Raw genomic sequence first — 57,486 nt, 5'->3', positions numbered from 1 at the left:
TCAGGGTGTTGAGGAGTTCGATTCCGTAGACGGTTCCGAGCTTGTTCGACGCGACCGCGACACTGCCGGCGAGCAGCATCGCGGCGAAGTAACCCTTGATCTCGTCCTCGTCGACGAGATTCGTCGCGCCCGCGCCGACGCGGGCACCGAGCGCACTCCCGAGCAACAGGAATCCGACGACGGGCAGCGCGACGGACCCGGACTGGGCGTACGTGAAGGCGCCGAACGCCCCCGAAATGGTGATCTGGAGGATGTCCGTTCCGACGGCGATGGCGGCGGGCACTCCGAGCCCATACATCATCGCGGGCATCAGGAGGAAGCCGCCGCCGACGCCGAGGAAGCCCGACAGGATACCGATGACGAGGCCGACGGCGAATATGATCGTCCCGGAGACGCGGACGCCGCCGCGGAGTGTCACCATCGGCGGGATGTGGATGGACTGGACGCGGTCGGCGAGGTCGCTGTCGGTGTCGGTACCGTCGTCGTCGCTCCACGCGTCACGCAACGTGAGTAGGCCGACGCCGGCGAGCAGTCCGACGTACGCGACGTTGATGATGAGGTCGGCCATGCCGGTCGCTTCCAGAAAGAACACGACGCTCTTCCCGCCCTCGATGCCGAGGGTCATCGCGACGGTCATGATGGTCGCGAGCTTGTAGTCGACCTGGCCGTGGTCCCGGTGCCGGAGCGCCCCGATGACGCTCGTCCCGAAGACGAACGCCAGACCACTCCCGACAGCGACCGTCGACGGGTACCCCATCACGAGCAGTGCGGGCGTCACGAGGAACGAACCCCCCATGCCGAAGAACCCGAACAGGGTCCCGATGAGCAGGCCGAACCCTACGAACACCGCGACCATGGCGAGACTCGTACCGAATATCGCCATCGTCAGTCACCCCCGACCGCTCCGACCACGGTCGAACCGAGCGTGCTACTGAGTGCGCCATACCCCACGTACAGCACGAGCGCTTCCGCGAAGACCAGACCAACGGTCGCGAGCGCCTGTGCCGTATCACCGAGTGATTCGATTCCGAACATGCTACGTCCCCTCCGCTGTGTTGAGCACCATTTCCACTATCGGGCAATACTGCGGCCGTCGGGTCGAATGCGCGTCCTGTGTCATTGTCAGTTAGCTGGATGGCTCGTCGTCGGTACCGAGCGACCGGACGAAACCCTGTGCGTAGGCGCCGAGGAACATGCCGGCGACCGCCCACAGAATCGGGTAGTTTCCGACCCCGAGACTCGCGTACGCGGCGCCCGGACAGATGCCCGATAGTCCCCAGCCGACGCCGAAGATGGCGCCGCCCACGAGTACGTTCCGGTCGAAGGACTTCAGTCGGCGCGTGTACTCGCGCGCCGTGAGCGGCGCGCGGTCGAGGTACCGCGTCGCGACGGTGAAGGTGATGCCGGTGACGACGGCGGCCCCGCCCATCACGAACAGGAGACCGAAGTCTTCGAACTGGAGGAAGTCGAGGACGACCTCCGGCCGCGCCATCCCGCTGATGGCGAGTCCGAGGCCGAAGACCAGTCCGCCGACGTAGATGACCGGGAGGAACAGCGGACTGCGCCCGCCACCGCTCTCGCCTCCGCGCTCGTCGCCTGCGTTCGTCGGAGATTCGCTACTCATGGCATCACCCCGAGGGCCTGCACGAGTTGGGCGGTCCCGATCGCGGTGACCAGGAAGGTCGCGACGTTCACGAGCGAGGTGTTCGAGAGCGACCCGACGCCGCAGACGCCGTGGCCGGACGTACATCCCTTGCCGACGCGCGTGCCGACGCCCACGAGCACGCCGCCCGCGAGCAACCGCCACCACTGCACGTCGGTCGTCCAGGCGGTCGGGTCGGGCGCCAGGGCGAACCCCCAAACGGCCGCGCCGCTGACGATGCCGAGCGTGAACACGACCCGCCAGCCCCGAGACTGGACGTACTTGAAGCGGTTGAACCGGTCGACATCCGAGACGTACGACAGCGTCGATTCGAGGAACGTGCTCGCGCCCGCGATGATCCCGGTCGCGAGGTAGATGACGGCCGCGCCCAGGCCGACGAACAGGCCGCCGACGAGGTACGGCAGTACTCCCCGCGGGAAGGGGTCGCTGGCTGCGAGTTGCAATACGAGTGGGTCCATCGTCAGTTGGTCAGCGCCTCGTCGCTTGCGGCGCAGTTGTTCGGGCCGAGTTCGAGTTCGAACGCCTCCTCGTCGCCGGGCGACTGCCGCCCGAGGTTGGTCGCGATGATGTCCTCGTGGTTGGCCGGTCGAGGCGGCACGTCGGAGACGATGAACTCGACGAACGCTGTTTCGTCCATCGAGAGGGCGTCCATCCGGTCGACCAGGTCGCCGAGGGGAGCGGTGTACGTCCCGTCGTCGTTCGGCGTCGCGGCGTCGCTGAAGTGCGCCGGCGCGACGACGGTGTCCTCGGGCAGTGCCAGGACACGGTCCTGTAGGCTCTCGTAGAGGGTTCGCGCGGCGTCCTCGGCGGCGTCAGGGTCCTCGAGGTCGGGACGAGCGACGCTCTCGGTGAACAGGCCGTCGCCCGTGAACAGGACGTCCCCGACCCGGTAGGCGGTCATGCCGGTGGTGTGGCCGGGCGTGGCGACGGCCTCGATTTCTGTGTCGCCGACAGCGAGCGTATCGCCGTCGGTGACAGTCTCGTAGGACACGTCGTACTCGACGCCGCGGTCGGCGGCGTCCGCCGGCAGGACCGTGGTGGCGTCCGTCTCCTCTGCGAGTTCGCGGACGCCGGAGACGTGGTCGGCGTGGATGTGCGTGTCGATGGCGTACGTGAGTTCGGCGTCCAGTTCTCGGACGTCCTCGAGGTAGGTGTCCGTGAACGCGCGCAGCGGGTCGACGACGGCGGCTTCGCCGTCGTCGACGACGAGGTACGCGAGACAGCCACTGGAGGGGCGGCGGTACTGGACGACCGTCGCGTCCGTGGCTGTGTCGAACGTCTCCGTCTCGTAGACGCGCGCCCATCCCTGCATGCCGCGTTCGAGGTGGTCGACGTCGTAGCCCTCGTCGTCGAGGTTGTCGGCGACGAGTTCACTGGACCCGCCCTTCGCACAGAGGACGGTGATTCGCTGGTCATCGGGAAGGGCGTCGTGGAGGTCCTCGGGAACGCCGTCGAGCACCTCGAAGTACGGGTAGTTCACGGTGTCGACGTTCTCGCCGTCGATGTGCCACTCCTCGAAGTCGTCTTCCGAGCGCGCGTCGAGGATGAACACGTTATCGCCGCTGTCGATGCGAGTTTTGAGTTCGGTTGGCGTGGTCGTTGCCACCGCGTCGTCGGCGTCGGGAGGTTCCCCTGTGGTCATCTTCACTCCAGTCTATCGACTCCCCGCAGATAAGGCTTTGTATAGAAGACCGCATACTACACAATACTCTAATCCACCTTCACTAGTTCTGAAACCACAATACCAGATATTCGGGCCAGCCCACCATAGAGTATTGCTAATCTGGAAATATACTATCGACACGCTTTTCCTGCCCAGGACGATATTGGGCCGTGAAGTCAATACCATGACGGAGTACGAAGCCAACGAGACCCTCGACGTGAAGGGCGAGAACTGCCCCATGCCCGTCGTCAAGACCAAGCAGAACATCGACCAGCTAGCCGAAGGCGAGATCCTCGAAGTCCTCGCGACCGACCCGGGGAGCATGAGCGACCTCGGCGGCTGGGCGGACACGACCGACGGCGTGGAACTCGTCGACCAGCAGGAAGGCCAAGACGTGTACACGCACTACGTCCGCAAAACCGAATGAACCAATGAGACAGACCGGCATCACCACCGACCAGCAAGCACCCACGTTCCACTCATGAGTACGGACACACCAACGTCGGCGGACGAGGACGCGCCCTCGCGCGCCGAACTCGCCGCTCGCATCGACGAACTGGAGACGGAACTCGCCGCGGCGACCGACGACGACCAGCAGAAGATGTCGATTATCGCGACGAAGGGCACACTCGACATGGCGTACCCGCCGCTCATCCTCGCGAGCACGGCCGCCGCATTCGGCTACGACGTCACCGTCTTCCACACGTTCTGGGGGCTCGACATCCTCCACGAGGAACGCTCGAAGGAACTCAAACTGAGTTCGGTCGGCAATCCCAACATGCCCGTTCCGAACGCTGTCGCCGCGCTCCCCGGCATGGACCGCGTGACCACGAAGATGATGGAAAAGCGCATCGACGACAACGACACGGCCACCATCGAGGAACTCATCGACACCTCCCTCGAGATGGGGGTCGAGTTCCAGGCCTGTCAGATGACCATCGACCTGATGGACTACGACGAGGACGACTTCTACGACGGCGTGACGACCGGCGTCGGCGCCGCAACGGCCATCCAGGACATGGCCGATGCCGACATCCAACTGCTCGTCTGACCCCCGCGATTTTCGTTCCCTCGCCTCGTTCCTCGCTGCCACACCTGTCGGTTCTCGGCGGCTCTCGTCCCCCGCCCAGCCGCGACACGTGCACAACGCCTAAGAACGGCACCGCTAAATTGGATAGTATGTCCTATACTCTGGACAAGCGAGTCGACGGGGCGTTCCACGACGTCGTCGAACAGACCATCGACGCGCTGGCCGACGAGGACTTCGGCATCCTCAGCGACATCGACGTCCAGCAGACGTTCGCGGAGAAACTCGACGAGGAGTACCGCCAGTACCGCATCCTCGGCGCCTGCAACCCGCCGCTCGCGAAGCAGGCCCTCGACGAGGAACTGCAGGTAGGGGCGCTGTTGCCGTGTAACGTCGTCGTCTACGAGACCGACGACGGCGAGGTCGGCGTGAGCGCAGTAGACGCCGAGGTCATGCTCTCGGTGGTCGAGAACGACGACCTCGACGACATTGCTGCGGAGGTCCACGAACGATTCGAACGCGTACTCGAGACACTCCCCGCGGCCTGACGAAGGCGAACCGACTATCGACCTGCCTCCGCTACACGTCTACTAATGACAGATCCACCGACAGAGGACGCCGACCCGACGGACCCGGACCTCCGGGACGTCGGAAAGGGACTGCTCGACGAGGACATGGGACCGAGTTCGTCGATGGCCCACCTCTACCGAGGCGAGATCCACCGGATGAAGTACTGGCGGGAACGCCTCGACACGACCACGAACTGGGCGGTCATCGTGATGGCCGCTATCCTGACGTGGGCGTTCTCGAGTCCCGACAATCCCCACTACATCATTCTCGTTGGCGCTGCGACGCTCACCGTCTTCCTCGTGATCGAGGCGCGGCGGTACCGCGGCTACGACATCTGGCGCTCGCGGGTCCGCACCCTCCAGGAGAACGTCTGGTCGGTCGGCCTCGACCCCAGAATGGACACCGCAAACCCGGACTGGCGCGAGCGACTCGCCGAGGACTACCGGGACCCCACCATCAAGATCACCACCGAAGAGGCCATCGCGCACCGACTCCGCCGGGTCTACATGCCGCTTTTCGCCGTCCTGTTGCTCGCGTGGCTCGTCCGCATCACCGCGTTCTCCCCCGACCCACCGCTCGAGACGGCCGCCATCGGACTGATTCCAGGTGCGGTCGTCGTTGGCGTCGTCGTGGTCTACTTCGCGGCCGGACTCGTCGTCGCGTACCGTCCGCGGACGTGGCACGCGCGCGGCGAACTGCGCGAGGAGCAACTGCGACAGAACCGTTAGTCACCAGCGCCACCGTAGCCGCCAGAAACACCATCGGAGACGTGTACTGACCGGCCAACCTGGTCAGCGGTCTCCTCTTCCTTGCGTTACGTCGCCGATTCTTCTTCGGAGTCCTGGAACAACAGGAAGATCGCGAAGAACAGCGGGGAGAGCAGTCCAACGAGCAGCGTGCCCACGATGGACAGTGCGCCGATGGAGAACCCACCACCGCCACCACCGCTTTCACTGCCGCCTCCCCCGGCGCCCGTAGACGGCGTATCGTAACTGCCCGGGTCGAGACCGCCGGACCCGCCGACGACCACGGCGCCCTTCATGCCGAGCGAGCGGTGAGGCACACAGAAGTACTTCGAGATGGAGACGCCGTCGCCCGACCCCTCGAACGTGTGGGTGAACGTGTGCCCCTCCTCACTCGACAGCTCGCTCCGGTACGCGTCGTCCTGAGCGACCACGTTGTGGCTGCCGCCCTCACCGGTCCACGTCCAGGTGACCGTTGCGCCGGGGTCGACGCGGATGGCGGGCGGCGAGAACGCGAAGTAGCCGCCGTTGCCCTGTGCGCCGACCCAGACGGTGACCTCGGACTGGCCGGTGTAGTCAGCAGTACCCTTGAAGTTGCTGACGCCGTCGAACCAGCCACCGTAGTCGGGGCCGCCGTCCTGGGCGGAGACCACGGGCACTGTCGTCACGGCCGCAGCGCCCGCGGCCCCGGACAGAACTGCTCGACGCGTCATCGAGGTTCGCTCGGACATGGGTTGGGTTCGCCTCGGAGAGCAATAAGGCCGTTGGCGTACAATCCTACTGCCCGTTTTGAACGTGCATCTCCATCAGTCGCGAAGTCCCGATGCACCAGAATCCCCAGTAGAGAGCTTACTATAGTCTATGGGGGAGTTTCAACTCGGTCAGACCTACAGATCCGATGGTAACTTTCTGGGTTCAACGAGGCAGGTATTGTGTATGGTGGGCACGATAGTGGGCGCGGTTCACCGCCCCGGGTAGCGGTAACCGCCCACCGTTTGCGCGGACGCGCCCTCGCTATCGTCGGGACAATCGGAGCCGACGGTCTCGCCAGTCACACAGTGTTCTCGGGGTCGTGCTCGTCGCGCATGCGAGTGGCCTCCGACGCGTATCGGTCCTGGAGGTCCGGATCGTCGACGACCTCCAGGTTGTCTGTCGAGACGTCCCGCGCGGCGGTGACCGTGTCCACGTCGACCGCCTGGGCGGCGAGTTCGCGGCGGAAGACCCGCTCGCCGTCGAGGGTCGCGTACTTCAGGATGATGAGGTCGCGGTTGTTGTACCCCCGCTCGACGAGCCACACGCGGGTGTCGTCGCTCTCGGCGGCCATACCGACTGTTTCGGTGACAGGAACGTTAGGTCGTTTGGTCTCCCTGACGACTGGCGAACAGAGCGTGTTGCTTTCTCGACGCGCCAGGCGTCTCGACGCCCACCGAGCGCCACCGGTTGGGCGGTCAACAACGTTGGTTCGCATCCGACGCCACCGGTTCGTACGGACGGCGCGGATTTTCAGCGGGGTCCCCTCCGTGAGGGCCTAGAAATTGCGGCGTAGCCAGGTCCTCGCGAGGCCGGCGTACTCCTCGGTGGCGTTCGCGAGTCGGGCCGGCGCGCTCGGGCGGAGCACGTGTTTCGCCGCGAGGTAGCCCGACGCGGCGTTGTTCCCCGCTCCGGGCCAGGTCGCCGCGCCGCACATGTAGAGGCCGTCGAGGGGCATCTCGTACCGCGACCACCCGGGGAACGGCCGCCAGAGGAAGTTCTGTCGGAGGTGGTGGCTGCCCGCGACGGAGTCTCCGCCGACGAGGTTCGGGTTCTCGGCCTCGAGGTCGGCGGGTGAGAGCACCGTCCGGTCCCGGATCAGTTCCCGGATTTCGGGCGCGTACTCCGAGAGTTTCCCGATTACGCGGTCAGCAACCGGGTCCTTCGCTTCGTCCCAGTCCGTCGCGTCGATGTCGCCCGCGGCGTCCCCGCGGATCTCGCTCGGCAGCGCGCGCACCTGCACCCAGAGGATGTCGCCGTCGTCCGGCGTCCGTGAGTCGTCCACGGCTGTCGTCTGCCCGACGACGAGCATGGGGCTCTCCGGGATGTAGCCGTTCCGCGCGTCCCGGTACGTCGCCGAGAGATCCTCGACGTACGGCGCGATGTGGACGTACGCGAACTCGTCGAGGTCGGCCGCGGCGTCCCAGTCCGGGAGGTCGTCGAGCGCGAGGTGCACCATCATCGTCCCGGGGCCGTACTCGTAGCGGTCCACCTTCGATTCGAACGAGTCGGAGAAGTCGTGGTGTTCGAGGAGGTTCTCGAAGAGCACCGTCGGCGTGACGTTGCCGACGACGGCGCGGTCCGCGTGGACGGTCTCGCCGGAGTCGAGTCGGACGCCGACGGCGCGGTCGTCCGCGGTGAGCACCGACGTGACTTCGGTGCCGGTGACCACCTCGCCGCCCTCCTCGCGCAGCACGTCGGCGAGCGCCTCCACGAGGTGGGACGCCCCACCGGTCGTGACGCTGATGCCGTGTTCGAGCGCGCCGAACGATTCGAGGAACGGGAACATCCCGCCGCCGGACACCTCCGGACCGAAATCGATGTGCATCCCCCAGCACGCCATCAACGCCTTCGCTTCCGGCGTCTCGAAGTACGCGTCACCGAGTTCTCGCGTCGAACTCAGCGGAATCTGTGCGAGTTCCGTGAGTCCCCGGACCCCCTCGGACCGCAACGCCGACGCGAGCTGCCGCCCGGCCTCGACGGACGGGAGTTCGGTCCCGTACAGCGGCAGGAACGTCCGCTCGAACCGATCGAACTCCCCGCGGAGCGTCTCCCACCCCGCGGCGTCCGCCGCACTGTGGGCCGCGAGTTCCTCGCGCGTCCGCTCCGCGTCCTGGTAGACCCGGAGCGCGTCTCCGTCGGGGAAGACGTTCGCGAACGGTTTCGCGGACGTGGAGAACGCCAGCCCGTGCTCCCGTAGCCGGTCGCCGAACTCCTCGAACACCGCGGAGTCCAGGAAGAGGTTCTGGTTCGTCGAGAACGTGTCGTGTACGTACCCATCCTCGGTGAGTTCGTCGCTCCGCAGCGCTCCGCCGATCTTCTCGTTTCGCTCCACCACCAGCGGCGTCCAGCCCTCGCTCGCGAGAACAAGCGCCGCCGTCAGTCCGTTGTGCCCCGCGCCAACGATGACCGCGTCGTACCGATCACGCGATGGCTCCATACTCGTACGTCTCACGCGACCGAGAACTGCCTTGGGGTGGTGCCCGCTGATGACGGGGCGCATCCACCCCCAGCCAGGAACGAGTGCTCGCGGTCCGGGGCGCCCGGGGCCCCGGCTGGTCGGTCGCGAGCGACGCGGAGTTTACCGGAGCACGATGTACGGGCCGAGAACGAGCAACAGCACAGCGAGCGCTCGGGTGAGTCGCTGTGAGTCGACCGACTGCGCGACCCTCCAGCCGGCGACGACGCCGACGATCTCGGGGACGCCGATGGCGACGACGAGCGGCCAGGAGACAGCGCCCTGGGCGAGGTAGCCGGCTGTCGCGAACGCGGCGACGAACACCGACTGCACCTGCGCGACGCCCACCGCGACGAGCATCGGCACGCCGACGGCCACCAGCAGCGGGACGGCGAGAACCGGGCCGCCGACGCCGAGCAATCCACCCGAGACGCCGACGAACCCGCCGATGCCGGCGACGCCGAGCGTGCCGCGGACCGTGGTCGCGTCGTAGTCATCCTCGACCGACGCGTGACGGGTACGGTAGTAGACGAGGACGCCCGTCAGCGAGACGAACACGCCGAGCAGGACGCTGAACGTCGCCGCGTCGACCAGCGCGTTCAGGCGGACGCCGACGAGCGCGCCCACGAGGCCCGTGAGACTCAAGACGGCCGCCGTCCACTGGCCCGCGCGCGAGTCGAGTTCGCCCGAGCGGCGGTAGCTCTCCGTTCCGACGAGACCGGTCGCGACGAACGTCGCGCTCGCCGTGCCGACGACGACCGGCGGCGGCAGGTCGGTCAGCGCGACGAGCGCGATGGTGATGAAGACGCCGCCCGGACCGACGGCCGTGATGCCGGCGCCGGCGAACAGCGAGAGCACGACGAGCAGCGCGAGCGTGGGGGTGGGAACGCCGGCGAGCATCGGTTCAGAACCCACCCGTGAGGATGGCGTTGATGACGGCCTGTCCGGCGGTCCACGCGGAGTAGACCGCCAGCAGGATGAGCGCACTGTTGAGGAGGTTCAGTTTCCAGCCGTTCGTGTACTCGCCCATCACGTCGCTGTCGTTGACGGCCCAGAACAACAACAGGGCGGTGATGGGCAGCCCGACGACGCCGTTGTACGCCGGGAAGAGGATTATCATGTCGATGACGCTCAGCCCGAGGTACTGGTGGACGAGTGGCGAGAGGCTGCCGAGCGCGACGCCAACGACGTAGACGAGGCGGAACACGCGCGTGCTGTCCGCGTACGAGTCCCCCATGGCGGTCGGGATCATGTGCGCGGGCGCCCACATGATGGGGATGATGCTGTTGAACGCGGCGGCGAGCGTACCGATGAGGAAGACGACCATCGCCCACTCACCGAGGATGGACGCGAGCGCCCGGCCCGGCGTGAGGAAGGTCTGGAGCTGTTCGTAGCCCGCCGGCCGGAGCACCGCGGCGGCGGCCACGACGATGGCGATCGTGGTGATGCCGCCGACGGCGTAGCCGATGGCGAGGTCGCGCCGCATCGTGGGGATGTCCGCTCGGTCGGTCCAGCCCTTCTCCTCGACGAGCTGTGACTCGAGGAAGAAGTTCGGCCAGAGCGCGGTCGTCCCGAGGATGCTCACCGCGAGCGTCACCGACCCCGCCGATGCGAACGACGGGACGAAGCCGGACGCGACGGCGGCGAGGTCCGGGCTGCTTGCCCCCGCGACGAGGACGTACGCGAGCAGGAGGACGAACATCATCGCGACCATGAGCTTCTCGACGGCGTCGTAGCCGAGGATGCCGACGACCATCGCGGCGAGCCCCGTCAGATACGCGAAAGGCTGCCAGCCGATGGCCTGGAGGTCGAGGAGGACGACGACGCCCCGGCCGACGGCGGCGGTGAGTTCGAGCGTCCACGCCACGCAGCCGACCGAGAGCAACACCACCACGGCGGTCGCGATCGTCGATCCGAGTTTCTCCCGGGCGAATTCCGCGAGCGAGTCGCCGTGGATGCCCAGGCGAGCGCTCATGTCCTGGGCCATGAATCCCAGCAGGACAGCGCCGACGACGGCCCAGAGCAGCGTGTAGCCGTACCTGACGCCGGCGGAGCTTGCGATGAACACTGACCCCGACCCGAAGTAGCTCGCGACCATCACGAGCGCGAGCCCGTACCTCTGGAAGAACTCCGAGACCGAGGGAATCGATACGTCGTCCGTGATCCGTCCGACACTCATAGCTAGTTGAAAACGACGATGGCACAGTCACGCACCAGTACTCCAGTCACGCAAGCGTCGCGTCTACTCCAGTCACACAAACGTCACTTCGTGTGATTGGAAGGGCTTCAGAGGGAAAGTCGTTGTGTCACACCGGCGATGCCGCCCAAGATTTCAGCAGCAGCGGCGGGAGCGCCCGGAGTTCCGTCAGAACCGGCGGTTGCGCCGTCGGCGCCGCCTGCGCAACCGGACCCCCAGTGCGTCCGCAGTAACCCGCCGGTTCCGGCGTGTTCGCTCGCTCGAACGCGCTCTCAGACGTACGGAGTTTCGTCGAGCGACGCTCCGGTCCGAGCGAACGCCGGGGTGCCTGTACGGCGCTGCAGACCGAACACTCGGGGCATGAACTACAGCGAGTTCGTCGGCCAGGTCCAGCACCGGCTCGAACCTCGCGGCGACCGGAGCGACGCGCTCTACTACAGTCAGGTGGTCGTCGCGGTAGCCGCCGAAGTCGTCGGGAAGCGACAGGGCTTCAGTCGTCGGCGGGCGCGGCGTCCGCCAGCACACCCGGTTCCGCCGTGGCGTGCTTGACGATGGACGCGAAGACGTCGTCGTCCATCGCGAACCGCTCGCCGGACGCGACACCGTACGCGTCCTCGCTCCCGAATCGCGTGTCCACGAAGTGCCAGGCGACGAGCGCCTTCCGGGCGTCGTCCGCCTCGTCGAGTTGCCACTGCGCCTCTTCGAGCAACAGCGCGGCGGTCACGACGTCGAATATCAGGTCCGCGAGTCGCTTGGCGTGGTACTGCGCGTAGTCGTCGTCCTCGGCCGCGAGCGCGCCGAGCGTGTTCTGGAGGTCTCGGAACTGCGAGGTGACCTCGTCGGCCACGGCCGTCAGTTCGGGGTGGTCGACGGCGTCGAGTTTCTCACGGACGTATGGCACCAGTGCCTCGTGGGCGTTCTCGCGTTCGAGCGCCCGGAGCACGTCCAGCGCGAGGACGTTCGACGGCCCCTCCCAGATAGGAAGCACCTGGGCGTCCCGGAGCAGTCGCTCGGTGGTGTGCTCGCGAACGTAGCCGTTCCCGCCGAGAATCTCCATCGCGTAGGACGACGTCTCGACGGCCATCCTGGCGGTGGTCTTCTTCGCGATGGGGACGAACAGCCGCAGCAACTGGTAGGCCGCCGAGTCGTCGCCGGCGCGCTCGCGCTCGTCGAGCAAGCGAGCGGCCTCGAAGGAGAACGCGACCGCGGCCTCGTAGTCCACGGCCATGTCGACGAGGTCCCGGCGCATCAGGGGGTACTCCTCGATAGGGTTCCCGAACGCCTCGCGGTTGGCCGCGCGCACCTTCGCCTCGAGGAGCGCGCGCCCCATCACGCCGACTGCGCCCGTGGCGTTGGTCAACCGCTCGAAGTTCATCATCTCCGCCATGTACCGGAAGCCAGCCTGCTCCTCGCCGACGAGGTACGCCTCCGCGCCCTGGAACTCGATCTCGCCGGTCGGCACGGAGATGGTGCCGAGTTTGTCCTTCAGCCGCCGGAAGTGCGCGTCGTTGACCTCGCCGTCCGGCAACGTTTTCGGTACGAGGAACAGCGACAGACCCTCCACGCCGTCCGGGGCGTCCGGCGTACGGGCGAGCGCGAGTGCGCCCTCGGCGTCGATGTTCGAGCAGAACCACTTCTCGCCGTGGAGTTCGTAGACGTCGTCCTCGTCGGTGCGTTCGGCCCGCACCTTGTTCGCGCCGACGTCGGACCCGCCCTGTTTCTCGGTGAGGAACATCGCGCCCTCGATGTGCTCGGTGGCGTCGCGGGCGGTCAGCGCCTCGAAGTACTCCTCGAGGCTGCCGTCGTCGAACTTCTCGAGGACGATGGCGGCGCCCGTGGTCATCGAGACGGGGCAGCAAAAGCCCGCGTCGACGTACGACAGCAGCGCCTGCATCGTGAGCGTGTGCGTCAACCCGACGGGTTCGTCGCAGCCCGGCGGCGCGTGGAAGGCGTCGTGTGTGAGGCCGAACTCCTCGTACGCTACGCGCTCCTGTTCGTGGACGAAGGGGTGGTACTCGACCTCGTTCAGCCGGTTCCCGTGTTTGTCGAACGACCGGAGTTCGTGGCCCGCCTCGTCGATGCGGTCGGCGGTGTCCGCCAGTCGGTTGCCCAGCACGTCACCGAACGACGAGAGGACGTCCTCGGCCCACTCGAACTCCTCGGTGGGGTAGACGCGTCGCGCCTCGAACTGGAGCGTCGGGTCGAGTGCCCAGTAGTTGCAGTGTCGGCCCTCGTCCAGGTCGCCGTAGTCGATACCGTCGCCCGTCATGCGAGTTCCAGGTCGTCGCGCAGTGACGATTTCTGTATCTTCCCCGTGCTCGTGAGCGGCATCTCCTCGACGAACGTGACGTCGTCGGGCGCCCACCACGACTCGATGCGGCCCGCCTCGGCGGCGCTCGTCAGATGCGCGTCCAGGCCGTCCTCGGTCACGTCACCGACGACGACGGCGACCGGGCGTTCGCCCCACTCCTCGTCGTCCGTCGCCAGCACCGCCGCGTTCTCGACGGCGTCTGCCTCCGAGATGACCGACTCGAGGACACCCGTCGGGATCCACTCGCCGCCGCTCTTGATGGCATCCGTGAGCCTGTCGAGAACGGTCAGTCCGCCGTCCGGGAGTTTCCGGCCGAGATCGCCGGTGCGGAACCAGCCGTCGGCGAACGCGTCGTCCTCGCCTGCGGGCGCGTCGAAGTAGCCGTCGGGAAGCCACGGCGACCGCACGAGTATCTCGCCCATTCCCTCCTGGCCGGTCGCCTCGTCGATCTCGACGTCGACGTAGGGCGCCGGGTGGGTCGCCCGGCGGACGTACTCGTAGCCCTCCTCGCAGGCGTGTTCGGTCCAGAGCGTGATGCCGACGTTCAGCATGTCCGTGCCGCCGTAGATGGTCGCAAACGACACCCCAGCCTCCCGCAGTCGGTCGGTGAGCCCGCGCTTGACGACGCTCCCGCCGGTGAGGACGGTCAACTCGGAGACGTCCCGGCCCGTTTCGAGTACCTGTGTCGCCATCGTCGGCACGAGACACGACCACGTCGCGTCCCCGGACGCCGCCGCGTCCGCCAGTTGCTCGGGGTCGAACCGGCCCGCCAGCACGAGGTCAGCGCCGAGGTACGGCGCGTACACCGTCGTCCCCCACGAGAGCAAGTGGTACATCGGAATCCCCGGGAACAGCGTGTCCTCACTAGAGAACGACGCGGGCGAGTCGTACTCCGTGAGCTGGTGGGCGATGCTGAGCGCGCCCTGTACCATCTTCTCGTGGGTGTACCGGACCGCTTTCGGCATCCCCGTGGTGCCCGACGTGAACAGGATGACCGCGGGGTCGTCCGGGTCGGCGTCGAGTTCGGTCGGTTCGTCGGCCATCGCGAGGTCGTCGACGGGAATCGCGTCGCCCTCGAACGGCGCCGCGAGTTTCGCGAAGTCCGGCCCGTACACGAGTGTTTCCGCGCCCGACTTCTCGACGGTGTGTGCGATCTGCTCGGGCGGCAGGTTCACGTTCACGGGGTAGATGGTCGCGCCGACGCCCGTGACCGCGTACAGGAGTTCGAAGAATCGGGGCGTGTTCCACGCGGCGACCGCGACGACGTCGCCGTCGCCGATACCACGGTCGCAGAGCGTGGTGGCGAGTCGCTCGGCGTTCTGGGCCGTCTCTCGGTAGCTCTGGTGGGTGTCGCCGTCGCTGATGCCCGCGTCTGGGAACAACGTCTTCGCCCGGTCGAGGGTCGCTGGGAAGGTGAACATCAGGCCGTCACCCCAAGCGTGCCGAGGCCGGTGGCGTTCGACGGTCTGGACGGAGCGCCGGAGGGCTGGGCGATGGTGCGTCGCGCTGCGGAGGAGCGGGCAATAGAGGGGCGAGCGCTGGCGACGTTCCGGCGTCGGCCCGGCGATTCACGTTCAGTGTCGAGGAGCGCGCGCGGTGTCGTCGGTGACATGTAGGTACAGAAAGACAATCATAGTTCGGTATATTAACTGTTCGGCCGGCAGAGATGGTCGGCAAGCAGGAGAACGAGGGAGCCTACTTCGGCGGGCGGAGTTTGTAGTAGCGGCGGTTGAGGTCGTACATGTAGCCTTCGCGCATGGTTTTGAGGACGGCGTACGCGACGGCGCCGGCGACCGGCGGCACCAGGAACGTCAGATCGAGCAGTAGATGGGGGTCGATCGGGATTAGGTTCTTCGCCGAGTAGATCGATATCGTCGTCGCGAACACGACGCCCATGACGCCGACGGCGGCCCAGAAGGGCTGTTCGACGGGGCGGCGTGCGCTCCCCTTGTTGAGGAACGGCACGACGGCGATTATGGCCACGACCGCGACGTTGGCGAGCACGCCGTACACGCCGTCGCTCATCAGTTTCTCGCCGCTGAGGATAGCGAGTTCCGGGTTCAGCGGGCCGAGTTTCAGCAGGCCGAACGACCAGTACAGATACCAGTCCGGCAGGATGACCTGTGGTGTCTGACTGGAGCTCGCCACCGCACCGAGATGCGGCGGGAATGTCGCCGCCAGGAAGACGATCATTCCGACGAAGAAGCACGTCAGTGCGAGGTTCCGGATGAGTTCGTGGGGCCAGGTGGGGAATGCGAGCACGTCGCGTTCGACGTAGTCTGATTCCTCGCGGAGGTCCTGGTCTTCGCGCCGGGAGCGCTCGAAGTACTCGTAGGTCAGCCGGGAGAGCCCCGTGGTGCGTTCATTGCGTTCGCGCCACGTCGGCGTCTCGTCGTCCGGCGGCACGATACCCGTCCCGTCCGTGCGAGCACTGTCAGGGTCTGTGCCGTCGCTACGGTCGTCGTCTGGGCTGGTGTCACTCATGCGGGGTATCGATGCAGAAACGTCGTATCGTCGGTCGTCTGGAGGGTGCACGCCGACTGGAGGGCGGTGGCCGTACCGGTTGCTGTGTCGGACCGCTCGGGTGGCGGGGACGCGTTCATCAGTTCTGGTGGGAATGGCTCACGTCAGAACTGTAAGTGCTCGCAGGAATCCTGTCCTGTTAGGTATTTTTCATTTTTGCGTCGGTGGCCCACCAGAGACCAGCGTCGCCGAACCGATCCACAGACAGCGAGTTCGCAGCGACAGAGACAGGACAGAATACTGATGAGGAGTCGAACAGGAGTTCCGACATGCTCGACGACCGGATGTCATCCCGCGAGCTCGAGGACGTCTTCGGCCTGCTCGCGAACGAATCCCGGATCGACATCATCCACCACCTCTGGGACGCGTACCCCGACCACCTCTCGTTTTCCGACCTCCGGTCGCGAATCGGTGTCCGCGACTCCGGCACGTTCAACTACCACCTGAACGCGCTCACCCCGCAGTTCGTCCGGAAAGACGGGGAGGGGTACACAGTGACCTACGCGGGCCGGCAAGCGATCGGAGCGGCCGTCTCCGGCCAGTTCACGGGAGCCAGCGACGTCGAAATCGACTCGGTGCCTGCGGGGGACTGTATGCACTGTGCAGGGGACGTCCTCGCGAGCTACGAGGACGGCTCGATCACCGTCGAGTGCACGGACTGCGACGGGCTGATCACACAGATGCCCGTCCCGCCCGTCACTGTCGCGGCGATAGATTCCGAGGCGCTTCCGCGCGTGTTCAGCAAGCACCTGCTGACGATCGCCCAGCAGCTCAGCCGCGGCTTCTGTACGCTGTGTAACGGTCACGTGGACTCGACGTTGACCGCGCTGTCGAGTGACGAGTCGGTCACGTACCGGTCGATTCTCGACGTCCAGTTCGAGTGTCGGGAGTGTGGCACCAGGCGGAACCTCAACGTGGGTGGCGTCGTCATGGACCACCCTGCCGTCGTCTCGTTCCTCTTCGACGCCGGAATCGACCTCCGGGAGACGTACGTCTGGGAGGTCATCCCGCTCCTCGACCCGGACGCGGCGATCGAGTCAGAGGACCCCCTTCGGTTGAACGTCACGGTGGTGATCGACGGCGACGCGCTCGAACTGACGATCGACGAGTCCGCCACCGTCGTCGATTACGCGCGCCAACAGTGATCGACAGAACGGTTCTGTCGTCCCACGAGAACGGTTCCCTGGTCCACCGAGAACGATTCCGTCGTCCACCGAGAACGGTTCTGTCGTCCAGCAGCGGGGAGAACAACCGGGCGATACGGCGAAGACAGCTACCGGAACAGTTCGCTGTTCAGCATCGGGTCGTCGATCCAGTAGGCGCGAAGATAGCAGTACCCCACCCCGAAGAGTACGCCGACAGTCACGGCCGTAGCGACCACGTCCATATCTAGACCACGACACATCTCCCATAAATTTCTTCCTCCCGTTCTCGTCCGGAGCGACCGCCGGTCTCTGGGTCAGAGACACTGGCTGCGGATTTACGTGGCTCCGCCTCCACGCCCCAGACACGGCCGAACGCAACCGGCCTCGAAACCCATGAACGTCGACCAGTTCACCGCAGAGCACGCACCGACCGAGACCGACGCGCCGTTCCAACTGGAGAACAAGTACACCCTCGACGTCGCCGTCGACGGGGAGGTGACCGCGAAAGCGGGATCGATGATCGCGTTCACTGGCGACCTGTCGTTCACCGGACGTAGCTCCGCCGAGGGGGGCGTGAAGGGGTTCCTCAAGCAGGCCGCAACCGGCGAGGGAACGCCCGTGATGGCCGTCGAGGGCCAGGGCCACGCCTACTTCGCGGACCACGAGAAGAAGATCCAGCTCCTCGAACTCGACGCTGACGACTCGATCACCGTCAACGGCGAGGACGTGCTCGCGTTCGAATCCGACGTCAGCTACGAGATCGCGTCCATGGACAGCCTTGCCGGCGCGTTCGCCGGCGGGTTCACGAACGTCTACCTCGAAGGACCGGGCTACGTCGCCATCACGACGCACGGCGACCCCATCGTCCTCGAACCACCGGTTTCGACCGACCCGAGCGCCACGGTCGCGTGGAGCGGAACCACGCCGAACGTCGAGGTCAACCGCAGCCTCTCGGACATGGTCGGACAGGAGTCCGGCGAACGCTACCAGATGCAGTTCCCCGAGGGCGACGGCTTCGTGGTCGTCCAGCCCTACGAGGAGCACGCCTGACGGACGACGGATACCCGACAGCTCGACCGACAGACGGGCTCGACAGCACCCCGATTTCGGCACGCAAATCCAAGCGTCGGCCGCATCCGGCGAACGACTCCCTGAATGGTCCTCCCGACTGAACTCTCCGCTTCCAGCCTCTTCGGCGGTGTGATGCTCCTCGTCGGCGGCGTCGCGCTCGCGGCGAGCGCCCGGTACGTCTGGCGAGCAGCAGCTGTGTTCCGAGCGACCGACGTGGACAGCGTGGACGAGTGCGACCCCGATACGCTCGTCCGCGTGACCGGGTCGGTCGCCCGAAGCGACGTCGACCCGCTCGTGGCGCCGTCCGCCGGATGGCGGGAACGTCGGTCGCCGGGGCGCTCATCGGCGCGGCCGGGGTGCTGCTCGGGGCGTTCCTCCTGGTCGTTGTGTAGCGCTCGCCGGGGTCGCCGGCTGGCCGGTCGTGACTCGGAAGTCGGTCGTGTCCGTACAGCCACACCACCCCCACTTCGTCCGCAGTAATCCTGCAGTATCCACGCATTTACGCCGCGTTATCGCCGTTCTCGCTCGCCCCCGTGGTGGCGGTACAGAGCGGTGACGGACGTCAGGCGTGCGCTCCGGTGCCCGTGAAGAGGGAGCCGCCGAACGCCGTCGTCCACAGGACTCCGAGGTACGCGACCCACCGCTCCAAGCCGCCGACGCCCAGCGTCGTCGCGCTGCCGAGCGTGACGAAGAGCACCAACGCGAGGAGTTCGAGCGTCCCCAGTACAGCCGAGACGTACCGGAACGTGCTACTGACGGTCGCCGCGACCACGAGCGCGGTGACGCCCATCCCGCCGAACGCCACCATCGCGGCGACGACGTGCGGGAGACCCGTGTGCGCGGGGAACAGTCCGACGCCCGCGATGCCGAGTGCCGTCCCCGCGGCCGCGCCGGTGAGCGCGCGTCGAGCGTACACCTGGTGGAGGGCGTAGGCCGCGACGAGCAACAGCGCGCCCGTGAGCACCATCGTGGCGTTGAACACTGCCTGGGACGCCGCCGGCGCGCTCGCCGTTCCGAGCGCGCTGATTGTCTGTGTCGTCGTGCTGTACCCCGGGTACTGGGACTGGGCCGTGACCAACCCGAGGACTACCAGCGCCCCACCGCTTACGAGCGACACACCGCCGACGTCCCGGTATCGCGTAGCGTCCATCGTGTCGGTTCTCCGGACGGTCGGGCGATAAGTGGTTTGGTCAACCGGGCAGCGCCGCCCCGGAGTGGCTCACTCGACGTGCGAACTGGCGGCGCGTGAGAGCAGGACGGCCGCGACACCGCCGAACGCGAGGTCGAGACGGAACCGTCACTCGGTCATCTTCTCGTCCATGCGGTCCTGCTCTCTCGCCTCCTGGGAACGGTCGTCTGGCTCGCCGTGTCCCCCACCACCGGGAGTGAGAATCGTCACGGTGGTCCCGGCACTCACGTCGACCGAGGCCTTCGACGGGACGCGCTCACCGTCGACGAGGTTCTCGCCCGTGGCCCCGTCCTCACCGCCGTTGACGCCGGCCGGTGCCGTGCGTCGACGTTCTGTGAGTAGCGACACGGTCGCGTCAGTCTCGACGGTAACTGACCGTTCGAGGCCCAGTCCACCCCGGTATCTACCGTCACCGCCGCTCGACTCCCGGAGCGCGTATCGCTCCAATCGGAGCGGATACTCGGTCTCCATCGCCTCGATCGGGGTGTTGAGCGTGTTGGTCATTCCGACCTGAACCCCGTCCATACCGTCCTTGCCGGGTCTGGCACCGAAGCCGCCACCGATCGTCTCGTAGTAGGTGAACTCGCCCGTGCGGTCGCCGATGATGAGGTTGTTCATCGTGCCCTGCCCGCCGGCTGGCACGCGCTCGGGGATCGCCTCGGCGAGCGCCTCGAGGGTGATGTCGGTGACCCGCTGGCTGGTCTCGACGTTCCCACCCACCACTGCGGCGGGCGGGGACGGGTTCAGTAGCGTGCCCGTCGGCGCCGAGACCGTCACTGGTTCGTAGCAGCCGTGATTGGACGGAATCTCGGGGTCCGTGACTGCGCGGACGACGAAGTAGACGGCGCTTTTCGCGACGGACAGCGGCGCGTTAAGGTTCCCGTCGACCTGCTCGGCCGTCCCCGAGAAGTCCACTGTTATCGAGGAGTTGTCGATGGTGACCGTTGTCTCGAGGTGGATGTCGCTGTCCGTCACACCATCGCCTTCGAGCACGTCGCGCGCCCGGTATTCGCCGTCTGGGAGATCCGCGAGTTCGGATTCGACGCGTTCTCGCGAGTAGTCGACGACGGCGTCGAAAGCATCCAGTAGCAACGAGCCGTGCTCGTCGAGGAGGTCGCCGAGTCGCTCCTCCGCGCGGTCGTTCGCAGCGCGCTGAGCGCGGAGGTCGGCACGCCGCTCGTCAGGGGTCCTGACGTTGGCTAGAATCATCTCGAGGACCTCGTCGTTCTGCTCCCCACCGTCGACGAGGCGGACGGCCGGGAGCCGGAGCCCCTCCTCATAGATTTCTTGGGCGCCCGGCGGCATGCTCCCAGGCGAACTCCCGCCGATGTCTGCGTGGTGCGCTCGCGAGACGGCGAAGCCGATGACGTCGTCCTCGGGCGCGATGGTCGACACGAGGGTGATGTCCGGAAGATGGGTGCCGCCTTCGAACGGGTCGTTGACGATGAACACGTCCCCCGGCTTCGGGTCCTTGTCCATGACCACGTCGACCGCGTCGGGCATCGCACCCAGATGAACGGGGATGTGTTCCGCCTGCGCGATCATCTTCCCTTCGACGTCGAATAGCGCAGTCGAGCAGTCCTGGCGTTCCTTGATGTTCGGCGAGTACGATCCAGTGATAAGGACGTGCCCCATCTCTTCCGCGATGCTCTCCAGTTGATTCCGGAGAATCTCCAGCGTCGCGGGGTCGATTTCATCGTCTGTGCTGCTCACGTTGGCATCAACTCCGTTGGTTTCCATCGTGGTCGCGTCGTCCTCGGTCATTCGTCACCCACCTCGGACACCAGCGTGCCGTCTTCGCGGACGCGGACGTCCCACGTAGGGGGGATGACAATCGTGCTTTCGTCCTGTTCAATCACGGCCGGCCCTTCGACTGTCTGTCTCGGTTGAAGCCGCTCGCGGTGATACACAGGCGTCTCGTACTCGCCGTCTTCGAACGTCGTAGTCCTAGTTCCCTTCATCGCGTCACCGCTCGCCGCGTACTCGACGTCCGGCACCGCCCGCTCGACGGTCGCCGTGACGCGACAGTTGACCAGGTGTACCGGTTCGTCCATCTGGTACCCGTACGCGACTTCGTGCGCCTCCGCGAACCGCTCTGCAGCGTCGCGGGGACTGAACGACTCGCCGACGTCGACGGACAGTTCGAAGCTCTGGCCCGCGTAGCGCAGGTCGGCGGTGCGTTCGACCGTGGCGCGGTCGGGGGCGCTGATCTCCGCAAGCACCTGCTCCTCCAGATCAGCGTAGATACCGTCGACATCGTCAAGGTCGACAGCGGCGAGTGACCGCTGATAGGTCTTGACTGCGTCCTGTTTTTCATCTGCGGCGAGCAGCCCGTACGCGGACAGAACCCCGGAGGCTCGTGGGATAACGACGCGTTCCATGTCGAGATTGTCCGCGATTGAGACAGCATGCATCGGTCCGGCACCACCGAACGCGACGAGGCCGAACTTTCGAGGGTCGAACCCGCGCTCGACCGTGACCGACCGGATCGCACGCGTCATGTTCGCGTTGGCAACACGATATACGCCCCGTGCGGCCTCGACCGCCCCGTCCATTCCGGCCTCTTCGGCGAGGTCGGCGAGCGCATCGTAGGCCGCCTGCTCGTCCAGCGACAGTTCCCCACCGAGGCTGGTGCTGGACCCGATATAGCCGAGGACGAGATTGGCGTCTGTCACCGTCGGTTCGGTGCCGCCCCAGCCGTAGCAAGCCGGTCCAGGGTCGGACCCCGCCGAATGCGGGCCGATGCGGAGCGCACCGCCGGCGTCGACCCACGCGATCGACCCGCCACCGGCGCCAACCGTCTCGATGTCGACCAGCGGCGTCTTGATCGGCCGGTCGCTTATCGACCCGTCGGTCGTCCGCTTTACGTCGCCGTCGCGGATGAGACTAACATCACTCGACGTCCCACCCATGTCGAACGTGACGAGTCTTGCATCCTGGTCGTCAGAACCGCCACTGGACATAGCGCTCGCGCCAACGACCCCAGCTGCCGGCCCAGAGAGTGCCGTCAGCACGGCTTTCTGTCGAACTGTGTCCGCGTCGGTGATTCCCCCGTTAGCCTGCATGATGCGGGGTTGGGGCACGCCGGCGTCGGCGGCCCGTTCGGTGAGATGGCCGATGTACCTGTCGATTGCCGGTCGCACGTACGCGTCGACGACAGTCGTCGAGGTACGCTCGTACTCACGGAACTCCGCCAGGACCTCGTGCGATGCCGATACGGGAACCTCAAGTTCCTCCCGAAGCACCTCGGCGACGCGCCGCTCGTTCTGGGGATGGACGTACGCATGGAGGAGCGAGATGGCGACCGCCTCGGCACCGTCGTCGCGGATCGAATTGGCCACCTCGCGAACCTCGTCTTCGTCGACCGACTGTTTGATTCCCTCAGTCGTCGTTCGTTCGCTCACCTCGTAGCGGCGACGCCGCGGCACGAGCGGCGTCGGCTTCTCCGCCTCAAGGTCGTACAGCGACGGCCTATCTTGACGGCCGATTTCGAGGACGTCCCGGAATCCCTCGGTCGTGACCAAGGCGGTCTTCGCACCCGACTCCTCGAGGAGCGCGTTCACCGAGACGGTCATCGCGTGCGAGAAACCCTCGATATCGTCGGGCGAAATGCCGGCGTCAGCACAGGCCTTCTCGATGCCTGCCATCACGCCTTCGCTCTGACCCTCGGTGCTCGGCACCTTCGCCGTGACGAGTTCGCCGTCAACCAGTAGCGTCACGTCAGTGAACGTCCCGCCGACGTCGACACCGACAACACGGCCGGTCATCTACAGCACCCCCGCGACGCTGAGTAGGGTTCGGACGCCGAGCCAAACGACGATGATGGTGACGACGGTGCCAAGGGTGTTCGCGACGGTACTGTTCGTGTACTGACCGAGGAGGTCGTCCTGGTTCATCGCATAAATGAGGAAGACCGCGACGATGGGGAGCAAGATTCCGTTCACGACCTGTGCGAAGACGATAATCTCGACCGGACTCCCGCCGAGTAGGACGGACAGCACGCCGACCGTGAGGATGATGCCCCAGACGGCGCGGAACTTCGTGCTCTCGAGATCCGACTCCCAGCCGAGGGCGCCCGCCGTCGCCCAGGCACCTGCCAGCGGCGCCGTCGTCGCGCTTGTGAAGCCAGCAGCGAACAGACCGATGCTGAAGAATATCTTTGCGTACGGGCCAGCGAGCGGCTTGAGTTGCTCGGCCATGCGGCCGACACCGCTGAGCTCCGTTCCCGTCGGGAACGCCGCTGCAGCGGTGACCATTATCGTGATCGTGATGAAGCCACCGATGGCGATAGATAGAATCGTGTCAGTCCGTGACTGTGGCAGGTCGCCCGGGCCGGACCACCGTTCCTGGACGTTGCTCGCGTGCAGGAACAGGTTGTAGCCGACGATGGTCGTCCCGACTAGACCAGTGATCAGGTACTGCGACCCCGACGGGATGCTCGGAACGAATCCGGCGAAGATCGCACTCACGTCCGGTCCAATCAGGATGGCCGATGTGATGAACGAGAAGGCCATGATGGCGACGAGGCCCACTAGCGCTTGCTCGATTAGTTTGTATCGTCCGGTGAACAGCAGTACACCAGCGACGAGTCCCATGGTGACGGCCCACACCGTGGAGCTTATACCGGTGATCGTCGCCAGACCGGCGGCCCCACCCAGGATATTCCCGGCTTCGTACGCCGCCGTCCCGACGCCGATTGCACCGACGACGAGGAGGATGCTGATGTACTCGACGATGAGGTTGTCGAAGCGTCCCCTGAGCGCCTCGCCCAGCCCTTCGCCCGAGACGAGTCCCAGTCGCGCGGCCATCTCCTGAAGGACGATCGTCGCGATGATCGAGAATGCGATCGTCCAGAGCAGTGCATAGCCGAACCTTGCACCTGTTACGCTCGCCGTCGTTACCGTGCCGGGGCCGATGAACGCCGCTGCGACCATCGCACCTGGCCCGATTGTCTTGAGTCTTTCGACAACGTTCATTGTTATTTGCGTTATATCGTTTACCACAGTGGCTTTCATCGAGAAAAAGAGTTGTTAAGAACTGTACGCACCAGCCACATCAGAGATATGAAAACCAGCGAGTTGCAACTCAGTCTTCACACTCGGTCAACAACACCTTCGACACGCTCTCCTCGATCTCTACCTCGAAGGGGAGATCCTCGATACTCCCCTGAATGAACCGCATCATGAACCAGCGCACCGATTCGGATGGGAATACAACCTGGTAACTGTCCCCCTCCATCTTTCGGGCCGTCAGAAAACCACAGAACGAGAGCCAGTTGAGAAGCTCACCCAGCGAATCGAACCGTTTCGCGTACTCCTGAGTGTGGTAGTGGGCGACCCGATCGACCGTCTCGAGGAACTCGGAGTCGTGCTGGTCACCGTCGTCCACACGGTTCAGGAACGCATGAAGCAGGTCGACGTCTAGCAAAATGTGTTCGCCTGTCGTCAGCATCTGATAGTAGGTCTGTAGGTCGTCGCTGTTGCTCGCCTTCGCAGACTCGAAGTTCGCCGTGTAGAACGAAATCGCCTCGCGGACCACCTCGCTTCGACTCCCCTCCGTTTGCTCGGTGAGTTGCTCGAGCGCGGACCGCGAGTCATCATCAAGAGAGACCGTCACTCGGTCTGCAGGCATGGTTCGTATCTCTTCGGGACGTACTTGTATGTCACTGTCTCATTCGTCGGGGCTAAGAGAAGGACCGCAGTACGGCCGTCGGCTTCTCACCGCTCTCGAACCCCCTCACGGTGACATTCGATGAGGGGTAGATTGAGATCAGTTCGCTTGAACTCCGGATCGAGTACAGACTCCGGATTTCGCAAGCTCCAGACAGCCTCAGTGGGAAGGACTTCGGGGGACGCACGTCACCTGTACCTGACTTTCGAGGAACGATTTAGCACGGAACAACTCGAAACGTATGTCAACGATCTTGGAGTGAGAGCTGTCCCTGGAATCCGGACAACGATGACACACCACGGAGCGGGCGCACTCGTGATAGTGCCGCGGTCCACCGAGAGCCGAGCGAGCGATCCTCGTGACCGACGCTTCCGAGCAGTCGGATCCAAACCCTCTCACGCCCTCTGGTGGAGGATATCGTTCCATATCGGAACGAGGGATATCACTCCGTGCATGCGGCGCCTCTCAGACTAAATGAAGCGCAGACGGCTCGCCCCGCTCGCCGCTGCCGCCCTCCGCTTGCTCACAGGTCGTTTCACTCCCCGTTCGTATCGAGGTGCTCCCTCGTCGATGGGTCCTGGCGTTCACTCGTCGTCCGGCGACTCCTCGCGCGAGGATTCGACGCCCGGCGGGAGGTCGTCGGGACGCGCGACGATGTTCCCGCGCCCGAGTTCGATCTTCATCACCTGTCTGTCGTCGTCCATCGTTGAGAGCACCCGGCTGGTCTTGGCCTTCGACCAGCCGGTCTCCTCAACGATGGCTGTCTGCTGCATCCGGCCGTCGTGCTCGTCGAGGAGGCGGAACACCCGCTCGTCGTTCGCGAGGAATTCCGGGGGCACGTCGTCGTGGTCGGTAATCTCCGCACCCGCCGGCTCCGATTCGGAGGTGGCGTCGGCTCCGGTCGCGTCGTTCGCTCCCACTGTCGAGGCTTCTTCGAGCAGTTCGGCGTCCGCTCCACTGCCGTTCCGCCCGCCGTCAGCGCCCGCCGCTCTGTTCCCGGTGTGCGACCACCGACTCGCGCGCCGGAGGACGCCGAACGAGACGTAGCCGGTCCGAGACGCGACCGCACCGCAGAGGGCGACGACCGCGAACGCGCCGACCAGTCCGAACGTCCACGTCGGAAGGGCGTTCGACCACTTCGCGCGCACTTCCGCCAGGTCGCTCTGGCCATCGCCGTCGGTGTCAGGATTCGTCGGATCGGTGTCGTACCGCTTCACTTCTGGGCCGTCGTCGAGGCCGTCGCTATCGCTGTCGGGGTCCGTGGGGCTCGTCCCGTACCTGTTCACCTCCGTGCCGTCCTCCAGGCCGTCGCTGTCGGTGTCCTGTTCGGTCGGGTCGGTGCCGTACTCCTCGACTTCTGTGCCGTCCTCTAGGCCGTCGCCGTCCGAGTCGATCTTTAGGGGGTCTGTTCCGTACGTGTTCACTTCGAGGCTGTCGGTCAGGCCGTCGCCGTCCGTGTCCCGGTCAGTGGGGTCGGTGTTGTGCTGGTTTATCTCCGCGCCGTCGTTCAGACCGTCGCCGTCGGTGTCGGGGTTCGACGCGTTCGTCTGGTACGTGTTCACCTCGGCGCTGTCGCCTAGTCCGTCGCTGTCGGTGTCCTGCTTGTTCGGATTGGTCTCCAGCGCTAGCTCCCGCGGGTCGGCCAGGCCGTCCCCGTCGGTGTCTAGCTTCGTCGGGTCGGTGTTGTACTGGTTTATCTCCGCGCTGTCGTTCAGACCGTCGCCGTCAGTATCGTTGTTCGTGGGCGACGTGTCGTACGTCTCCAATTCGATGCCGTCCTCCAGGCCGTCGCCGTCGGTGTCAGCGGTCCGGAGGTCGGTGCCCGCGTCGACCTCGCGTTCGTTCGTCAGGCTGTCGCCGTCCAAGTCGCCGCCCTTCTCGATGACAGTGGCTGAAAGCGACCCCCGCGAGACGACCGCAGAGTCGTTCGAGGACTGGAGTTCGACGCGGACCTCCTGTTCGCCGGTGAGGGCCGACGGCCACTCCGCCACGTCGATGGTGACCGTCGTTGTGCCGTTCGCCGGGATGTCGGCAGCCCGGCAAGCGAGTTCCCGGGTCACGTTCTCCGTCGCCGACTCGGCAACGAGACAGAGCCGAGCGTCGCTCTCCGTCTCCGCGGTGGATATCGTAGTCTCGAACTGGTGGGATTCAGAGCGCCACAGCGACAGCGAGTCACGTCCGTCGGGGACAGCGGCGTCGCCAGCGTACTCAAAGCTCTCAACGTCCGGCGGTCTCGCCGTGGTCACATTGGGTACTCCGGCCACAACGCTGCCGACGACGAGACAAACGAGGAGACATGCGCGTCTGTTCATAGTGGCGAGAACCGACTGTCGGCGGACGGCTCAGTTCGCATCGGCTCTCACTGTGTGGATACGAGTGCCCGACTGGTTATTATTTCTGCCCGAGACGCAACACTTCTGGGTTGTATCCCCCATTTAAAGTGAAACGCGTGGAACAGTCGGAACACAGGACGCTTTCCTCGAAACGAGCGAAACGACTTCCCCGTTTTACCGTCCCTCCGGTCCCAGGGACAGATGCAGACATGAACTGGAAACCATCGCGGAAACCGGTCGCGGCAGTCATGGTCGCCGTCCTCCTGCTCGTGGCTGGCTGTAGCGGCCCGGGCGGGAACGGTGGCGGAGACACGGCTCCAATCACAGACGGTGGCGTCGGCGGTAACACGACGGCCGAAGACGGCATGACGACCACCGAGGAGATGACTGAAAACGGCACGACGACCGAGAACAGTGAAATGACGACAACTGGCGGCACAGGTAACGAGACGACCACTAAGAACGGAACGACCACGGTCAGCTCCTGACTGGTCGTTCGCGCGTAACTTATCCTGCCGAACCATTTTTCGGCGCGAACTCCCGACCTAGCAGCGCCGACGGCGACGAGCGCGAAGCAACGGCAGACCGACTGGCCGCAGTCAGGCGATCACGCTGCCCAACGTCGAGGCCCTGGGTGCGTATTTGAAGGCTCTCCCATCCCGACTACGACGATTTCTGGGCGGCCCATTGTGCTGCCGGGACGCGACCAGCGGACCCGGAATGTTCGAACAGCCACTCGCCCCCGAGCGCGAACAGCATATCCGTGTACGGGCTTCAACCCATCCAGGGTTCGTCTGTAACCATGCCCGATTCGGGGCACTCACGGGGTCTTTCGTCCGTCTGCACGTCCATCTTTCCTCGACCATCAGTAACCGCTCAACCCCTGAGGGTCGACGAACGAAAGAACGAATCGCGTCGCGCCAGGAAGAGTTCTTGCCCACACCGCCGTCTGGTGTAGCGCGAGGCTAGGCGCCCTTGATGAGACTGGTTGCGCCGACGGTTTCGGCGACGATCCACGCGACGAACAGGCCGTAGGCCAACAGGAGCGTCGCGGCCTCGAGGCCGGTGACCGAGAGGTCGGTGCGCAGGAACGTGAACAGAAGGACGGTGGCGAGCGTGAGCACGCCGAACATCGGGACGGCGACGGCGAAGTCCACGGGAGCGGTGCCGACGATGAGCACGCCGAGAGGGATGGCAACGAGCAGATCGAAGGTGTTCGACCCGAGGACGTTGCCGAGACTCGTGACGCCCTTGCCGGCCTTCGCCGAGCGCACGCTCACCAGCGTGTCCGGGAGACTGGTCGCCGCGGCGATGATGGTGACGCCGGCGAGGAACTCCGGGATTCCGAACGTGTGGCGGAGTGACTCGACGCTGGTGACGAGGAGTTCGACGGCGACGAGGATGACCGCCAGGCCGACCACCAGGCGTCCCCACTCGCGAGCGACGGGAACGTCGTCGGGGCTGTCGGCATCGTGGTCGCCGACGTCTTGGTACTGGATGAACAGGTAGAGACCGTAGAGGAGGAGGGGGATAGCGGCGAGGGGGCGCGTGAGCTGGCCGGCGAGCGCGGGGCCGTCGGGGACTGGTGCGTAGATGACGGCGAGCGCGAACGTGACGACGAGCGTGGAGACCGCAATCATGTAGAACTGGGCTTCCTTGTACACGATGGTGCGGTTGGTCTCGAGGTGGCCGTCCGAGGCGACGCCGGCGAGCGCGGGGATAACGAGGATGTTGAAGATGGCGGAGCCGACGATGGCGCCGACGCCCATGTTGAACGTGCCGGCGGCGGCCGTCAGCACGACGCTCGCGAGTTCCGGGAAACTCGACCCGACCGCGACAACGATAGAGCCCTGCACGACGGCGGGGAGGCCGTAGTGCGAGGAGAGGTGGTCGGCGGACTCCTCGAGCCAGCCGCTGCCGAACCAGATGAGGGCCGTTGCGGCGGCGATGACGAGCACGTTGACGGCGGGCGAGTCCGGGAGCAGACCACCGAATATCATCGTGGGAGCGGTCGAAGGGGCGCCAGTTAACAGTTGAGTTTCGTCGCCGAAATCGACGCATAACAAAGCGCCTGCCGGCACCCTCGGGGAACGATGAACACCCCGGAGACGACGATCAGCGACCAGACGGTTCTCGTGACGGGCGGCGGCGGGTTCGTGGGGAGCCACCTCGCGGACGCGCTGGTCGGCGAGAACACGGTTCGCGTGCTCGACGACTTCTCGAACGGTAGCCGGGAGAACGTGCCCGCGGCGGCGACGGTCGTCGAGGGCGATATCAGGAACCCGGAGACGCTGCAGGCGGCGACCGACGGCGTCGACCTGATTTTCCACGAGGCGGCGATGGTGAGCGTGCCGGAGTCGATCGCGAAACCCTCTGCGTGTACCCGTGTGAACCACGCCGCGGTCGTGGACCTCCTGGAGTGCGCGCGCCGTGAGGACGCGCGGTTCGTGTTCGCGTCCTCGACGGCGGTGTACGGCGACCCGGAGTACCTGCCTCTCGACGAGGAGCATCCGACCGAGCCGGTGTCACCGTACGGCATCGATAAGCTGGCGGCTGACCAGTACGTGCGCGCGGCGTGTGACCTCTACGGCGTCGAGACGGTGGCGCTCCGGTACTTCAACATCTACGGGCCGCGGCAGACGGGCGGCGAGTACGCGGGCGTCATCGCGGCGTTCTTAGAGCAGGCGGCGGCCGGGGAGTCGTTGACCGTGCACGGGTCGGGTAGCCAGACCCGGGATTTCGTCCACGTTCGCGACGTGGTGCGCGCGAATCTCGCGGCGGCGACGACAGACGCAGTCGGCGAGGCGTTCAACGTCGGCACGGGAGAGAGCGTGAGTGTGGCCGGACTCGCGAACGACGTGCAGGCGCTCACGGGTGACCGCGTGGACGTCGTGCACACGGACGCTCGGGACGGTGACATCGAGCACAACGTCGCGGACACGACGAAGGCAAGCGAGGAACTCGGGTTCGAGGCCGAGGTGGCCTTCGACGAGGGGCTCCGGGACCTCATCGAGTCGCGAGTCGAGCCGCGCGCCTGAGCGGGCGGCGGAGCGCGACGACTGTTCTTGCAGGTGTCGGTCAGCAGCGATCGACCAACTAATCGGTAGCAGGTTAGCGACCAGCCGGTCGGCAGCAGGTAGTCGACCAGCCGGTCGGCAGCGCTGGGCAGTGGAACTCGGGCTGGTAGTCAGTGTATACTCTGGCAGCGTTCGTGTGAGAACGGTAAGCAGGTGTGTAACAAAGGGGGGAGAGGTCGTCACAAGTAGATGGTGGCAGACAGCCTCCGGGCATGGACGCCACCAGCACGTCGCATCGAACTACCCACCACTCCACCCCCCGTGAGCACACCCGGCCCGGCTCACCCCTCTGTCCCACCTGCCACCGGCCGCGTTCTGGTGCGGACGTGGTCGGCCGGGACAGATTTTCTCCGAGCGACTGACCGACAGCGGCTGTTTTTCGATATCTTAACGAGAACAAGCTGACCTGTTCGTGATTCCGTCCCGTTCACACGGAGGAGGGTGGCAACTTCTGGTGGTCGGTTCGGCGCCGTGGAACGGCCCAGCGTCGTCGCTCACGGACATCGGGGCGACCAAATCCGGGGAAAATAGCGCCGAAAAACAGCCGCGAGGGCGCCGTTCAGTCGATGTAGCCGAGGCCGCGCAGTCGGTCCTCGACGTCGTCCATGTTCTCGTCCGTCTCGTCCCCATCCGTCCCGTCGTCACCGTCACGCTCGGCGTCTCCGTCCTCGTAGTCAGCCGCGTCCTCGTCGACCGCGACTGGGTCGTCGTCCTGTCTGTACTCGCGGGTCTCGACCGAGCGGCCGGCGGCCGCCGACATCGGGTCGAATATCTCCGCGAGGACGCGCCCGTCGGCGTTCTCGGGGACCGCATCGCCGAGCGCGTGCAGCACCGTCGGCGTCACGTCGAACACGGACGCGTCCTCGGGGGCCGCGCCAGCCTCGACGTCCGGGCCCCACGCGAAGAAGACGCCCTCGGGGCGGTGGTCCGCGACCTTCGAAGTCTCCCGCAGGAACACGTCGTCGGTGAGGCCGGTGTTGATCACGTGTTCGCCGATTCCGGTGACGACGAGGTCCGGGGAGTCCGGGTCCGTCGGGAACAGTTCGTCGCCGTCGTCGACGCGGAGGACGGGCTCGCCGGTCTCGGGGTCGGTGAGCGTCGCGAACAGCTCGACCAGTTCGCGCTTGAAGTCGTCGACGTCGTCGGGGTCGACGACGCCGGGGTCGAAGCGCTCGGTGTCGTTCACGTAGAGGTTCCCGGCGCCGTGGAAGAACGCCGCCGTCTCCGAGTAGTCGACGTCGTAGATGGCGTGCTCGCCGGGGATGGTGCTCGCGACGGCGTCGACCAGCGGCTTCGGCAGGCGGCCGACGAGGTCGTTCTCGTCCATTCCTGCGCGCGCGAGCAGCGACGAGACGGTGTCCTTGGTGACGCCGAGGCGGTCGAGGAGCGTCCGCGTGCTACCGTCGTCCGCCTTCCGCACGAGATGGCCGGCCTGCTCGAGAACGGCGTTGCCGCTGACGGCGCCCGACACCGGCCCGAATCCGTGGTCGGAGACGACGAACAGGTTGGCGTCGCGCTCCTCGGCGGCGTCCATCATCTCGCCGAGCGCGGCGTCCAGTCGCTCGTAGTGCTCGAGCAGGATGTCCTCGTCCCAAACGAGGTGCTGGAGGCGGTCGGGCGCGGTGAACACGAAGAAGAACAGCCGCCAGTCCCGCGCCAGGAGCGTGCGCGCGAGTTCGGCGCGGGCGTCGACCAGCGCGTCGACCTCGTCGACAAGCGCGTCGGGGTCGTCCTGGTACTTGCTCCAGTTGAGGCCGACCCGGTAGGACGGAATCTGTTCCTGGATGTGGTCCGCGAGCGACGGCGGGTGCGTGAACCCGTCGGCGTCGACGCCCGGGGCCATCATTCCGGAGACGAGCGCGCCGTCGGACTCGCTTCGCTCGGTTGAGCCACCATCGAACTCGGTCGCAGGGTACGTCATCGGGACGTTGCCGACGACCGAGGGGGACGCGATGTCCCAGATAGGGGGCTGCTCGACGTCGGCGCTGGTGTGCGTGGTGTGCGTGTGGTCGGCGCCGAGTGACTGGAACCAGTAGATGCCGTGTTTGTCCGGGCGGACGCCGGTGGCGATAGACGGCCACGCGAGCGACGTGGTCGGCGGCGTCGTGCTCTCCAGCGGGGCCGACGCGCCCGCCGAACGGAGGCGCGCGAAGTGCTCGAGGTGTCCGGCGTCGATCCACCTGTCGACGAGCGGCCACGGGACGCCGTCCATGCCGAGGACGATGGCGTCCCTGGCGTCTGGCGGCGTCGCCGTCATCTGTGCGTGCAGTCCGAGCCGGCGCGGTGGCTCCGCTGTCTCCCGCTTCGGGTCGTCCGGGGCGTCGACTGCCGGTGGAGTGGTCCTGGTCGTCTCACACCACTCGCAACGTCCACGGGCAGTTTTAGTATGGGTCGCGTACCGTCACGCTGAGTCCGGCGAGCACGGCAGTAGTTGGTTTCTATCGGCCCCGACAGTCACAACGAGGTTCAGGTGAACGAGTCGTAGAACGGTTCTGAGCTGGCCGCCACGTCGGTCTGAAGTGGGTGATGAGCGGTATCCGAGTGGGTGGAAACGGGCGGGGCGACGCCGAACGGCTACGCGGGGACCTTCGTCGGTTCGTGGAAGAAACTCATCGCGTAGTACAGCGGGCGCTCGTAGACGTCGGGTTGCTTCTCGACGGTGATGTGGGAGCCGATTTCGGCGTTGTTGAAGTGCGCGTGCTGTGGGCCCTTCAGGATGCGCGCGAGGAGACGCGGGTCCATCTGCATGCGGACGTACTCCTCGACGTCCGCGGCCTCGCTCTCGGAGAGGATTTCGGGCGAACCGCCGTCGTTCATCGCGAACGCGGCGACCTTGCCGTCCACGAGGTCGAGCAGGACCGTCGTGTCGGACTCGTAGCCGATGGCCTCGCGTTTCTCCGTCAGGTGACCGAACGCGGGGTCGAGCAGCGCCTCGAGGTCGTCGAGTGTCGGCATCTCGTCGTCCTCGTAGGGGTACGTGTGCGTGGAGAGTTCCTCCTCAATGTACTGCTCTTTGGCCTTTGGGTCGACGGGCGTGAACGGCGCGGACTGCTCACCGGTCTCGAGGTCGAGGTGTTCTTCGGCGTCGAGCAGCACGCACTCGGCGTCCTCGGGGACGTTCTCGCTCGTCTCGAAGTGGTCGCGTGCCTCGTGGCGTTCGGGCACGGCGAGGTAGTCGTTGCGCCACGCGTACTTCCCGGCGAGCGTGTAGTCGCCCGCGAACGGCATGAAGTAGTCGGGTTCGAGGACGTTCACGAACGCTTCGGCGTCCTGGTACATCTCCTCGATGACGTCCGCCTGTTCCGCGCGCAGTTGCTCCTCGGGGTAGTCGCCCATGCACTGCGGGTAGAAGTTCGCCGCGGCGTACTGCACGAGCAGCATCGTGACGTCGCCGTAGCGGTCGACGACCCGGCGGCACGCGGCGTCGCTCATCGGCCACCGGCAGTCGTTGGCGTTCACGAGTACGTCCTCGCCGTCGTCGAAGACGCCCATCGAGTCGATCTGGGTGGAGCCGTCGGTTCGCCGACCGGCGACGGAGTCCATCCACCACGAACAGCCGAAGTAACTGCCACACGCTTCGGGGTCGCAGTCGTCCGCGCCGAGGATGTTGAGGTGGAGGTCGCCCGCGAGGTGCGTGCGCTCGTCGTGGGGGAGTTCGCGCACGTCCTCGAAGCCCAGTGCCTCGATGTTCTGTCGGAGGAAGTCAGTCGCGAAGTCGTGGATGAGGACCGGTGTGTCCTCGTCGAGACGCTCCATCGTCGGGCGGTGGAAGTGGTCGGGGTGGATGTGGCTGACGTAGATGAAGTCCACGTCGGCGTAGTCCTCGGGCTCGTAGTCCAGAGGCGGGTAGTGGGCCCACGACCCATAGAACGCGCCGTCGAGCATCCAGGGGTCACACAGTACCGAAACGTCGTCGGACTCGACGACCACCGTCGAGGCGTTCAGGTGTCGTAACCGCATGGTCAGCTCTTGGTACGTTACTACCTTTGTTAGCGCCCGTTTTCGAGGGGTGGAAGCTCTCTGTGAGGTAGTTCGGCGAGTGATAGCGAGAGTCGTAGCGGGCCAGGAAGAACGGGAAGAACAGCGGAAACGGTGGGGTGGTGCGCGGGGTGATGGAGCGATACTCGGAGGGCGTCGTAGACCGCCGAACAGAGGACGATCAGAGAACGGAGGACGGTCGCAGAACGGCGGGCAGTCGAGGAACGAAGGGGGGTCAAAGAACGAGGGCAGTCAGAGAACGGACGGGGATGGGGCGGCGGTCAGCGCTCTCGGAGCGCGACCAGCGCGGCGGCGAGCACGGCGATGAGTGCGGTCACGAGACCGAACCCAGGCGTCGAACCGGACGACGCGTCACCGTCAGTCGTCCCCAGGTCGCTGTTGTCCGCGTTTGTCGTTCCCGGGTCATTGGTCGTGTCCGAGGACTGCACGGAGAACGACACCGACTTGTTGCCCAACGAGACGGTGTGGTCGCCGCTCATCTCGACGGTCGGCGTGAACGAGACCGTCTTCGTCTCGCCGGGGGCGAGCGTGACGTTCTTCGTGACGACCGATCCGTCGCTCGTCGTCAGCTCGAGCGAGTAGTTACCGGCGACGGTACCGGTGTTGGTGACCTTCGTCTGTATGATGGCGGCGTCGCCGACGCGGAGGTTCTGAGTCCGAACGGTGGGGTCCGAGACCTCGAACTCGGTGACGGCGGGCGTCACGGTGACTGTCCGGGACTTCGAGCCGACGGACACCGTGTAGTTGCCGGGTTCCTCGAAGGCGTACGTGAACGTGACGTCGGTGCGCTGGCCCGCGCCGAGGCGGACCCGCTTTTTCTCGGTGTGGTCGCCCGCGGTGAACGTCACCGTCTTGACGCCCGCAGCGTCACCGGTGTTCCGCAGCGACGCGGTGACGGTGGCGTTCTCGCCCGTAACGAGTTCGGTCGCGGCCACCGAGAAGTCCGCGAACCCGATGTTCGGAGAGGTAGCGGGCGGACTCGGGTTCGACGGTGGACTCGGATTCGACGGTGGAGTCGGGTTCGACGGCGGGTCGGGGTTGTCAGCGGGCTTCTCGACAGTGACCGTGTGGGTCACGCTCGCGTCGTTGCCCGCGGCGTCAGTCACCGTCAGCGTCACGTTGTACGTGCCGGTGGCGCTGTAGGTGTGCGAGGCGGTCTGGCCGGTAGCGGTCGCGTCGTCACCGAACGTCCACTCGTAGGACGCGATGCGGCCGTTGTCGGTGCTCCCGCTCGCGTCGACGGACAGGGACTTCCCCTTCGTGACGCTGTCCGAGAGGTCGAAGGCGGCCGTCGGCGCCGCCTCCGGGGTGACGTTGAGCGTCACTTCAGCGGACGACGTCTCGCCGTCGTTGTCGACGACGGTGACGACGACGGTGCGCTCGCCGGGCGAGCTCAGACTCGTCGTCAGCGTCGGCTGCTGGGTCGTCTCCTCGACCGGCCCTTCGCCGTCGAGGTTCCACTTGTAGGTCGTGATGTTGCCCTCGTCCGAGGACGCCGAGGCGTCGAGCGTGACGTTCGCGTTGGCCTCGACGGCGGCGGGGGCGGAGAGGTTCGCGACCGGCGGCGTCGGCGGCGGCGCCACGGTGACGACCTGGGTGTGTGTGCCGGTGTTGCCGCTCTGGTCGGTGGCCTGCAGCGTGACCGTGTAGTTGCCGGCCTTCGTGTACGTGTGCGTGATCGACTCGCCGGTGAGGTTCGTGCCGTCACCCATCGTCCAGTTGTAGCTCACGATGGTGTTGGCGTCGGTGGACGGCGACCCGGTGAACGCCACCGACTCGTTCGCGTTCACGTTCACGGGTTCGGGGCCGCTGATCTTCGCCGTCGGAACGATGGTGTCCTCGACGACCACGTCCATCGCCGCGGTAGCGGTCGCGCCCTGGGTGTCCACGGCAGTGACTTCCACCGTGTAGTTACCCGCCTCGGCGAACGTGTGTGGAACCGCGGCGGTCTTCGTGGTCACGGTCGTTCCGTCGCCGAAGTTCCACCGGTACGAGTCGACACCGACGTCGTCGGTCGACCCTGCGGCGGAGAACGTCACCACCGAGCGCGGGTCGAGGTGGATCTGCCCGTCGGCGGCGTCCTGGTAGCCGCCACCGGAGATGGACGCGGTGGGGGCCTCGTTGTTCGCCGCTCTGACCTCCACCGTCGCGAACGCGGCGTCAGAGTTGTTCGCACCGATTGCGGTGACAGACACCTTGTAGATGCCTGGTTCGCTGTACGTGTGGGAAGTCGAGGCGTTCTGCGTGCTGGTGGTCGCGCCGTCACCGAAGTTCCAGTCGTACTGGCTCGCGCTGCCCGTGGGCGTGGACGCGGAGAACGAGACGCTAGTGCCGACGCTTGTCGGGCCGGGCGCGTCGATGCTGGCGTCGATGTTCCCGTCGAGGTCGTTCTGCGCGCACGACCCCTGGTAGATGGTGACCGAGGAGGACATGTCGAGGGACACAGCGCTGCCGTCACCGGACTGGAACATCCAGGCGGTCATCTCCTGGTTGGTCGAGGATTCCTGCTCCCAGGTATCCCAGTTCGGGGCGTCCTCGTTGAACTGCGGCGTGACGGTGATACCGCTGTCGTCGGCACTCATGTCGTTGAGGCCGAGGAAGACACCACCGTCGGTCCGGCCGGCGCCCCAGAACCAGTCGATGGTGGCCGTGCCGTCCTGGAGGCTCCACTCGTCGTCCTTCAGCGGGTAGTTGTCGTCCTGGACGACCCACTCGCCGTCAGTCGGGAGCCCGGAGAGATCGAACGTGACGGTGCTGCCGCCGGGCGCGTCTCCCTGCGCGTCGTGGACCATCACGAGACTCGTCCCACCGCTCCCGTCGTAGACGTAGATGTTGCTCACCTGGTTCGACTGGATGGCGCCGTGCGAGGAGTACGTGTATCCGCCGGGTTCGGAGTTGTACGGATTCCGGTAGTCGTAGTGGTCGGCGACGGACGTCGATCCGTCGCCGACGGCGCCGACCGTGTAACATTGCCCGTTCTGTACCACTGCGTACTGTTGCGTGCCCGGAGCGCTCGCCGGCGCAGCCGTCGCCAGCGGGACGGCGCCGGCGACGGGTGCGAGCAGAACGAGTGCCGCCAGCCAGCACGCGCGTCGTGTAGTCTGTTTGCGTATCATGCTGTCTCCGGTGCGCTCGCTGTTAGGCGCATTGGCCCGTTCTTCTGACTGTTGGCGCTTTGTTATGTGTCGGCTTGTGGGTTCGAAGGAGGAACCTTCGGGAAACCACGCGGGCACAACGCGGGAGTGCGCGTCGACGGCGCGAGACGCTTCTTCGACCCCGCGTCTGGCGCATTCCGACCGCTATCAGTGGTAACGTCCCGGCAGGAACCGACTAACAATGCGGTCGAAACTGGTCTCTTTTGGTGATGAACGAACGCGGTGAGTTGCGCCGACTGTCCGAACCGCACCTCGACTGGTGGAACGACGATGTTTGAGGGACACACCGTCGCGGTCGCCATCCCCGCGTACAACGAGGAGTCCTTCGTGGCCGACGTCATCGACGCCGTCCCTGACTACGTCGACCGCGTCTACCCCGTCGACGACGGCTCGACGGACGATACGTGGCGGGAGATACGGCGCGCCGCGGACGACGTGAACCGCGAGCAGACTGATCGCACGGCGGTCATCGCCCACCCCGACCACCGCGGCGACGGCGGCACGCAGACCGGCGGGTTCGCTCGCCGCGTCGTGCCGCTGCGCCACCAGAAGAATCGTGGCGTCGGCGCCGCCATCAAGACGGCGTACCTCCGCGCACGCGAAGACGACCTGGACGTGACGGTGGTCGTCGGCGGCGACGGCCAGATGGACCCCGAGCAGATGGGCGGACTAATCCGCCCAATCGTCGACGGGCGCGTGGACTACACGAAAGGCAACCGGTTCCTCTACGACGGCGGCGTCGCCGAGATGCCGCGCCACCGCGTCGTCGGGAACGTGTTGCTCGGCCACCTCACGAAGTTCGCCTCCGGCTACTGGTCGCTCGGCGACTCCCAGTCCGGCTACACGGCCATCTCCACGCGCGCGCTCGACGCCGCCCGCATCGAGGAGATGTACGAGGACTACGGCTACTGCAACGACCTGTTGGTCCGCCTGAACGTCGCGGACTGCCGGGTCGCGGACGTCCCGCGCCCCGTCACCTACGGGGACGAGGAGAGCCACATCCGCTACCGAACGTACGTCCCGAAGGTGTCCACGCTGCTGTTGCGCGGGTTCACGCGGCGCCTCTGGCGGAACTACTTCGTGCGGGACCTCCACCCTGCCGGCCTCGGGTACGTCGCTGGCGCGCTGGGCAGTCTCGCCGGCGTAGCCCTCCTCGCCGCGTCCGCGTTCTCGCTTCTGTTGGGCGCGAGCGGTGCGTTCGCGCAGGCGAGCGTCGGCGGCCTCGCCGTCCTGCTCGGCGCGCTCCTCCTCGTCTCCGCGATGACCCTCGACCGGCAGCAGAACGAGCACCTCGCCGTCGTCGAGGACCAATGAGTCGGACGCCGGTGCTGCTCGACGACGACGAGTGGGCGCGCGTCCTCGACGCGCTCGGGGACGACGACGACGAGGGCGTCCGTGACTGCCGGGAGACCATCGCCGCGCAGGTCCGCGACGGGCGCTCGGACTGCGACAGCGGCGACCACCAGGAGACGCTCGACGCCGACACCGCCTTCGAGTTGCTCTCCGACCCCGTGCGGCGGGAGTTGCTGTGGACGTGCCGGGAGCGTGGAACCATGAGCGTCGACGATCTGGTCGACGCGGTCGCGGGGGAACTCGACTCGGACCGCGACCGCGTCGGCGTCGACCTCCACCACACGCACATCCCGAAGCTCTCGGACGCGGGCGTTCTCACCGTGGAGTCGGACACGGTCCAGTACGGCGGCGACAGACTGCTCGACTGTCTCGCCGCAGTCGACCGCGAGTAGCGCGCGTATAACCAAACGATGACCGGCCGACGTTCGGCTATGTTCGGAACGAGTGGCATCCGCGGACCGGTCGGTTCGGAGGTGACGGCGGCGCTCGCGCTCGACGTCGGGCGTGCGGTCGCCAGCGAACTGCGGGAACGAAGGACTACCGCAGACGGCGGCTCCGCGGCCGCCGACGAGGGCGCACCGCTCGCGGTCGTCGGACGCGACGCGCGCGAAACCGGCCCAGTGCTCGCGGACGCCGTCTCGGCGGGCCTCCGGGAGTGTGGCGCGGACGTCGAGCGCCTCGGGGTCGCCGCCACGCCGACCGTCGCGCGAGCGGTTCGAGCGACCAACGCGGCCGTCGGCGTCTGCGTCACGGCCTCGCACAATCCGCCCGCGGACAACGGCCTGAAACTCTGGACCGCGTCGGGGCGAGCGTACGACGTCGACGACGCAGAGCGCGTCGCCGCGCGCGTGCGCAACGACCGCTTCTCGTTCGCCGACTGGGACGGCTTTGGAACGGAGACCGACAGCCCGGACGCTGTCGAACACGGTTCGACGAGCCCTGCCTCGCAGGCTCGGCAGGACGCCGTGGAGCACAGCTCCACGAGCCCTCGCTCGGCTTCGCCTCGCCAGGACGCCGTCGAACGCCACCGCGAGGCGCTCGTCGCTGACGGGCGACAGATTATCGGGAGCGACGGCCTCGAAGGCCTGGACGCCGTGGTGGACGTCGGGAACGGCACCGGCGGCGTCACCGCGGACGCGCTCACGGAACTCGGTGCCTCGGTCACGACCCTGAACGCCCAGCCGGACGGCTGCTTCCCGGCGCGCCCGAGTGAGCCGACGGCCGAGCACTGCGAGGCGCTGACCGATCACGTCGAGGCGACCGGCGCAGACCTCGGCATCGCCCACGACGGCGACGCAGACCGCATGATGGCCGTCGACGACCACGGACGCTTCGTCTCCGGCGACGTGTTGCTCGCGTTGTTCGCACGTGACGCCGCGAGCGAGGGCGACCAGGTCGCCGTCCCCATCGACACCAGCCTCGCCGTCGACAGCGCGCTCGCCGCCGTCGGCGCGTCCGCCGTGCGCACGCCCGTCGGGGACGTCCACGTCGCGAACCGCATCGCCGAGGACGACCTGCCGTTCGGCGGCGAGCCGAGTGGCGCGTGGCTCTGGCGTGACGGCGTGCCGTGCCCGGACGGGCCGCTCGCCGCGGTCAGACTCGCCGGCCTCGTCGCCGAACGCGGGCCGCTCTCGACGCTCGTCGACGGCGTCGAGACGTACCCTCTGGAGCGCGACAGCGTCGAGACCGACCGGAAGGACGACCTGATGGAGGTCGTCGCGAACCGCGTGCGCAGGGAGTACGCGGAGGTCACGAGCATCGACGGCGTGCGCGCGACCGTCGACGGCGGCTGGTTCCTGGTGCGCGCGAGCGGCACCGAACCGCTCGTGCGACTCACCGCAGAGGCGAAAACCCCCGAGCACGCCGAGAGCCTGCTCGCTGCCGCCCGAGACGCGGTTCGCGCCGCCGAGTCAGAGCTCGCCTGACCGACTGACAGGTTACTCCCTCGTTCTGGGTAGCGTTCGAATAACAAAGCGGGATACAGCCCAACGACGACTCGATGCAGGCCGTACTGCTCGCCGCCGGACGCGGCACTCGAATGCGCCCACTCACGGACGGAACGCCCAAACCACTCCTCCCCGTTGCAGACCGCCCACTGGCCGCCCACGGCGCCGACGCCGCCGTCGAGGCCGGCGTCGACGAACTGGTCGTCGTCGTCGGATACGAGGGCGACGCGGTGCGCGAGGCGTTCGGAGAGACGTACCGCGGCGTCCCGGTGACGTACGCGGTACAGAACGAACAGCGCGGCACCGCGGACGCGGTGCGGGCCGCCCGCGAGTATCTCGACGGCGAGTTCGTGGTGTTGAACGGCGACAACCTCTACGACCCCGACGACGTCGCCGCGCTGTTCGACGCGGGGCCGGCGGTCGGCGCGTTCCACGCGGCCGAACCGTCGAACTACGGCGTGCTCTCGACGGACGGGGAGCGCGTGACCGGCATCGTGGAGAAGCCCGCCGACCCGCCGTCGAACCTCGCGAACGCCGGCGCGTACGCGTTCCCGGCGGCGGCCCTCGACTGGCTGGACGTACCCGAGAGCGAGCGCGGCGAACACGAACTCACGGACGTGCTCGCCCGGACGGTCGAGCACACGCACGTGCGGCCGGTGACGTTCGACCGGTGGCTGGACGTCGGGCGACCGTGGGAACTCCTCGAGGCCAACGAGTGGAAGTTAGCGGAACTGTCCTCGCGCGTCGACGGCGACGTGAGCGAGGACGCGACGCTGTCGGGCCGCGTCGTCGTCGAGGAGGGCGCGACGGTGGCCGCGGGCGCGACCATCGAGGGGCCGGTGTTGCTGTGCGAGGGCGCGAGCGTCGGGTCGGAGGCGACCGTTCGCGGCGCGTCCCTCGTCGGCCCCGGATGTTCGGTGGGGCCGTTCGCGGAGGTTGTGAACAGCGTCCTGATGGCCGACGTGTCAGTCGACCATCCCGCGTACGTGGGCGACAGCGTCATCGGTCGCCGCGTCGTCCTCGGTGCCGGCACGAAGGTGCATAACTTCAACCACGACGGTGAAGAGGTTATCACGACCGTGAAAAACCGTCGCGTGTCGACAGACAGAGAGCGTTTCGGCGCGGTCATCGGCGACGGTGCTCGCACGGGAGAGAACACGACGCTCGCGCCAGGTACGACGCTCGCAAGCGGGGAAACGACCGATCCGGGCGAGACCGTCTCCGAGGAGTCGTAGTTTCCGCATCGCCATCGGGTGATTACCAGGTCAATTCGTCCTCTATCGCGAGAGAAAGCTATTAATAGAGTTCTCCGCTTCGTAGGTTCACAGGCAGGTTCGAGGCGCGAGACGGATAGCACTCGACGACCAGTAATACGGCGATACAGAAGGAATCAGAGGCATCTATGTCAAACACGACAGAACTTGCGGACAACGATTCGCAGCGCATGACAGTCGACCAAGCGGACCTAAACTCGGAGAGCGAGCCGAGTCACTTCACCTGGTCAGCAGACCGAACCGTGAGCGAGCAGGTCGTACAGGCCGTCGCGGACGTCGCGGACACCTCCGTTACGGAGATCGAGCCATTGAACGACGCGGTGGACGCGGACGCGTTGAACAACCTGTTCTCCGCGAAGTTCGACGGAAGCGTGCGTCGCGGCGGCTACCTGGCCTTCGAGTACGCGAATCACTTCGTGACCGTGTTCGCCAGCGGCCGGATCGAGGTCGACGAGAGCGTGTGAGGACAGCGCGCTGAAAGCGCGCGCAACGATTCCACAAGGCTCATCGCAGCCAGAACTGGCGGGCGCGGGGGTGGCGAGAACAGTAGTCCCTGGATTCGCGGCGTACAGCACCAGTAATCCGAGATAACTTGCGCCATAGCCGCCCCGTACTACTGCAAGAAATTTATAGTAAAATATCATATCTGTTTCTTATATTGGATTAGTTATTTATAAGCGTCTGACGTGGAATCGTGTACCGACGGAAACCCGGGACTACCGGACAGACCGTCCGACGAACGTTCCGCATACGCGCACCGTTTGCGTCGAATCAAACCGACGTACAGGCAAACAGACGATTGGGGAGGGAGGCCGACTGCAACGACGGGGGCAGCACGAACATGAGCACACAGAACCTCTCATCAGCCGAACCAGTTGAACCGGGGAGCGACCCAGCGACCACCGAGCAGTCAGACGACCAGGCAGCGACGGAGTCGACGGAACAGGAGCGCCTCTCCCTCGACATCGTCTTCGAAATCCTGCGTAACGAACGGCGCCGGCTCGTTCTCCACTACCTGCGGGACAACGACGGGGAGGCGACGCTCGGCCAGCTCGCAGAGCACATCGCCGCCCTGGAGAACGACATCACCGTAACCGCACTGAACGCACAGCAACGAAAACGCGTCTACGTCGGCCTCTACCAGTGCCACCTCCCGAAGATGGACGACGCCGGCGTCATCGACTTCAACCAGAGTCGGGGCACCATCGACCTCTGTGAGAGCGCCGACCGACTCGAAACCTACCTCGACACGGAGGACGACGAGGCCCGGATCACGGACAGACACTATCTCTCTCTCGCCGGCGGCAGCGCGCTCGTGTACACCGCCGCGTTGCTCGCTGCCGGAACGCTCGCCGCGACAGTCGCGACGTTCCTCGTAATCGGCGCGTTCGTGGCGCTCGCGGGTGCAGACAGACACTACTCGGAGTAGTACCGTCACTGGCCGGCGCAGCACCGCCACCATCCGGCACGGCACTGGGACCAACCAATCGAAATCAGGTCTCGTTTCTCGCGCGCTCGACGCGACGCTGTCACACCGCTTCTCGCTTTCGACTCAGCCAAGAAGGAGGCAGTGCCGACGATTCGACGCCGTCACCGGTCCCGAACCACCGTCTCACCGGGCGTCGTGTGGGCTCCCGCGCCGAGCGTGACGCCCGCGTTCAGGTTCGTTCCGATGCCGGTCTTCGCGTTCTCGCCGACCACGACGCCGAACTTCCGGCGGCCCGTCGAGAGCCGGCCGTCGCTCGCCGCTGCGCGCACCGACTGGTCGTCGTGGCGGAGGTTCGCAACGACGGTGTTCGCGCCGAAGTTGACGTCCCGTCCGAGGACGCTGTCGCCGACGTACGAGAGGTGGCCGACCGTCGCGCCCGCGAGGAACACGCTGTTCTTCACCTCGACTGCGTGTCCGACGTGCGCGTCCGGCCCGAGATACGTCGCCCCGCGGATGTACGCGTTCGGGCCGACAGTCGCCCCCCTGGAGATGAGTGCCGGCCCCTCCACGACGACGCCGGACTCGACGACGGCCTCCGGCTCCACGACGACGCCACCCGAGAGGGTAGCGTCCGGGTGGATGCGCCCGTCCCGCTCGGAGTCGAGGGCTTCGAGCGCGTGCGCGTTTGCCTCGAGTAGCTCCCACGGGCGTTCGAGGTCGTGCCAGCGTTCTGCGGTGACCGTGCCGAGGCCCGCCTCGACGCCGGCGGCGACGAGCGCGTCGAACGTCGCGTCCTCGTCGCGGCAGGCCGCCGGGAGCGAAACGGCTCCGGTGAACGCGAGCACGCCGCCGTCCGTTCTGTCACCGTCCGAAGAGTCGTTCGCCTCGTGTTCCTCGCCGAGACGTCGAACGTGCTGAACGCGACTGCCGTCGGCGTCGACGGCGCCGAACCGAGGCCGGGTCTCGCTTCGCGCGACGGCCATCGACGGCGCGCGCTGGACGAGCGACGCCACTGCGGGCGCGTCGAGCAGGACGGACGCCGGGAGAAGCACGAACTCGTCGTCCCCTGCCGCGAGTGCGTCCTCGAGAGTGATCGAGTGCTCGTAGTCGACGTCGTCGGGCACGGCGTCCGTGACGACGCCGTCCGGGTCGACGAGCGTGATTCGGTCTGCACCACCCGCATCGGCGCTTCGGACGGCGTGTTCGGCGGCGGTGCTGCGGCCGACCGGGAGCATCGACGTTGGTCCGTTCGGTGCGAGCGGATGCGTCCACTCGGTGTCGTCCACCGCGAGCACGATGGCTTGCATAGGCGATTCGTGGACTCATCGGGCCTTCGTTACCAGCCACCTACCGGTTGGTGACCCCTCTGTTCCCAGGGGCGTGCAGTCCGGGAGAAGTAGCAAACTGGTACTCCATGTAAGCGGTGTCTGTCGGTCTCCGCAACTTACCCATAACAAAGGCGTCATGTTGTCAATACTGGGTTATCGTTCTCCTCGTCGCGGTAACCGAGGGGAGCAACCGTCTGAATCACAATGGAAAACACACAATCCCCCTACGCGGGTACGGCGCCCGCAACGACACGCGAACTACTCGCCGCTCCGGAGGGCAGCGACTGATGTGTGGCATCACCGCTCGCGTCGGCGACGACGACGCCGTCGACACGCTCCTCACCGGACTCGCCAACCTGGAGTACCGCGGCTACGACTCTGCGGGACTCGCGATGGAGAACGGCGACGGCCTCGAGGTGTACAAGCGCGAGGGCGACCTCTCCTCGCTACGCGACGCCATCGACGCCGAACGCGCCGAGGGGCACATCGGTATCGGGCACACACGCTGGAGCACGCACGGCGCGCCGACGAACGAGAACGCACACCCCCACACTGACTGCACGAACCAGGTCGCGGTCGTCCACAACGGCATCATCGAGAACCACGCCACGCTCCGCGAGGAGCTCACCGCCCGCGGCCACACGTTCACGAGCGAGACGGACACGGAGGTCGTCCCCCACGTCATGGAGGAGTTCCTCGAGGAGGGAGCGTCCGTGGAGTCCGCGTTCCGGGACACCATCTCGATGCTCTCCGGGAGCTTCGCGGTCGCCGTGCTCGTCGAGGAGACCGGGGAACTGTACGCCACGCGAAAGGGGTCACCGCTCGTCCTCGGCGTCGGTGAGAACGAGTACTTCCTCGCCAGCGACGCGCCCGCGTTCCTCGAGTTCACCGACCAGGTGGTGTACCTCGAGGACGGTGACGTCGTCCGCGCCTCCGCCGAGGACCACCACATCACCGACGCCAACGGCGACCCGGTCGACCGGCCGGTGCAGTCCATCGACTGGTCGCCCGAGGACGCCGAGAAGGGTGGCTACGACCACTACATGAAAAAGGAGATCCACGAGCAACCGACGGCGCTCGCCCAGACGGTCCGCGGCCGCGTCGAGGACGGGCACACCGGCGCCACCTTCGAGGCGTTCTCGCGCGGCGAGTTCTCGGACGTAAAGCAGGTGCAGTTCCTCGCGTGCGGAACGTCCTACCACGCGGCGCTGTACGCCCAGCAGTTGCTCGCACAGCGCGGCGTCCCCGCGCAGGTGTTCCGCGCGGGCGAGTACGCCACGAACCCCGCGCCGCTCGGCGACGACACGCTCGTCGTTGGCGTCACGCAGAGCGGGGAAACAGCGGACACACTGGGGTCGCTCCGGCACGCCAGTGACGCCGGCGCGCGGACGCTCGCCGTCACGAACGTCGTCGGGTCGACGGCCGCGCGGGAGTGCGACGACGCGGTGTTCATCCGCGCCGGCCCCGAGATCGGCGTGGCGGCGACGAAGACGTTCTCCTCGCAGGTCGCGACCCTCGGCCTGCTCGCCGAACAGATAGCACGCGACCGCGAGGAAGCGAACCACGAGGAGTACACGTCCGGACAGAGCGCGTTCCTCGAGGGCGTCTCGACGCTCTCCGAGAACGTCCAGTGGCTCCTCGAGGGGAACGACGTCGAGAACCTCGTGGACCGCTACCGGGACGCCGACGCCTACTTCTTCATCGGCCGGGGTGTGATGCATCCGGTCGCGAAGGAGGGCGCGCTGAAGTTCAAGGAGATCACCTACGAGCACGCCGAGGGATTCGCCGCGGGCGAGCTCAAACACGGTCCGCTCGCTCTCGTCACCCCGGACACACCCGTGTTCGCGCTGTTCTCCGGGGAGAACGACGAGAAGACCCTGAACAACGTCAAGGAGGTTCAGGCCCGCGGCGCGCCGGTCATCGGGGTCACCGCGACGGACGCCTCCGAAGTCGTCGACACCGTCGACGACGTCCTGGAGATTCCCCCGACACACCCCGCGCTCGCGGGCGTGGCGGCGAACGTCCAGTTGCAACTGATCTCGTACCACATGGCCGACCGACTCAATCGCGCCATCGACAAGCCGCGCAACCTCGCGAAGAGTGTCACCGTCGAATGAGCGATACAATCTGACATTTTCCCGCTGTGAACACCACCGAAACCGCTCGTTACGGTCGAAGTACGCAGGTCGTACGTGCCCACGGAACCGCACAACAGAGCGGTCATTTACCGGGTGACGGCCGGTATCTGCGTGCTACTCGGGGTAAAGGTGTAGTAACAAAGTATCGAACAGAACAACCGTGTTGTAGAGCCGATATGCGGGGGAGAGACGCACGCGTCCGGGGACAATGGGGACGTACTGATTGATGTCCGAGACCGACAACGCCGACCTCTCTCAAAACGCCGACCTCTACCTGCTCAGTAACCCACGGCGGCGGTTCATCCTCTCGTACCTCCGACGGGCCGGCGAGCCCGTCGACCTCGTCGACCTCGCCGACGAAATCGCCGCCTGGGAGAACGACACCGAGGTCGAGGATCTCACCAGCCAGCAGCGAAAACGCGTCTACGTCTCGATCTACCAGACCCACGTCCCCAAACTCGCGAACGCGGGCGTCGTCACCCACGACCAGGACAGCGGCCTGGTGGCGCTCTCCGACGACGCGAGCGAGATCGACCGCCACCTGCAGAGCGAGGAGGAGCCACGGATGTGGCAGTTCGTCTACCTCTCCATCGCTGCGTTCGGCGGACTGCTCTACCTGGCTATCCTCTTCGAGTTGCCGGTCTTCTCGCTGATTCCGCTGGCCGCCGCAGGCGTACTCGTGGTGTTGCTGTTCGGCATCGCCGCCATCACGCACTTCGTCTACGAGCGGTACGTCTCGCGGCGTCCGCCGACGGACCTCATCGACGAGCGCTGAGCCAGCCGTCAACCCTTTTCAACCGGTTCACTGCCGCTTTTCAGCCAGTGCACTGCCGGGCGGTTCGGTGTCGCTGTCGCTCCCAGCAAACCGACGACTCGCCGTATCGTTGGCAGTAAGGAAATTATCGGGTCGTTCCCCCGAGTGACGACTGACTACCGCCAGCTGCGGTTGCGGCCGGGGGCGTGGCCGGGGAACAGCCACGCGACCCCGGGGAGGCCGTCGAGCAGCCAGAGAAAGACGAACCCGCCAACGAGCACCACGTCGAACACGAGGTACGCCACGCCCGCCGCGGACGTCGCGTACGTCCCGAAGTTCGCGAGCAACTCGGTGAGGTGGTCGAGGAATCCCACGCCGGAGCTTCCGCTTCCCCCCGTGAACGGCCACAGCAGGAATCCGAGAGTGGCCGACTCGCCGGGGAGCAGCGCCGGATACACCACGTCACCGACGAGATGCGCGAGGTAGGGGATCGACGCGGCGCTCGCTAGGTCCGGGCGGTCGGCGCGCCGCGCGAGCGCCCAGAACACGAGCAACACCGGGACCGCGAACACGAGCGAGTGGCCGAGCGTCCGCCCGCCCGGAAGCACCGACAGCCCCCACGCCAGCGGCTTGTCGATGAGGTCCGGCAGCTGTGAGGCGACCACCGCGACGACCGCGGCGGTGCCGTCGGGCGAGTCACCGTATCGGACCCGGGAGTAGCCCGAGTAGAGGATGTAGCCGACCGCGAGATGCTCCCACGGCCACACGCTACCAGTCCCCCGCCGAGTGTCGCATCGCCGTCTCGTTCCGTGGTGTGCCAGACCCCTCACCGCCCAGCGACGGCGCGACGTCCACCCAGAGGAAGACGGACTGGCTCGCGGACGACATCGAGGGGTCGTCCGGGGCGTCCCCCTCGTAGAGGAACGTCACCAGGCGGAGGTCGTCGCCGACCAGCGACGGCGTCACCGACACGTCGACGTCCCCCGTCTCGTTCGCGCCGAGTTCGACCGACCGGCGCGAGACCACCGCCGACTCGACGACCGTGGCCGAGCGATCGCCCGTCGAGCGCACGCGCTGGAGTTCCGTCACGAGCGTGAACGAGCGCGCCGCCGGCCGTCTGTTCTGGACGCGGACGACGTACGAGTGGGTTTCACCGCGTTCGTAGTTCGTCGAATAGTTCGCGGCCACGAGTTCGCCAGCGTCGTTCTCCGAGAGCAACACGACCTCCGTGTACGGGTCGGACTGCTCGGCGTCCGCGACGGCGAAGCCCACACTCCCCAGTGCGAGCAGCACGCTCGCCGCGAGCGCGATGTTGAGCGCGGCGTCACGCCGATTCGACGCGCCGACCGTCTCGTCGTACAGCGAGGTGAACCACGCCGCGAGCGGGACGACGAGTCGTTCCTCAGGCGGGAGCGCGTACCGCCGGACGACGGCGGCGGCGCCAGCGAGAAGCACCACGGCGACGAGCCACGTTCGAACCGACGGCGCGGTGAACGGCGCGCCCGCAAACGCCATCGCGAGCGCGACCAGTGGAACGAGTGCTACGCTCGCACCGACGGAGAGGCCGGCCCGCTCGACCCAACCGAGACCGGACGCCGGGAACGAGCCGTCCGTGCTGGCGTGCCGGCGAGCGGGGAACAGCGCCGCGAGCACGGCGTAGCCGGGTGCGAAAAACACGAACCCGAGGCCGACTGCGACGTGGAGCGCGTCGACGGCGCCTGGCGGCCTCAGCCCGACGAACACCGCAATCGCGGCGACCGTGAGGACGTCGAGCGGGAGGCTCGTCCGCCAGCGCGGGTGGTCGCGTCGCGAGCGGATCATCGGTCGCCGCCCCGGTCGAATCGGCTGCTGCGTTCGAACGAGCCTCCGGATTCGAGTGAGTGGTCCTGTTCGAGTTCCCGGCAGGAGCGGCGTCTTTCGGTCTGGTCGATCCTGCCGGTCTGGTCGGACCGGTCGGGCCGGTCGGTCCGGTTGGTCTGGTCGGTTTCCCGGTGCAATCCACAGCGTCCCCCTCCTCGCCCGGTGTCGCTGCCGGCGGGGTTCCGGCGGGTCTGACGACGGCTACAGTCGCGATTCGTCATGGAGTCAACTATGCAGGCTGAGCGTCGTACGAGCCTTTGTTATGCGTTCTGTACGAAAAGCCCCCACGCCGATGGCTTCGGTTCTGGCCGCAGGCAGGTCGTTCCGCGTGCTATCAGGTGTGAGAATGCGAGTGCGAGCCGGCTCCGTCCTGTAGTTCGCGGAACGTCGTGCACTCCAGACAGCGATGCAGCGTCCCCTCGTTGTCGCCGAACACGCGTACGAACGGCCGTGAGACGTGTGCGTCACAGTTCTCGCAGCGAGCAGACTCAGGACTGTCGGCCGTCACCGCTGAATTTTGGAGTGGTGTCATCGTGTTCCCGCGCAAGACCATACCCGGGACACCCTTTGTTATATCACGCGTACCGGACTACAGCCCCTGTGAACCACTGGTTACCAGGTGTGTGTTACACCAGTAGGTCTGTAACGTTTGTCAGACGCGCGCACGCCAGAATTCCGGAGTGTGAGCGAGTTTAACAAGTGGATAAACGTGGATAGTTACACGGATAGGGCGTCCATTACTAACTTGGTTGGCCCAAATGAAACGCTCGGCAGATGACAAGGAGGCTGTCGGAAAGTGACTGGGACCGCATTCAGCGGTTCGCCAAGGCACCGGTGTACAAACGAAACCCCGAGATGCTCCTGCCCGAGGACGAACAGGAGTACACACAGACGGACTGACTCACTGCTGGGCCGAGTGTAGTGAAGCCACCCACCGCCTGGCACTCGTGAGCGGCCGACGAGTGCCGGTCGACGCGTACTCCCGAACGCTGGTCCGCGAGTGCCCTCGAGTGCCGGTCGACGACGCCACCGGGGGCCAGTGGTCGTGCGCGCTCGTGGGACGACGAGTCGACGCGTGAGCCGTGCTGAGTGAACGTTCGACTCGTGCAACAGCCGTTGAACCCCGTGTACGACAGGCGGACGTCGTGACTACCGGGACGGACGGGCAAGAGACTGGCACCCGTCGCCAACAGATCAGTACCCGTCACTAACAGACCGGAACCTGTCACCAACAACACTCACGGTGCGATCTACACGAGGTTCTGGGACTGGATCTCCTGCCAGATGCGTTCACCCTTGTCGGTGATGCCGTAGACGCGGCCTTTGGTTCGTTCCTCCGGAACGAGCAATTCGACGACGGACTTCTCCCTGAGCTCGGAGAGCGACCGCGATATGTGCGTGATGGCGAGATCGGCGTCCTTCGCGATCTGCGAGGGGGTCGCCGGGCTCTCACCGAGTCGGCGGAGCACCGCCACCCGGTATCGGGAGCTGATGACGTACCCGATCTCCTCCCAGTCTTCGCTCATTGAACTCCCCCTCTCGCGTCGACGCGTGTGGCTCGCTGCGCTGACTCCTGGTTCGGAACGGATCCCCCCGCTCGCCCAGCGGGGCTACGCCACGTCGAGCACGCCGCGACGACTGCACTACCGTCGAAGCCTGTAACCTGAAGACGGCGACTCGCGGCGTCGCTGCGGACGTGTTGCGCGCGCTCTTGCACGCCGAAGGTCTCGAGTGTCTCTGCTGGGACGGTGGTCATTTACGACTCAAGCCTAGACAAGACAGTTCAAAGTAACTCATATCCTAGTGTAACGACAGACACGCTTACTAGAGGTATTAACGCGAGTCGGGTGGGTGTAGCCGACGGCATCGTGACAGAGCGGCGTTCGGACGTAGTTCGAGTGTGTGTCACAGGCCGGTGCGCGGTACCGGAGCTCTCCGTGTAGCATGAAACCCGCCAGGATACCCGGACAGAGCGTGTGCCGGGAGATTTCGTTTCCTGGATTCGCACCACTTGACAGTCGATGTCGTCGAGACGCCCCTGACCTGGACGTGAGAGACCGGATAATACCCCAGTAAATCTAATTACAGAGCCGCTAAATGGCCGACTACCACCACGTCAGTGCACAGTGGGTCGGTCGAGGAGCATCTGTTCGCGCGATTCAGCGGACGAGTCGCGCATCGGTCGTACCTCAGCCATCCTGAGAGTACCTTGGCATCCCTGAGGTGGGCTGTCTTCGACCCCATCTCGTCCGCAGTAACCTGTCTGCCGGGGAGACGGCCAGCTACTACACACCATCCCGTCCGCAGTAACCCCGTGGTTCACGCCCCCTGTCGTGAGAACGATGCAGTTTGTGGAACACGCCGAACCCCACCTCGTCCGCTGTTCACCTCGACCGTTGTTTCCCCATACTGGGCTGGAAGTCGTCCGGTTGGCGACCCCACCTCGTCCGCCGTTCCTCGGGGACGCAGTCCACTACCTCTCAACCAGTGAATTCTCCCCCAGGCGTGGAGTATCGCCCCTGAGCCGATCGCGGAGTTCGCCCCGAGTGTGACACGAAGCGTGGCCCCACTGCGGGCCCCCACAGCCACCTGACCGTGACCAGTTGTGCATGACTCGCGTACGGCAGCCTCTGGCACTTCGCGTGTGGCAGCCGCTCGTATTTCGCGTACGGCAGCCGCTCGTACTGGACTACTCGTACGACGTGAGCGTATCGTCCTCGAGTTCGGGCTCTGTCTGTGCTTCGAGCGCGGAATCGACGACAGACTCGTGAACACCCACGAGTTCGACCGTCTCGGACATCGCAGCGAGCACCTGTTCGACGCCCATATCGAGTTCGTACTCGCGGTACGTACCGCCGCGCCGGCCCTCGTTGCGCTCGGTCACGGAGATGATGCCGAGCATTGTGAGTTCACTCAGGTGGTCGCGCATCCGCCGCGGAACGAGCGGGTCGCGCTCCGCGAGTTCCGCGAAGCGAGTGTACCGCGGCCGGACGTCCCGGGAGCGGATCGGCGTGTTCCCCTCGAGTTCGTTCGTGAGGAGGGCGTACAACACGAGGTGGCCGTGTTCGGTGAGGCCGCGGATGCCCTCCTCGATGCGGCCGCGTTCCAGGGCGGTCCGACCGCTGTCGACGTGGTCCTCGGTGACTGCTTCCGCCTCGTCGTCGCGAGCGACGTCTCCTGCCTTCATCAGGAGGTCGATGGACTGGCGGGCGTCACCGGCGTCTTTCGCGCCGTACGCGGCACACAGCGGGATGACGCCGTCCGAGAGAACGCCGTCGTGGAACGCGACGTTCGCGCGCTGCTTGAGGATCGCCTTCAGGTCGGTGGCGTCGTACGCCGGGAAGTGAATCTCGTGTTCGCACAGCGAGGACTTGACCTTCGGGGAGAGGTTGTCGCGGAAGGAGAAGTCGTTCGAGATGCCGACGATGCCGACTTTTGCGTCGTCGAGTTTGTTGTTCGCGCGGGCTCGCGGGAGCTGGTAGAGGATGCTGTCGTCCTCGATGTTGTCGATCTCGTCGAGAACGATGAGGACCGCGCTGCCAGTCTCCTCGAGGTCGCTCCAGAGCATATCGTAGACGGCGGCGAGCGGGTATCCTGTGGTGGAGATCTGGTTCGGTTCGTCGCGGAGTTCGTTGACGAGGTGGGTCGCGACCTGGTACGACGAGGAGAGGCCGTCGCAGTTCAGGAAGACGATGTTGAGGTCGATGTCGTCGTACTCCTCGACGTCCTCGCGGAGGTGTGCGAGCAGGTATCGCGTGGCGGCGGTCTTGCCGACGCCGGTCTTCCCGTAGAGAAAGATGTTGTTCGGCTGTTCGCCGTTGACGATGGGCTGGAGTGCAGCCTTGTACGTGCTGATCTCTTCGTCCCGTCCGACGAGTTCCGAGGGCTGGTAGTCCTCTCGCAGGGCGTCGCGGTCCCGATAAATGTCGTGGTCCCGCTCGAAGAGTGCCATGCGACCACACGCGACGGGTAGGGTAATAAAACCACCGCGTCCGGAGTGTCCGCCGTTCTGCGCCATTATAAAGACCGAGAGACACACCCCCTCCACCGTGTCCGCAGTAATCGAAGAGAACAGGAGGGGGAGTCGAAAAACGACCAGAGAGCGGTATAAATAAGCGGTAGATTTATGGTATGGCAGTCACAATCAGTCCGTAAGCCAAACAACTAATAAAGCAAATTAGCATAATCTGTTCTTGTTCTATCATTTGTTCGGGCGTATTCCCTCAGATTTCGTTTTCGCTACGACCGGTCCTGACCCTACTTCCGAGAACTGCGGACGTGGTGGTGTGGGTGTGGTTGTAGGTGTGAATGTAGGTGGAGTGTGGATGGGGCAGGGTGTAGGCGGGGTCGTGAGTAGATGGGTCGATGAGCAGATCGGTGAAACGGTGAATAGGTGCGGGGTTGCTGAATAACTCAGCAGTGGACCGCTGATTTACCTCCCCTCCTGAGCGTTCTGGCTCCACCGTTCGAACAGCGGACAGCGTGGAGAGGGCTCTTTCCCTGCTTCTCCGCATCTTCCCTGGTTTTCCGCATCCTTCGCGTCGATACCACACCCTACTACAACCACTACGCCACACCACTCCGTCCGCTGTTCAGTCCAGGCCAGTCGGGCAGTTTGTCCGCTTCTGCGAGACGGAGGCGGTTTTGGCCCGTTCCCTACACGAGGAACGTCACGAGAAATCCGACAGTCGTCGCCAGCGTGATCGATGGGCCGGCGTCCTCGTAGGCGTCCGGAAAGATCTCGCCGGCGAGCGAGGAGAGGATGGCGCCTGCGGCGAACGCCTCCACAGCCACCCGCCAGTAGTTAGCGAGGCCAGGCAGGAACCAGTATCCTAGCATGACTGCAGATCCGATGACGAATGCTGTCGTGGTCCACGCCGCCATCGTCGCCCACTTGCTGAGGTTCTCGGACATGTTCGTCCCGGACATCATCGACTGCGACCCGTTCGTCACGACGAGCGCGAACAGGAACGCGAGCGCACCGGAGACGTTCCCGACCAGCAGCGAGCCCATCGCCACGTTCTCCGGAACACCGTCGGTCGTCACGCTCGCCCACAACCCCCATCCGTTCTTCTCGGACTCGTCACTCGCCACGCGGTCGATGAGGATGTCGAGCCCGGAAAACGCCAGCACACCGAGTGTGAAGTACGCAGACGCCTCCCATTGCCCGAGGGCCTCGACCGCGGGGCGGAACAGTTCGAACGCGAGGGAGACGATGAGCGACCCGCCGCCAACCGCGAGCAGGATGGCCTGCCAGAACCGATCTGGCTTGGCCCACACACCGACAGCAGCGCCCACAACCAGCGCGACTGCTGAGAGCACAGCGTAGAACCACGGATTCGAGAGCAACCCGCCGAACTGCCCGCCACCGGACTGCTGGACGACGAACAACTGCCACCCTGAGACGAACTGCGGCCACGCGGATAGCGAACTCACGAACTCGACAACAGGTTGCCAGAGGCGTGTGGCAGTCACACTCCCTCGTTCGTGTCGGGGAACTGAATAACCATGCCCTCACCCGTCCCCGTTTGTCCCGTCCTCGTCTACTCTCTCCTCGCCTGTCTCTTCTTCGGCTGCCCTCTCCTCGCCTGTCCCCTCGGCTGTCCCTCCCGCGTCTGATCCTTCTTCGGCCGCCTCTCGTCTGTCTCCGCTTCGGGCACCGTCGAGGCGCGCCTGCGCGCTCGCTCCGCGATTCCGAGTCGCTCGCGAATCGTACCACACCGCTGCGACGTCACCGTCTCGGAGCACGATTCGAACGATAGCGTGTCGACGGTCTGCGCGCGCCGGGAGTCGCTCCTCCCGAATCGAAACCGCTGCGACCTCGGTGCCGTCGCGCTCGAGTTTGAGGACCGCCTGCCCGTCCTCGAATCGATCGACGACGCCGACGTACGGACCATCGGGAAGCGTCACTCGACCCACCTCTCGACTGCAGTGCTCGTCCCTCCGTCGGGGCCGGTGCCTCTGACAACCGCCAATTCCGGGGTCCGGCCTGCCACGCTGGCGGACTCCGTGGTCCAGCCTGCCATATCGGCGGTTCGCCACCGGGAGCGCATTGTTATACCGCGATTACTCGTCGGCGAGCAGTCACGAAATTATCCGCGAAAACACCACAGACACGGTTCCGTCCGCGACTTTCCGGGTACTCTTATCGCCTTCTCTGGTCCCGGGGAGCCCCTGTCAGAAGTTGTACCCCCAGTCTTCGAGCAGTTCGGCGACCTCGTCGGGATGCCGCATCCCGATGCGGTAGATGGCCTCGCGCGCGTCGAGTCGGTAGACGTCCGTGTCGAGGACCTCCTCCAGGTCGCGTTCGGCCTCTCGGGCGGCGTCGTCGGTGTCGTCCCGGACGAACAACTGGTGGACGTGCGGTCGTTCGTCCTTCACGTTGTCCCGACGGAGCGTGTACGGAATCTGGGAGCGGTCGAGTGACTGGTCGCCACTGCCGGCGAGCGGTTCGGCTTCGTCGTCCGCCGATCCGCTGTCACTACCGGTGGTCGACCCGCTAGCGTTACTGGCCGACCTGCTACTGTTGCTGGCCGCCCCGCTACCGTTGCTGGCCGACTCGCCATCGTTCGTGCCGGTTGATTCGCCACTGCTAGTAGACGACTCGCCGCCACCACCAGCCCCCGACTCACCCGCGTCGACGGGCGACTCACCCGCGTCTGCTTGCTTCGACTCTGTCTCGTCCACGCGGTCGACGGACTCTGCGACGTCCGTCTGGTCGACCTGCTCGTCTCCTTCGTCCCCCTCGTTGCTCTCGTCCCCGAAGGGGTCGGACGCGCCGGACTTCATGCCGTCGCCACCTCCGCGTCGAGTTCGACGCCGAACTGCGCGCTCACGAACCGCGCGAGCTCGTCGAACTTCTCTAAGGTCTCGATCTCTCGGTCGCGGCGCCGGCTGCGGTGTTCGGTCGCGAACTCGTAGGGCGTCACCTGGTTGTCCCACGCGCCCTCGAGCATCGCGCGGCGCTCCCGGATCTCGACTGGCGCGATCGGGAGGTCCTGTTCGTCGAGTTCGTCCTCGTACTCGCGTTGCGTGCGCGTGTTCGAGACGCGATTCGGTACGACCGCGAGCACGCCGACTTCCACGTCGCCGAGCGCGTCTTCGATCCCCGAGACGGTGTCTCGCAGTCCTTCGACGCTCTGACGCCCCTTCGCGGAGAGCTCGAGCGGGATGAGCAGATTCGAGGTGGCGTAGACGGCGTTGTAGACGTGCTGTCCGCCGGTTGCGGGTGGGTCGACGATGATGACGTCGTACTCGTCGTGGATGTCGGTGTCGGCGAGCACGCGGCGGAGTTGTCGCTCGGGTTCGAACTCGCCGCCCATGTCCTCCTCGAGCTCCTGGGCGCGCAGGAGATTGCGCTCGAGCGAGCCGAGCATGTTGTGGCTGGGGATCAGATCGAGTCCGTCAGAGACGTTCACGATGAGGTCCTCGAAGGCGCCCTTCGGTCGGCCGATGAGGTGTCGGACGAGGTTGTCCGCGTCCGGGTCGCCGCGTTCCGCGTCTGCGCCGAGGTGGTGTGTCGACCCGCCGTCCTGTGGGTCCATGTCGACGACGAGGACGCGCTGGCCGTGGCGACGGTGCGCTTCGGCGAGCGAGACGGTCATGGTGGTCTTGCCGACGCCACCCGCCTCGCTCCAGATGGTGTACGATATCATTCTGTGTGTTCCTCGTACAGGCGCGTCAAAAATGTTTCTCAGATTGCTCGGACATATTGTCCAGTAACACTGATTAGTAATACTGGTCGACCCTCCAGCGCCTCAAATCCCCCCTCCCCTGTCGTTTAGGGGTTGATCGGGGTCTGCCTCGGCCCCTATCCAGACTCAGTCTCGACGCTGACTGTTCACTGACTGGGTAGTATGT

The 57,486-nt window shown here is 65.9% G+C and carries 50 protein-coding genes (1 of these 50 only partly in view); 17 read left to right on the top strand and 33 right to left on the bottom strand.

Going from position 1 to position 57,486, the window contains the following annotated elements; genetic code table 11:
• The 5 genes from LT970_RS13320 to LT970_RS13300 form a co-directional block, all read right to left on the bottom strand.
• A protein-coding gene (locus LT970_RS13320) for a sulfite exporter TauE/SafE family protein (RefSeq protein ID WP_232688844.1) crosses the window boundary here: on the bottom strand, positions 1-883 show its 5' portion. The gene continues 116 nt to the left of window position 1, outside the view; only the first 883 of its 999 coding nucleotides appear in the window; it begins with the start codon at positions 881-883; the stop codon falls past the left edge of the window.
• A 2-nt stretch (positions 884-885) separates the two neighbouring features.
• A complete protein-coding gene (locus LT970_RS13315; protein ID WP_232688843.1) occupies positions 886-1,035 on the bottom strand; it encodes a DUF7512 family protein in 150 nt (49 codons plus the stop codon).
• Between the two features lie 91 nt (positions 1,036-1,126).
• Complete coding sequence (locus LT970_RS13310; protein ID WP_232688842.1) at positions 1,127-1,624, bottom strand: YeeE/YedE family protein; 498 nt, start codon at positions 1,622-1,624, stop codon at positions 1,127-1,129.
• Positions 1,621-2,121, bottom strand: coding sequence for a YeeE/YedE family protein (locus tag LT970_RS13305; protein ID WP_232688841.1), 501 nt, complete (start codon positions 2,119-2,121; stop codon positions 1,621-1,623). Before LT970_RS13305 ends, LT970_RS13310 begins: the two co-directional genes overlap by 4 nt.
• A gap of 2 nt (positions 2,122-2,123) precedes the next feature.
• Positions 2,124-3,305: an MBL fold metallo-hydrolase gene (locus LT970_RS13300; protein ID WP_232688840.1), complete on the bottom strand. Its 1,182-nt coding sequence runs from the start codon at positions 3,303-3,305 to the stop codon at positions 2,124-2,126.
• Positions 3,306-3,510: 205 nt separating this feature from the next.
• Between LT970_RS13300 and LT970_RS13295 the strand changes: the two genes are divergently transcribed.
• From LT970_RS13295 to LT970_RS13280, 4 genes are all read left to right on the top strand, one after another.
• A complete protein-coding gene (locus LT970_RS13295; RefSeq protein ID WP_232688839.1) occupies positions 3,511-3,753 on the top strand; it encodes a sulfurtransferase TusA family protein in 243 nt (80 codons plus the stop codon).
• Positions 3,754-3,807: 54 nt separating this feature from the next.
• On the top strand, positions 3,808-4,377 hold the full coding sequence (locus tag LT970_RS13290; protein ID WP_232688838.1) for a DsrE/DsrF/DrsH-like family protein: 570 nt from the start codon (positions 3,808-3,810) through the stop codon (positions 4,375-4,377).
• A 128-nt stretch (positions 4,378-4,505) separates the two neighbouring features.
• Positions 4,506-4,901 (top strand): DUF302 domain-containing protein, encoded by a 396-nt coding sequence (locus tag LT970_RS13285; RefSeq protein WP_232688837.1) that lies wholly within the window; start codon positions 4,506-4,508, stop codon positions 4,899-4,901.
• Between the two features lie 45 nt (positions 4,902-4,946).
• Positions 4,947-5,651 (top strand): DUF2270 domain-containing protein, encoded by a 705-nt coding sequence (locus LT970_RS13280; protein ID WP_232688836.1) that lies wholly within the window; start codon positions 4,947-4,949, stop codon positions 5,649-5,651.
• 86 nt (positions 5,652-5,737) lie between these two features.
• Here the strand turns inward: LT970_RS13280 and LT970_RS13275 are convergent, their stop codons facing one another.
• From LT970_RS13275 to LT970_RS13240, 8 genes are all read right to left on the bottom strand, one after another.
• Positions 5,738-6,397, bottom strand: coding sequence for a halocyanin domain-containing protein (locus LT970_RS13275; RefSeq protein WP_232688835.1), 660 nt, complete (start codon positions 6,395-6,397; stop codon positions 5,738-5,740).
• 320 nt (positions 6,398-6,717) lie between these two features.
• Positions 6,718-6,990 (bottom strand): DUF7967 family protein, encoded by a 273-nt coding sequence (locus tag LT970_RS13270; protein WP_232688834.1) that lies wholly within the window; start codon positions 6,988-6,990, stop codon positions 6,718-6,720.
• Positions 6,991-7,194: 204 nt separating this feature from the next.
• Positions 7,195-8,856 carry a phytoene desaturase family protein gene (locus LT970_RS13265; protein WP_232688833.1) on the bottom strand — a complete coding sequence of 554 codons (1,662 nt, stop codon included), beginning with the start codon at positions 8,854-8,856 and terminating at the stop codon, positions 7,195-7,197.
• 141 nt (positions 8,857-8,997) lie between these two features.
• Positions 8,998-9,774: a sulfite exporter TauE/SafE family protein gene (locus LT970_RS13260; protein WP_232688832.1), complete on the bottom strand. Its 777-nt coding sequence runs from the start codon at positions 9,772-9,774 to the stop codon at positions 8,998-9,000.
• Positions 9,775-9,778: 4 nt separating this feature from the next.
• Positions 9,779-11,053, bottom strand: a complete 1,275-nt coding sequence (locus LT970_RS13255; RefSeq protein ID WP_232688831.1) for an NRAMP family divalent metal transporter — start codon at positions 11,051-11,053, stop codon at positions 9,779-9,781.
• 508 nt (positions 11,054-11,561) lie between these two features.
• On the bottom strand, positions 11,562-13,340 hold the full coding sequence (locus LT970_RS13250; RefSeq protein ID WP_232688830.1) for an acyl-CoA dehydrogenase family protein: 1,779 nt from the start codon (positions 13,338-13,340) through the stop codon (positions 11,562-11,564).
• Positions 13,337-14,803, bottom strand: coding sequence for an AMP-binding protein (locus LT970_RS13245; RefSeq protein ID WP_232688829.1), 1,467 nt, complete (start codon positions 14,801-14,803; stop codon positions 13,337-13,339). Before LT970_RS13245 ends, LT970_RS13250 begins: the two co-directional genes overlap by 4 nt.
• A 274-nt stretch (positions 14,804-15,077) precedes the next feature.
• Positions 15,078-15,866 carry a cytochrome b family protein gene (locus tag LT970_RS13240; RefSeq protein ID WP_232688828.1) on the bottom strand — a complete coding sequence of 263 codons (789 nt, stop codon included), beginning with the start codon at positions 15,864-15,866 and terminating at the stop codon, positions 15,078-15,080.
• Positions 15,867-16,189: 323 nt separating this feature from the next.
• Between LT970_RS13240 and LT970_RS13235 the strand changes: the two genes are divergently transcribed.
• Positions 16,190-17,050 (top strand): DUF7351 domain-containing protein, encoded by an 861-nt coding sequence (locus LT970_RS13235; protein ID WP_232688827.1) that lies wholly within the window; start codon positions 16,190-16,192, stop codon positions 17,048-17,050.
• Positions 17,051-17,443: 393 nt separating this feature from the next.
• Positions 17,444-18,100, top strand: a complete 657-nt coding sequence (locus LT970_RS13230; protein ID WP_232688826.1) for an AIM24 family protein — start codon at positions 17,444-17,446, stop codon at positions 18,098-18,100.
• 583 nt (positions 18,101-18,683) lie between these two features.
• Here LT970_RS13230 and LT970_RS13225 read toward each other — a convergent pair.
• The 6 genes from LT970_RS13225 to LT970_RS13200 all read right to left on the bottom strand — a co-directional run bounded on the left by LT970_RS13225 (position 18,684) and on the right by LT970_RS13200 (position 27,226).
• Positions 18,684-19,271 (bottom strand): DUF998 domain-containing protein, encoded by a 588-nt coding sequence (locus LT970_RS13225; RefSeq protein ID WP_232688825.1) that lies wholly within the window; start codon positions 19,269-19,271, stop codon positions 18,684-18,686.
• A gap of 147 nt (positions 19,272-19,418) precedes the next feature.
• Positions 19,419-21,050: a hydantoinase B/oxoprolinase family protein gene (locus LT970_RS13220; protein WP_232688879.1), complete on the bottom strand. Its 1,632-nt coding sequence runs from the start codon at positions 21,048-21,050 to the stop codon at positions 19,419-19,421.
• A gap of 20 nt (positions 21,051-21,070) precedes the next feature.
• Complete coding sequence (locus tag LT970_RS13215) at positions 21,071-23,077, bottom strand: hydantoinase/oxoprolinase family protein (protein WP_232688824.1); 2,007 nt, start codon at positions 23,075-23,077, stop codon at positions 21,071-21,073.
• Positions 23,078-24,286, bottom strand: coding sequence for an Nramp family divalent metal transporter (locus LT970_RS13210; RefSeq protein WP_232688823.1), 1,209 nt, complete (start codon positions 24,284-24,286; stop codon positions 23,078-23,080).
• 109 nt (positions 24,287-24,395) lie between these two features.
• The gene (locus LT970_RS13205) at positions 24,396-24,941 is read right to left on the bottom strand and encodes a ribbon-helix-helix protein, CopG family (RefSeq protein ID WP_232688822.1); all 546 of its coding nucleotides are present in this window, start codon (positions 24,939-24,941) and stop codon (positions 24,396-24,398) included.
• A gap of 623 nt (positions 24,942-25,564) precedes the next feature.
• Complete coding sequence (locus LT970_RS13200) at positions 25,565-27,226, bottom strand: DUF7343 domain-containing protein (protein ID WP_232688821.1); 1,662 nt, start codon at positions 27,224-27,226, stop codon at positions 25,565-25,567.
• Between the two features lie 296 nt (positions 27,227-27,522).
• Between LT970_RS13200 and LT970_RS13195 the strand changes: the two genes are divergently transcribed.
• Positions 27,523-27,801 (top strand): hypothetical protein, encoded by a 279-nt coding sequence (locus LT970_RS13195; protein WP_232688820.1) that lies wholly within the window; start codon positions 27,523-27,525, stop codon positions 27,799-27,801.
• A 477-nt stretch (positions 27,802-28,278) separates the two neighbouring features.
• On the opposite strand, the gene LT970_RS13190 is transcribed toward LT970_RS13195, so the two are convergent.
• Entirely contained in the window at positions 28,279-29,313 is a 1,035-nt protein-coding gene (locus LT970_RS13190; RefSeq protein ID WP_232688819.1) for a sodium:calcium antiporter, read from the bottom strand.
• Positions 29,314-29,406: 93 nt separating this feature from the next.
• Between LT970_RS13190 and LT970_RS13185 the strand changes: the two genes are divergently transcribed.
• Positions 29,407-30,351: an NAD-dependent epimerase/dehydratase family protein gene (locus LT970_RS13185; RefSeq protein ID WP_232688818.1), complete on the top strand. Its 945-nt coding sequence runs from the start codon at positions 29,407-29,409 to the stop codon at positions 30,349-30,351.
• Between the two features lie 598 nt (positions 30,352-30,949).
• Here the strand turns inward: LT970_RS13185 and LT970_RS13180 are convergent.
• From LT970_RS13180 to LT970_RS13170, 3 genes are all read right to left on the bottom strand, one after another.
• The gene (locus tag LT970_RS13180) at positions 30,950-32,647 is read right to left on the bottom strand and encodes an alkaline phosphatase family protein (protein WP_232688817.1); all 1,698 of its coding nucleotides are present in this window, start codon (positions 32,645-32,647) and stop codon (positions 30,950-30,952) included.
• Positions 32,648-32,964: 317 nt separating this feature from the next.
• Positions 32,965-34,350: an MBL fold metallo-hydrolase gene (locus tag LT970_RS13175; protein ID WP_232688816.1), complete on the bottom strand. Its 1,386-nt coding sequence runs from the start codon at positions 34,348-34,350 to the stop codon at positions 32,965-32,967.
• Positions 34,351-34,649: 299 nt separating this feature from the next.
• The gene (locus LT970_RS13170) at positions 34,650-37,505 is read right to left on the bottom strand and encodes a PKD domain-containing protein (RefSeq protein ID WP_232688815.1); all 2,856 of its coding nucleotides are present in this window, start codon (positions 37,503-37,505) and stop codon (positions 34,650-34,652) included.
• Positions 37,506-37,814: 309 nt separating this feature from the next.
• Between LT970_RS13170 and LT970_RS13165 the strand changes: the two genes are divergently transcribed.
• From LT970_RS13165 to LT970_RS13140, 6 genes are all read left to right on the top strand, one after another.
• Positions 37,815-38,858, top strand: coding sequence for a glycosyltransferase family 2 protein (locus LT970_RS13165; RefSeq protein WP_232688814.1), 1,044 nt, complete (start codon positions 37,815-37,817; stop codon positions 38,856-38,858).
• Complete coding sequence (locus LT970_RS13160) at positions 38,855-39,289, top strand: helix-turn-helix domain-containing protein (protein WP_232688813.1); 435 nt, start codon at positions 38,855-38,857, stop codon at positions 39,287-39,289. Before LT970_RS13165 ends, LT970_RS13160 begins: the two co-directional genes overlap by 4 nt.
• 39 nt (positions 39,290-39,328) lie before the next feature.
• Positions 39,329-40,822 (top strand): phosphopentomutase/phosphoglucosamine mutase, encoded by a 1,494-nt coding sequence (locus LT970_RS13155; RefSeq protein WP_232688812.1) that lies wholly within the window; start codon positions 39,329-39,331, stop codon positions 40,820-40,822.
• A 74-nt stretch (positions 40,823-40,896) separates the two neighbouring features.
• Positions 40,897-42,078: a bifunctional sugar-1-phosphate nucleotidylyltransferase/acetyltransferase gene (glmU, locus tag LT970_RS13150; protein ID WP_232688811.1), complete on the top strand. Its 1,182-nt coding sequence runs from the start codon at positions 40,897-40,899 to the stop codon at positions 42,076-42,078.
• Between the two features lie 209 nt (positions 42,079-42,287).
• Positions 42,288-42,581: a HalOD1 output domain-containing protein gene (locus LT970_RS13145; protein WP_232688810.1), complete on the top strand. Its 294-nt coding sequence runs from the start codon at positions 42,288-42,290 to the stop codon at positions 42,579-42,581.
• 377 nt (positions 42,582-42,958) lie between these two features.
• The gene (locus LT970_RS13140) at positions 42,959-43,546 is read left to right on the top strand and encodes a DUF7344 domain-containing protein (RefSeq protein WP_232688809.1); all 588 of its coding nucleotides are present in this window, start codon (positions 42,959-42,961) and stop codon (positions 43,544-43,546) included.
• Positions 43,547-43,707: 161 nt separating this feature from the next.
• On the opposite strand, the gene LT970_RS13135 is transcribed toward LT970_RS13140, so the two are convergent.
• Complete coding sequence (locus tag LT970_RS13135; protein WP_232688808.1) at positions 43,708-44,853, bottom strand: glucose-1-phosphate thymidylyltransferase; 1,146 nt, start codon at positions 44,851-44,853, stop codon at positions 43,708-43,710.
• 308 nt (positions 44,854-45,161) lie between these two features.
• On the opposite strand from LT970_RS13135, the gene glmS reads away from it, so the two are divergent.
• Both glmS and LT970_RS13125 read left to right on the top strand, forming a co-directional pair.
• A complete protein-coding gene (glmS, locus tag LT970_RS13130; protein WP_232688807.1) occupies positions 45,162-46,991 on the top strand; it encodes a glutamine--fructose-6-phosphate transaminase (isomerizing) in 1,830 nt (609 codons plus the stop codon).
• Positions 46,992-47,238: 247 nt separating this feature from the next.
• Positions 47,239-47,787 (top strand): DUF7344 domain-containing protein, encoded by a 549-nt coding sequence (locus LT970_RS13125; RefSeq protein WP_232688806.1) that lies wholly within the window; start codon positions 47,239-47,241, stop codon positions 47,785-47,787.
• Between the two features lie 155 nt (positions 47,788-47,942).
• Here the strand turns inward: LT970_RS13125 and LT970_RS13120 are convergent, their stop codons facing one another.
• The 3 genes from LT970_RS13120 to LT970_RS14720 all read right to left on the bottom strand — a co-directional run bounded on the left by LT970_RS13120 (position 47,943) and on the right by LT970_RS14720 (position 50,158).
• Positions 47,943-48,533, bottom strand: a complete 591-nt coding sequence (locus tag LT970_RS13120) for a metal-dependent hydrolase (protein ID WP_232688805.1) — start codon at positions 48,531-48,533, stop codon at positions 47,943-47,945.
• 1 nt (position 48,534) lies between these two features.
• A complete protein-coding gene (locus LT970_RS13115; protein ID WP_232688804.1) occupies positions 48,535-49,587 on the bottom strand; it encodes a DUF1616 domain-containing protein in 1,053 nt (350 codons plus the stop codon).
• A 373-nt stretch (positions 49,588-49,960) separates the two neighbouring features.
• Positions 49,961-50,158, bottom strand: a complete 198-nt coding sequence (locus LT970_RS14720) for a DUF7563 family protein (protein ID WP_232688803.1) — start codon at positions 50,156-50,158, stop codon at positions 49,961-49,963.
• 242 nt (positions 50,159-50,400) lie between these two features.
• On the opposite strand from LT970_RS14720, the gene LT970_RS14640 reads away from it, so the two are divergent.
• A complete protein-coding gene (locus LT970_RS14640; protein WP_269785483.1) occupies positions 50,401-50,526 on the top strand; it encodes a hypothetical protein in 126 nt (41 codons plus the stop codon).
• A gap of 350 nt (positions 50,527-50,876) precedes the next feature.
• On the opposite strand, the gene LT970_RS13105 is transcribed toward LT970_RS14640, so the two are convergent.
• The 6 genes from LT970_RS13105 to LT970_RS13080 form a co-directional block, all read right to left on the bottom strand.
• A complete protein-coding gene (locus LT970_RS13105) occupies positions 50,877-51,152 on the bottom strand; it encodes a winged helix-turn-helix domain-containing protein (RefSeq protein ID WP_232688802.1) in 276 nt (91 codons plus the stop codon).
• A gap of 1,163 nt (positions 51,153-52,315) precedes the next feature.
• Positions 52,316-53,578 (bottom strand): orc1/cdc6 family replication initiation protein, encoded by a 1,263-nt coding sequence (locus LT970_RS13100; RefSeq protein WP_232688801.1) that lies wholly within the window; start codon positions 53,576-53,578, stop codon positions 52,316-52,318.
• Between the two features lie 704 nt (positions 53,579-54,282).
• Positions 54,283-55,101, bottom strand: a complete 819-nt coding sequence (locus LT970_RS13095) for a ZIP family metal transporter (RefSeq protein ID WP_232688800.1) — start codon at positions 55,099-55,101, stop codon at positions 54,283-54,285.
• A gap of 39 nt (positions 55,102-55,140) precedes the next feature.
• Positions 55,141-55,536, bottom strand: coding sequence for a DUF3006 family protein (locus tag LT970_RS13090; RefSeq protein ID WP_232688799.1), 396 nt, complete (start codon positions 55,534-55,536; stop codon positions 55,141-55,143).
• 267 nt (positions 55,537-55,803) lie between these two features.
• On the bottom strand, positions 55,804-56,415 hold the full coding sequence (locus tag LT970_RS13085) for a DUF7970 domain-containing protein (protein ID WP_232688798.1): 612 nt from the start codon (positions 56,413-56,415) through the stop codon (positions 55,804-55,806).
• Positions 56,412-57,281, bottom strand: a complete 870-nt coding sequence (locus tag LT970_RS13080) for a ParA family protein (RefSeq protein ID WP_232688797.1) — start codon at positions 57,279-57,281, stop codon at positions 56,412-56,414. Before LT970_RS13080 ends, LT970_RS13085 begins: the two co-directional genes overlap by 4 nt.
• Positions 57,282-57,486 lie beyond the last annotated feature (205 nt).

The organism is Halobacterium zhouii (assembly GCF_021249405.1).
GTDB classification, from domain to species: Archaea; Halobacteriota; Halobacteria; order Halobacteriales; family Halobacteriaceae; genus Halobacterium; species Halobacterium zhouii.
The sequence above is the reverse complement of the archived record's forward strand: the minus strand, read 5'-3'. Positions and strand labels throughout refer to the sequence as shown.

Coding starts and splice junctions, on each gene's coding strand:
- LT970_RS14720 (WP_232688803.1), bottom strand. CDS start 50,158: ATGACACCACTCCAAAATTCAGCGGTGACGGCCGACAGTCCTGAGTCT.
- LT970_RS13205 (WP_232688822.1), bottom strand. CDS start 24,941: ATGCCTGCAGACCGAGTGACGGTCTCTCTTGATGATGACTCGCGGTCC.
- LT970_RS13080 (WP_232688797.1), bottom strand. CDS start 57,281: ATGATATCGTACACCATCTGGAGCGAGGCGGGTGGCGTCGGCAAGACC.
- LT970_RS13160 (WP_232688813.1), top strand. CDS start 38,855: ATGAGTCGGACGCCGGTGCTGCTCGACGACGACGAGTGGGCGCGCGTC.
- LT970_RS13115 (WP_232688804.1), bottom strand. CDS start 49,587: ATGATCCGCTCGCGACGCGACCACCCGCGCTGGCGGACGAGCCTCCCG.
- LT970_RS13145 (WP_232688810.1), top strand. CDS start 42,288: ATGACAGTCGACCAAGCGGACCTAAACTCGGAGAGCGAGCCGAGTCAC.
- LT970_RS13265 (WP_232688833.1), bottom strand. CDS start 8,856: ATGGAGCCATCGCGTGATCGGTACGACGCGGTCATCGTTGGCGCGGGG.
- LT970_RS13310 (WP_232688842.1), bottom strand. CDS start 1,624: ATGAGTAGCGAATCTCCGACGAACGCAGGCGACGAGCGCGGAGGCGAG.
- LT970_RS13250 (WP_232688830.1), bottom strand. CDS start 13,340: ATGACGGGCGACGGTATCGACTACGGCGACCTGGACGAGGGCCGACAC.
- LT970_RS13215 (WP_232688824.1), bottom strand. CDS start 23,077: ATGACCGGCCGTGTTGTCGGTGTCGACGTCGGCGGGACGTTCACTGAC.
- LT970_RS13270 (WP_232688834.1), bottom strand. CDS start 6,990: ATGGCCGCCGAGAGCGACGACACCCGCGTGTGGCTCGTCGAGCGGGGG.
- LT970_RS13240 (WP_232688828.1), bottom strand. CDS start 15,866: ATGAGTGACACCAGCCCAGACGACGACCGTAGCGACGGCACAGACCCT.
- LT970_RS13235 (WP_232688827.1), top strand. CDS start 16,190: ATGTCATCCCGCGAGCTCGAGGACGTCTTCGGCCTGCTCGCGAACGAA.
- LT970_RS13170 (WP_232688815.1), bottom strand. CDS start 37,505: ATGATACGCAAACAGACTACACGACGCGCGTGCTGGCTGGCGGCACTC.
- LT970_RS13185 (WP_232688818.1), top strand. CDS start 29,407: ATGAACACCCCGGAGACGACGATCAGCGACCAGACGGTTCTCGTGACG.
- LT970_RS13190 (WP_232688819.1), bottom strand. CDS start 29,313: ATGATATTCGGTGGTCTGCTCCCGGACTCGCCCGCCGTCAACGTGCTC.
- LT970_RS13255 (WP_232688831.1), bottom strand. CDS start 11,053: ATGAGTGTCGGACGGATCACGGACGACGTATCGATTCCCTCGGTCTCG.
- LT970_RS13275 (WP_232688835.1), bottom strand. CDS start 6,397: ATGTCCGAGCGAACCTCGATGACGCGTCGAGCAGTTCTGTCCGGGGCC.
- LT970_RS14640 (WP_269785483.1), top strand. CDS start 50,401: ATGACAAGGAGGCTGTCGGAAAGTGACTGGGACCGCATTCAGCGGTTC.
- LT970_RS13135 (WP_232688808.1), bottom strand. CDS start 44,853: ATGCAAGCCATCGTGCTCGCGGTGGACGACACCGAGTGGACGCATCCG.
- LT970_RS13085 (WP_232688798.1), bottom strand. CDS start 56,415: ATGAAGTCCGGCGCGTCCGACCCCTTCGGGGACGAGAGCAACGAGGGG.
- LT970_RS13210 (WP_232688823.1), bottom strand. CDS start 24,286: ATGAACGTTGTCGAAAGACTCAAGACAATCGGGCCAGGTGCGATGGTC.
- LT970_RS13305 (WP_232688841.1), bottom strand. CDS start 2,121: ATGGACCCACTCGTATTGCAACTCGCAGCCAGCGACCCCTTCCCGCGG.
- LT970_RS13295 (WP_232688839.1), top strand. CDS start 3,511: ATGACGGAGTACGAAGCCAACGAGACCCTCGACGTGAAGGGCGAGAAC.
- LT970_RS13125 (WP_232688806.1), top strand. CDS start 47,239: ATGTCCGAGACCGACAACGCCGACCTCTCTCAAAACGCCGACCTCTAC.
- LT970_RS13155 (WP_232688812.1), top strand. CDS start 39,329: ATGTTCGGAACGAGTGGCATCCGCGGACCGGTCGGTTCGGAGGTGACG.
- LT970_RS13100 (WP_232688801.1), bottom strand. CDS start 53,578: ATGGCACTCTTCGAGCGGGACCACGACATTTATCGGGACCGCGACGCC.
- LT970_RS13220 (WP_232688879.1), bottom strand. CDS start 21,050: ATGGAAACCAACGGAGTTGATGCCAACGTGAGCAGCACAGACGATGAA.
- glmU (WP_232688811.1), top strand. CDS start 40,897: ATGCAGGCCGTACTGCTCGCCGCCGGACGCGGCACTCGAATGCGCCCA.
- LT970_RS13175 (WP_232688816.1), bottom strand. CDS start 34,350: ATGCGGTTACGACACCTGAACGCCTCGACGGTGGTCGTCGAGTCCGAC.
- LT970_RS13140 (WP_232688809.1), top strand. CDS start 42,959: ATGAGCACACAGAACCTCTCATCAGCCGAACCAGTTGAACCGGGGAGC.
- LT970_RS13290 (WP_232688838.1), top strand. CDS start 3,808: ATGAGTACGGACACACCAACGTCGGCGGACGAGGACGCGCCCTCGCGC.
- LT970_RS13230 (WP_232688826.1), top strand. CDS start 17,444: ATGAACGTCGACCAGTTCACCGCAGAGCACGCACCGACCGAGACCGAC.
- LT970_RS13180 (WP_232688817.1), bottom strand. CDS start 32,647: ATGACGGCGACGCCGCCAGACGCCAGGGACGCCATCGTCCTCGGCATG.
- LT970_RS13285 (WP_232688837.1), top strand. CDS start 4,506: ATGTCCTATACTCTGGACAAGCGAGTCGACGGGGCGTTCCACGACGTC.
- LT970_RS13225 (WP_232688825.1), bottom strand. CDS start 19,271: ATGGACGCTACGCGATACCGGGACGTCGGCGGTGTGTCGCTCGTAAGC.
- LT970_RS13105 (WP_232688802.1), bottom strand. CDS start 51,152: ATGAGCGAAGACTGGGAGGAGATCGGGTACGTCATCAGCTCCCGATAC.
- LT970_RS13280 (WP_232688836.1), top strand. CDS start 4,947: ATGACAGATCCACCGACAGAGGACGCCGACCCGACGGACCCGGACCTC.
- LT970_RS13195 (WP_232688820.1), top strand. CDS start 27,523: ATGAACTGGAAACCATCGCGGAAACCGGTCGCGGCAGTCATGGTCGCC.
- LT970_RS13165 (WP_232688814.1), top strand. CDS start 37,815: ATGTTTGAGGGACACACCGTCGCGGTCGCCATCCCCGCGTACAACGAG.
- LT970_RS13300 (WP_232688840.1), bottom strand. CDS start 3,305: ATGACCACAGGGGAACCTCCCGACGCCGACGACGCGGTGGCAACGACC.
- LT970_RS13245 (WP_232688829.1), bottom strand. CDS start 14,803: ATGTTCACCTTCCCAGCGACCCTCGACCGGGCGAAGACGTTGTTCCCA.
- glmS (WP_232688807.1), top strand. CDS start 45,162: ATGTGTGGCATCACCGCTCGCGTCGGCGACGACGACGCCGTCGACACG.
- LT970_RS13315 (WP_232688843.1), bottom strand. CDS start 1,035: ATGTTCGGAATCGAATCACTCGGTGATACGGCACAGGCGCTCGCGACC.
- LT970_RS13260 (WP_232688832.1), bottom strand. CDS start 9,774: ATGCTCGCCGGCGTTCCCACCCCCACGCTCGCGCTGCTCGTCGTGCTC.